Source organism: Ginsengibacter hankyongi, from assembly GCF_008710285.1.
Taxonomy (GTDB): domain Bacteria; phylum Bacteroidota; class Bacteroidia; order Chitinophagales; family Chitinophagaceae; genus Ginsengibacter; species Ginsengibacter hankyongi.
On sequence record NZ_VYQF01000004.1, the window covers coordinates 57,672 to 115,342 of the forward strand.

The following is a 57,671-nucleotide window of genomic DNA, read 5'->3' on the forward strand; positions in this document are numbered from 1 at the left end:
CACTCTTTGATGTTGCAGAACCAATTCTGATTCTAATGTTTGTTTAGCATCTAATATTTCCTTTACATCAGCTTCGCCTAATTCATCTTTTAATTCTAATAACAATTGCCTTGCAACATTCAATTGTTTATCCGCGGTAACACGCATGCCCAATCCAAACTCTGCATTGTCTTCAAACAAAGAGTTGCTCCATGCCGGTCCACGGCCTTCTTTATTTATTGACCATGGAGTTGTCGGCAGATTACCACCATAAATAGATGAACAACCAGTTGCATTTGCAATTAATAAACGATCGCCAAATAATTGTGATAGCAATTTTAAGTAAGGCGTTTCTCCGCAACCGGCGCACGCTCCTGAAAATTCAAATAATGGCTCTAAGAATTGTGCACCGTGTACAGTAGAGAAGTCAATTTTTGAACGGTCGTTCCAGGAAATGTCTTCAAAGAATTCAATATTGGCTTTTTCCTGTTCGAGTATGGGTTCTTTTTCGCCCATATTGATAGCCTTACGATTACGGTTAGACGGATCTGTTGCCGGGCAAACTTCCACACATAAATTACAACCGGTACAATCTTCTACATACACCTGCAATGAATATTGTGTTTCAGGGAAACCTCTTGCATTGATCGGCGCTGATTTGAATTCCTGCGGTGCTTTTTTCAAATTATCCTTGTGATAGAACTTAGCTCGTATTACACTGTGCGGACATACATAGGCACAGTTGCCGCATTGTATACACAGATCGGGCTCCCATAAAGGCACCAGGTCAGAAACATTTCTTTTTTCCCATTGAGTAGTACCACTTGGATAAGTACCATCATTTGGCATCATACTTACGGCTAACTGATCGCCATGATCTGCCATCATTACTGCGGTAACATTTTTCACAAAGTCAGGCGCTTTAGCAGATACCGTTAGTAAGTTATGATCAGCAGCAGAAACATTTTTTGGATAATCCACTTCATATAAATTCGCAAGGGTTGCGTCCACCGCTAAAAAGTTCTGATCAATTACTTTTTGGCCTTTCTTGAAATATGTTTTTTCAATTGCTTTTTTTATTTGTTTAATGGCATCTTCTTTCGGTAATACACCTGATAAAGCAAAATAGCATGTTTGCATGATGGTATTGATACGTCCACTCATGCCTGTTTCTCTTGCCACTGTTGTCGCATCAATTACATAAAATTTTATTTTTTTATCAATGATACTTTTCTGTACCTGTCCCGTTAGTTTACTCCACACTTCGTCTTTGTCATAAGGGCTGTTTAGTAAGAATGTGGCACCTTCACCTGCAAAGGCCAGCATTTCTACTTTTTCTGTAAAGTTGAACTGGTGGCATGCAATAAAATCTGCTTTTGAAATTAAATAGGGCGCTCTTATTGGCTTTGGTCCAAAACGTAAATGAGATACTGTTCTTGCGCCCGATTTTTTAGAATCATATACAAAATATCCCTGTGCATATAAGCTGGTATTCTCACCTATAATTTTGATGGTATTTTTATTAGCACCAACAGTTCCATCAGAGCCTAATCCAAAAAATAATCCCTGTCTCCATGCTGATTCATCTAATTTATAAGATGGATCATATTCAAGACTTGTGAATGTTACATCATCATTAATACCAATAGTGAATCCATTTTTAGGATGATCTTTTTTCAATTCATCATATATTCCTTTCACCATCGCCGGTGTAAATTCCTTAGATGAAAGGCCATAACGGCCGCCAACAATGTTCGGTAATCTTTTCAGTTTTCCCTGTTGCAATGCATCCACCAATGTTGATAAAACATCCTGGTACATTGGTTCACCGGCGGCACCGGATTCTTTTGTTCTGTCTAATACAGCAATTGATTTTACAGTTGGCGGCAACACTCTAATTAAATATTCTAATGAGAAAGGCCTGTATAACCTAACGGTGATAACACCGGTTTTTTCTGCGACTGCATTTAAGGCATTGACAGTTTCAGAAACAGTTTCACTTCCGGAACCCATGATGATGATTATTTGTTCTGCATCAGCAGCGCCGGTATATTCAAACAGTTCGTATTTTCTTCCCGTCATTTTTTCAAAATCGTTCATCACTTCTTCAACAATGCCTGGCATACTATTGTAAAACTTATTTACAGTTTCTCTTCCCTGGAAATAAACGTCAGGGTTTTGTGCTGTTCCTCTTATGAATGGATGTTCAGGATTCAAACCTCTTTTACGGTGAGCAATAACCAGATCATCCGGTATCATTGATTTTATTTGTTCATCGCTTAACAGTTCCAGTTTATTTACTTCATGTGAAGTACGGAAACCATCAAAAAAATGTACAATAGGAATTCTTGATTTTAAAGTAGCAACCTGTGCTATCAACGCAAAGTCATGCGCTTCCTGAACGCTGGCAGAGCTCAACATAGCAAAGCCGGTAGTTCTTGCTGCCATTACATCCTGGTGGTCACCAAAGATGGATAAGCCCTGTGTTGCTAATGAGCGTGCTGCAACATGAAAAACAGCAGGTGTTAACTCGCCGGCAATTTTATACATGTTGGGCAACATCAGCATTAAACCTTGTGACGCAGTAAACGTTGTAGTGAGTGAACCGGTTTGTAATGCACCATGCACTGTACCTGCTGCACCGCCTTCACTCTGCATTTCAATAACATCGGGAACATTACCCCAGATATTTTTTATTCCTTTTGAAGCCCATTCATCTGCGAGTTCAGCCATGGTGGATGATGGCGTAATTGGATAGATGGCACAAACTTCGTTTACCCTGTAAGCTACATAAGCCGCTGCTTCATTTCCATCTATTGTTGCGATCAATTTTTTATTAACTGCCATCAACGGTTCACCCGATACGTCTGACTTTTGCGGAACACTACGGCTTTCTTTTAAAATTGGTGTTATACTATTTTCCATTTTTAATAAATTATTAAATTGTCAAACTGTAACAGGTTCCGGAACCATTTCAATTGCATGGCACGGGCATTGCTCATAACATACCGCACAACCCGTACAGGCGTCATAATTAAAATTATAACGGTTACCCTTACCTAGTTTTATGATAGCATCTTCAGGGCATGCGCCGAAGCATCCGTCACACTCAAAACAGTTACCACAGCTAAGGCAACGCTGGGCTTCGAATCTCGCTTCTGGTTCGGATAAGCCTGCAACTACTTCATCAAAGCTTTTTATCGCAACTGCCGGTGCAAGTTTGTCCTGCGCTTTTTGTGGCGCATCTGTTTTATACCACATGTGCAGTTTACGATAACTGGCGGTGGGATGTTTATCAGGTTTTAAGTAAGTTTTCCCAGACAGGTAACCGTTAATATAACGGGCTGCTTTTTTACCCTGCCCGATGGCAATGGTAGCACTCCTGTTTTCACCCGGAAGCACATCGCCACCTGCAAAAATTCCATCATAGCCGGTCATGCGTTGCGCATCTATGTTCACCGTTCCATCATCATTAATTACTACGCCTGTAAGAGAAAGGAGAAAATTAGAATCTGATTCCTGCTTATGAGCATTTATTAATACATCCGCTTCAATAGTTTCAAACTCACCTGTACCCGCGGTTTTTCCTCTTTCCACTTTCAATTTCTCCAGCGTAATTGTTTTATTTTTAATTGATGTGATACTTTTTAAAAGTTGTACATCTACACCTTCTTCCATTGCGTCCTCCGTTTCATAATCATAAGCCGGCATCATTTTTTTATCTCCGGGGAAATACACTGACACTTGTGAATTCAATCTCTTTATAATGCGGGCAATATATAAAGCCAGCTTACCACCACCATAAACTACTACTTTCTTGTGTGCGTAAGGCGATGTGTATGATTCCAATTCATTGAAGAAAGAAAACGCATCCGTGATGTACACTGAATTATCGTGCCTGAACTCTTCATCATGTATATGTTGCGCACCAATGGCAAGATAGACGGCATCAAAGTTGCCCACTTTCTTTGCCATTAAAACATCGGTTACTTTATAATTCAATTTTATTTTTACTCCTAGCCGCTCGATGCGATTGATCTCTGCATCCAATATGTATTTTGGCAAACGATAATCCGGGATACCAGTCCATAAAAGTCCACCCGCATGATTGCCCGCTTCATAAATTTCAACAGTATGGCCCATACGTACCAGGTGATAAGCTGCAGATAAACCCGATGGCCCTGCGCCTATTATTAAAATTCTTTTGCCTGTTGAATAGGATAAAAACTGGATAGGCCATTTTTGTTTTATTGCCTCATCGCCAATATATCTTTCAACAGCATGAATATTCACCGTAGTATCAATATGTGTTCTGTTGCAACCTGTCTCACAGGGCTTCACACATACACGTCCCATGATAGCGGGGAACGGATTATCTTCTACAAGCGTTTGGAATGCTTCAAAATAATTGCCAGCCTGTGCATGAGCCATCCATGCCTGTATATTTTCTCCCGCGGGGCACGCACTGTTGCAAGGGGGCATAAAATCAAAGTATACCGGACGCTGAGATCGTTTGGGGCCGGTACCTTCAGCATGAATGGTGAGATCAACCGGTTTAGTAATATCAAACATATGCATGATAATTTTGACAGAGTGAGTTTACAGTTATAACTGGTTATTAAAACTTTAGCAAAGTAGAAATTAGCTCTGCCACAAAAGATGATATTCTTCAATATAAAATATGATTCGTATCATGATAATTTTCTTGAAGTTTTTAGTAGTTAGAAAGGCCGATTGAATAAAAATGAATAAAAAAGAGACAAATGATATTTTTCTCAGATCGATTTATAATAAAGAGTTTTGCTATTAGAAGATAAAAGGCCAGGTATTAAAATCATTTGATAATCTTCTTACCTATATTTCAATAAAGCGATAATGAAGCAGGAACTAAAGAAACCGCCTCTTAATAAATTAATAATGAATTAAATTCTGGCAATGGTTAATTTTATAAGAAGAAGTGTCAGATGAACTTTCTATAAAATCCAAACCGATTTAGATGACTGAGATTTACATCAAAAGGGTTTACGAACCAACTGGAAATAACGATGGATTTCGCATTCTTGTAGATCGCCTGTGGCCACGTGGAATAAATAAAGAGAAAGCAAATATAGATGCATGGCTAAAAGAAGTTGCTCCTTCTGCAGCATTGCGCAAATGGTTTAATCATGAACCTGCGAAATGGAAAAGTTTTGTTGAGAAATATACCGACGAATTGAAGAAATCAGAAGCAGTGAATGAATTACAAAATTTTATAAAAAAGCATAAAATAATTACACTGCTTTATGCAGTGCATGATGAACAGCATAATAATGCAGTAGTGCTTCAAAACTTTATGCAGACGAATTTAGATAATTAAGTATTAAAAAGAATTATGGAAACAAAACCTATTAAGCGTAGTGAACACATGCTGAAGCTTTCGAAAGAGCATCATTCCGGTTTATTATTTTGCTGGAAAATACGACAAGGATTAAAACGTGGAGTAACCACGGAACGCATTATAAAATACACACAATATTTTTGGAGCCATCATTTAGATGAACATTTTCGCGAAGAAGAAACCATTTTGTTTTCTCCATTGAAAGATGAATTGGTGCAGAGGGCAATTGAACATCATAAACAAATAAAACATACACTGGGTGCCTTGCAGGGAAGTTCAGCAGATGATGCAAAACAGAAATTAGCCCAACTCGCTAATCTTGTGGATGATCATATAAGATATGAAGAGCGCAAACTCTTTCCCCATCTTGAGAAAACGTTAAGCGATGAGCAACTTAATAAAATAGGACAACAATTGGCTGCGCTACAACCATCTCCATCGACTGATGATTTTGAAGACCAGTTTTGGGTAAAATAAAATTTATCCCCGAGTAAATGGGAAGATATAAAATGATTGATTACCTGCATTTAAAACTGGCACTGAAGGTAGTAATTAAAATAAATTAAGAATAAAAGTACTTTTATACTTTTATTATAAAAAATTGTCTACCTTTGTATCCAATTAACTTTTAAAACTTATAAAAAATGGAAACTTTATTAGAACAAGAGAATGTACTTAATGTAACGCAGATAGAACCCAGGCTAAAACATCCTACGATTTTTATCAGGTTTGATGAATTAGAGCCGGGAGAAAGCTTAACCATTCATAATGACCATGATCCTAAGCCGCTTTACTATCAATTATTAGGAGAAAGAGGAAACATTTTTGAATGGGAATATCTCGAGCAGGGGCCACAATTGTGGAGGGTAAAAATTGCTAAAAAACTTTTGGGCGAAGAAGATGAGACTTTAGGCGAAATAGCTGCCAAAGATTTACGTAAGGCAGAAGTATTTAAAAAATATGGACTTGATTTTTGTTGTGGCGGCAAGAAAACAGTTAAGGAAGCCTGCGCAGAAAAAGGATTAGATGTGACCAAAGTTGAACAGGAATTACAGACCGCAGATAAAAATATTTCTACAGCACGGCCATTACCTTATAATGACTGGAATATTGATTTTCTTGCAGATTATATTATAAACACGCATCATAGTTATGTGAAAAAGACTCTACCGGATTTACGTTCTTTTGCATCTAAGGTTGCCAGTGTACATGGAGATCGGCATCCTGAATTATTCCCCATCAGCCAATTGGTAGATGAAGTTTACGAAGAATTGACGTCACACATGATCAAGGAAGAAACCATTTTATTTCCGTATGTAAAACAATTGGTAGCTTCTAAGCATAATGGAAATCTTTTGCCAGGTAAAAGTTTTAATACCATAAAATCTCCTATAAGCATTATGGAGCAAGAGCATGAGGTAGTAGGAAATAAATTGGATCAGATAAGAAAACTCAGCAATAACTTTTCGTTACCTGAAGACGCCTGTGCCAGCTATTCTTATTTGTACAAAACACTTGAAGAGTTCGAAAATGATTTACATATTCATGTGCATTTGGAAAATAATATTTTATTTCCGAAAGCATTAGAATTGGAAAAGAAATAAAATTAAAAAGCCAATTATATGCTGCATAGCTACAGGTCCTGCTTTATAAGTTTATTTAAAAAGAAATGAAAATAATGAAGGCTTGAAAATAGAGCAGGATCTGTAATCTTATAATTGAATGGAAATCGTATACAAGAATTAAAAAGAAAAACTCCATTTTAAAATTGATGATCATTATGAAAAAATCAATAGTGTTATTTATATGCATGGCATTTCTGTTTGCATGTAATCAAAGTTCAGATAAAGTTGAAGCTAATGAACAGCATAGCCACGACCAGGCACAAACCACAGAACTTTCGTTGAATAACGGAGCTAAATGGAAAGCAGATTCCATCACTAATATTAATGTATTAAACTTGCGCACCATTGCCGATAATTTCAGGATAATATCATCTCCATCAGCCAATGATTATCAAATATTAAGCAGTGATTTAAACAATGCATTAAATAAAATGATTCAGCAATGTAAAATGACCGGACCCGATCATGAAGCGCTTCATCATTGGCTGGAACCGGTTTTGAAAGAAACCAATGAATTGAAAAATATAACCGACACCGCTAGTGCAAGAACAACTTTTAAATCTATTGACAAACGTTTAGATGACTATCATAATTATTTTGAATAAACATGAACATGACTATTAATGCCGATACGAAAATTGCTGCGATTTTAAAAGCAAACTTCGCCGCTTTAGAAGCCATTATAAGCATAACACCAAAGTTTGAAAAATTAAGAAATCCACTTTTAAGAAAATTAATGGCCGGCCGCACCAGTATTGGTATGGCATCTAAAATCAGCGGATGCAACATCAATGATTTTTTTGAAAAATTAGGACCCCTTGGTTTTGATATTGATAAAACCGCACCGCAGGTTACAAATAAAGAGAAGCAACCTCTTCCTGCTTTTTTTAATTTGCTGAAACCTGGCCAGATCATTGACTTTGATGTGCGACCGATAATTGATGCTAATGAAGATCCGTTATCTTTAATCGTAAAAAAAGTAAAAAGTATTCAGCCTGGACAAGCACTTAAAATTGTAAACAGTTTTGAGCCTACACCTTTAATTTTATTATTAAAAAAGCAAGGGTTTGAGTCTTATGTTGATGTAATAAATGACCAACTTGTGGAAACTTATTTTTATAAAACAGGTGATAACGCCATTGAGATCGATGTAACAGAAAACACTACTGAAGGTTGGGATTATTATATTCAAAAATTTAATGATAAAATTCAAACAATTGATGTGAGAGAATTTGAGATGCCAAAGCCGATGTTAACCATTCTTGATGCGCTCGAAAAATTACCTTCTGAAACCGCATTGTTTGTATATCACAAAAGAATACCTGTTTTTTTATTACCCGAATTAAAAGAAAGAAATTTTGATTACCGTATAAAAGAAATCGGCGATAACGAAGTGCATCTCTTAATATTTAAAGACTGATATGTTTCCATCTTCTCCCGATATGGGCGGCCTGGCAAAAAACACTTCTTATAAGGTGGTATTGCCTTTTTACATATATGCAGCCTTGTCTTTTTTGGTGGCAACATTTCTTTTATTTTTTTCTTCATCAGCTTTTGTGCAGAACTATTTTCATCCTCAAACTCTTGCCATTACTCATGTTATGGCGTTGGGCTGGGGAACTATGATCATACTCGGAGCAAGCCACCAATTAGTTCCTGTATTAATTGAAAGTAAATTATACAGCAATACCCTGGCGTATCTTTCGTTTGTATTAGCTGCAATAGGAATTCCATTTTTAGTTTGCAGTTTTTATACTTTTTATTTTGGATGGCAAGCCCAATTGGGTGCAATTTTAATTAATGCCGCAGTAATATTTTATTTAATAAATATTGCCATAAGCATGGTAAAGAGTAAGAAAGAAAATGTACATGCCGTGTTTGTTTTTACAGCTACTCTTTGGTTATTGATCACTACTATTGTGGGACTGTGTCTCATATTTAATTTTACTCATAATCTTTTATCACAGGATTCTTTGGCCTATCTGCCATTGCATGCACACCTGGGAATTATTGGATGGTTTCTCTTATTGGTAATTGGAGTTGGTTCCAGGCTTATTCCATTATTTCTTATTTCAAAATACGACAATAAAAACCTTCTCTGGTGGATTTACATCTTGATAAATATTGGACTGATATTTTTTCTTGTTAATTTTTTATATATCAAAATTGATTGGCTTTATTTTTTGCCTGTTGTTGCAATTTTTATATCCTTGTTGATGTTTGGATTTTATTGTTATAAAGCTTACCGGGATCGCCTTAGAAAAAAGGTAGATGATCAATTAAAGATTTCATTGCTTTCAATCCTAATGATGTTATTGCCATTAAGTTCTTTGCTAATTATAATTTTATTGTTATTGTTTTCAATAGATGATAGCAGTTTAATATTAACCTATGGCTTCTGTATTTTCTTTGGATGGATAACTGCAATTATTTTAGGAATGACTTTTAAAACACTGCCTTTTATATTGTGGAACAAAACATATCATAGCAAAGCGGGTCTGGGTAAAACTCCTAATCCAAGAGAATTATTCAGTAATAAAATATTTAAGTTGATGGCTGTAATCTATCTCGCCGGATTTATTTTATTTGGTTCGGGTATTCTGCTAACAAATCAACTTCTTTTAAAAATTTCAGCTTTATTGCTGTTCATTTCTGCCATACTATACAATGGGAATGTATTTAAAATGGCACTGCATAAACCAAAAGAAGTATGAATATAATTACCAATGATAATGAAAAGAACAATCAGGCGTTAGATGCATTAAAAAATGTAATTGATCCTGAAATCGGGTTAAATGTTGTAGATCTCGGTTTAATATATCAAATTGATTTTGATGAAGCCGGAAAAAAAGTTTATTGCTCCATGACTCTTACCACGCGGTTTTGCCCCATGGGAGAATCTATATCGACGGGCGTAACCAATGCTCTTAATCAAACCTTTCTTGGTTTTGACGTAGAGGTAAAAGTTATATTTGATCCGCCCTGGAATTCAAAAAGGATAACTGATAAAGGGCGTGAAATTTTAAACCAATAATTATGTTGAGTAATACCTGCAAAACCGCTATAAAAGCTGTAATTTATCTTAGCTCCAAATTCGACACGGAAGAAAATGCCGGGATAAAAGAGATATCGGAATTGATAAATGCGAGTGAACATACGGTGGGGAAAATATTACAAACCCTCGTAAAACAAAATATAATTAATAGTGTGAAAGGCCCTTCAGGTGGTTTTTACATTTCCAAAGAACAACAAAAACAACCCATTATTAATATTATAGAAGCCATCGATGGAAAACAAGTTTTTAAAAGCTGCGGATTAGGTTTAAGTAAATGTTCATCCACTCATCCTTGTCCCATACATGATGAGTATAAAGAAGCTAGGGATATTATCGAAAAATTATTCAGGCAAAAAAGGGTAATGGATTTATGTGAACCTGTTACGAAGGGGTTGGCTTATTTGATGGGGTAATAGAATATAGCATCGATGATCGCCAGGATTTAAACCTCGAAATTTCGAGCGAGAATGATACTCCTACTTCCATTTCATTCTGGTATTTATAAATAACAGTAAGATTATTTAGTGACCCCGCAGAGGCTCGAACTCTGGACCCACAGATTAAGAGTCTGTTGCTCTACCAACTGAGCTACGGAGTCATTTTTGCAAATATAATTAATGATCGATAGAGTTCAGTTTATCGATATAAGGGTTACAAAAATTATTTTCTAATAACTTAACTTGTTATTTTTTATTTGATGATTGTAAAATTTCATGTTAATACATAAAATAAATTTCAAAAATTATCGCATAAGTTTTACATTCACGCTCTCTTAATTTATCTTCTGAACTCTTTACATTATTATGGGAAATTTCCAGATTAAAATCCAACCCAAAAAATACGATGCCATTATTGTGGGTTCCGGTGCCGGGGGTGGAATGGCTACGTATGTTCTTGCGAACGCAGGTTTAAAAGTTTGTCTTATTGAAGCCGGTCCTATGTATGACCCTGCCAAAGACTCTAATCAGTTAAAAAATCCATGGGAATCGCCACGAAGAGGCGCAAGCACTAAGTATCGTCCCTTTGGAGATTTTGATGGATGTTATTGGGGATGGGAAATTGACGGTGAACCCTACACGCAGGCGGAAGGAACCAAATGGGAATGGTGGCGGGCACGCATGTTGGGCGGACGCACCAATCACTGGGGAAGAATATCGTTACGTTTTGGACCGAAAGATTTTAAGCACAAAAGTGTAGATGGCCTTGGAGACGACTGGCCAATAAGTTATGATGATGTAAAACCATATTACGATAAGATTGATAAGTTATTGGGTGTGTTTGGAACTAATGAAGGTTTGGTAGATGCTCCTGATGGTTTTTTTCTTCCACCGCCAAAGCCGCGTTTGCATGAGTTATTTATTAAAAATGCTGCAACTAATATTGGTATTCCCGTAATTCCTTCACGGCTTTCCATTCTTACCAAATCAATTAATAAAGATCGTGGTGAATGTTTTTATTGCGCTCAATGTGGCCGTAGTTGTAAAATATATGCAGATTTTTCTTCTTCATCTGCTTTAATAATTCCTGCATTAAGAACTGGTAATGTTGATTTGATTACTGACTCAATGGTGCGTGAAGTATTGGTAAATAAAGAAGGACTTGCCACAGGTGTATCTTATGTACATAAGCCTGATATGCAGGAATATCAGGTTACGGGAAGAACAGTTATTCTTGCCGCAAGCGCCTGTGAATCTGCAAGATTATTGCTAAATTCAAAATCACCACAACATCCTAACGGTCTCGCCAACTCGAGTAATGTAGTTGGTAAATATTTACATGATTCTACCGGTGCTGATATGGGTGGTATTATTCCTGAATTATTTGATCGCAAACGCTATAACGAAGATGGAGTAGGAGGGATGCATGTGTATACGCCGTGGTGGTTGGATAATAAAAAGCTTGACTTTCCACGTGGTTATCATATTGAATACGGCGGAGGATTTGGAATGCCGCTATATGGATTTAACTGGGGTATTGAAAATTTAAATGGAACCTATAAAATTAAAGGAAAGCAAAAAGAAGCAGGAGGTTATGGTGCTTCATTGAAAGAAGATTACCGGTACTTCTTTGGCGCTCACGTGGGCATGGCCGGTCGGGGCGAAGCTATTGCGAGAGAAGATAGTTATTGTGAAATTGATCCGAATGTGGTTGATAAATATGGCATACCTGTATTACGTTTTCATACAACTTATACTGATTATGAAATTAAGCAGGCCAAGCACATGAAAGAAACATTTTCAGAAATCCTGCATTCAATGGGGGCTGTAATAACTTGGGGCGGCGATGATGGACCGGAAAATAATTACGGCCTGCATGCTCCTGGAAATATTATTCATGAAGCAGGCACTGTCCGCATGGGTGACGATCCTAAAAAGGCTCCGTTAAACAAATGGGCGCAGGCACATGAATGCAAAAATTTATTTAATGTGGATGGAGGCATGTTTGTGTCCCAGGGTGATAAAAATATCACGTGGACTATTCTTGCTTTATCAATGCGTACGTCAGAATATATTGTTGACCAGTTAAAGAAAAATCAAATTTAAAATGTATGACGTGGTTGCAAAAAGTATTCATTAAAAAACTAATAAACTAATAAACCAAACATCCATGGATAGACGCAAATCATTAAAAGCAATTGCATTAGGCACCGTATCAACCGGGATGTTGCTGGATGCCTGCAAACTTGCCGATAAAAAGGAAGCAGATAATAAAGTTGTTGCCAAAGACAATAATGATGGCAATCCCACTGGAATCAACCGGATGAAGGAAGAAGCCGAACATTATAAAGAAGTAACATCCACCACTTTTTTTACTCCCGAGGAAATGGCGACAATTACGGTACTCGGTGATATTATTATTCCGAAAGATGATGTTAGCGGAAGCGCTTCTGATGCGAAAGTGCCCGAATTTATTGAGTTTATTGTGAAAGATAAACCTGAGCACCAGGTCCCTATGCGTGGAGGACTGCGCTGGCTGGATCTGCAATGCTATAACCGGTATCAAAATTCTTTTAAAGATTGTAACAAGCAACAGCAAATAGAAATGGTGGATGAAATTGCTTTTCCAAAGAAAGCTAAGCCCGAGATGAAACAAGGGGTTGCTTTTTTTAACCTGATGCGTAATTTAACTGCTACTGGTTTTTATACATCTGAAATTGGAGGTAAAGATGTTGGGTATATGGGAAATACTCCTAATCAATGGAATGGCGTACCAGCAGATGTTTTAAAGCAATATAATCTTGCTTATACTGACAAGGAATTGAAAGAGTGTATTAGTTTTTCTTAGTTGATTTTGCGATTGCTTGATTTTTGCAGTTATTCATTTGCTTTACGATTGAAAAAATAAATATTAATTACATAACCTCCTCTACTTCATTATGAAAAAAAAATTGGTTTTTATCCCGGCATTTTTATTGGTACTGGTTGCTTCAGTTAATGCACAACAAGCCATGAAACATGAAGACACTGAATTATACACCCCGGTTCCACCGGTAGTTACTTCTGGCAAATCCTGTGGTGATGCACCTTCCGATGCGATCATTTTATTTGACGGAAAAAGTCTGGACAAATGGGTTTTGGCAGATGACACAACAAAAGCGGCGGACTGGATTGTAAATAAAGGAATTGTTACCGTTAAAAAAACTTCCGGAAATATCCAAACAAAGCAATCTTTTATGGACTACCAGTTGCATATTGAATGGCGCATTCCAAAAGACATCGAAGGTTCCGACCAGGCTCGCGGAAACAGCGGTTTATTTCTTGCATCAATAGGCAAAGGGGATGCCGGATACGAAATGCAAATACTGGATAATTATAACAATAAAACCTACACTAACGGACAAGCCGGCAGCATTTACAAACAAAATGCACCGCTAGTAAATCCTAATCGTCCGCCGGGCGAATGGCAATATTATGATGTAATATGGACTGCGCCGCGTTTTAATGACGATGGTTCTTTAAAAAGCCCGGCAAGAGTAACTGCTTTTTTTAATGGCATTTTAGTTCAGAATAATTTTGAATTAAAAGGTCCTACCCGTTTTATAGGTCTTCCAACGTACGAAGGTTCTGCACATGGAGCTGCTCCAATAAAATTGCAGGCACATGGAGATAAGAGTAAACCTATCAGCTTTAGAAATATTTGGGTGAGGCCTCTCTAACGAAGGTTGACACAAAATGCCAATGATCAACATTATAATAGAATGTTGATCATTGGCATTTTACTTTCTTAATCTGCTTCAATATCCTTATGTTCTTCAGGGTTATAATTGGCCTGTAATTCTGCCAGTTTTTTCTTCCCGTAAGATATACGTGTGATTAATACAAATAATACCGGAACGATAAATATTGCCAGTGTAGTGGCTGACAGCATTCCTCCAAATACAGTCCAGCCAATAGTTTTACGGGATTCAGCGGCAGCCCCGCTGGCAAATGCCAGTGGAAGTACACCAAAAATAAATGCAAGCGACGTCATAACTATTGGGCGTAAACGAAGTTTTACAGCAGCTAAGGTTGCCTTTATTACATCCATGCCCACATCCACTCTCTCTTTAGCAAATTCTACTATCAAAATAGCATTTTTTGCAGCAAGACCAATGAGGGTGATCAAGCCTATCTGTGCATAGATATTATTAGTGAGGTTTGGCAGGAACGTAAGGGTAATTATTGATCCTAATGCGCCGATAGGAACTGCAAAAAGCACCGAAAATGGAATGGACCAGCTTTCGTACAATGCCGCAAGAAAAAGAAATACAAACACTATAGAAATCGCAAATATTGTTGTACGACTGTTTCCAGCCTTAATCTCTTCAGTACTCATTCCTGAAAATTCATAGCCATATCCCACAGGCAAAGCTTTTGCAGCTGTTTCTTTTAAAGCATCTATAGCCTGGCCGCTACTGTATCCTGCTTTAGCATTGCCATTAATTTCTATTGACCGGTAAATATTGTAATGCGATACTAAAGAAGGGCTTTCAATTACTTTGGCAGTAACTAATGAGCCTAGCGGAATCATGTTGCCCTGGCTGTTACGCACATAATAATTTTCAAGATCGGCAAGTGAAGAACGATAATTGCTATCAGCCTGAGCTACGACCCTGAAATTTCTGCCATATAAATTGAAATCATTAATATAGCTGCTCCCTAATAGAGTTGACATAGTTGCGTATACATCTGCAATTGATACCCCTAATTGTTTCGCTTTCTCACGGTCCACATCTATCTGGTAGCCGGGCGTATGTGAACTGAAAAATGTATAGGCCATTCCTATTTCAGGTCTTTTATTTAAAGCAGCTAAAAAATTTCTGGCTACTTTCTCAAACTCCTGGATACTATCTGTGCTTGTTGTTTGTTGAAGTTCAAATGTAAAACCTGATGTTTGTCCTAATCCCGGAATTGCTGGCGGAGAAATTGCCAGAATCCTCGCTTCTTTTATGTCGCCCGTCACCTGCTGTATTTTTTTGATCACACTTTGTGCATTGTGCTCATTACCTTTCCTGTCGTCCCATGGTTGTAATAAAACGAAAATTGTTCCCACATTAGATTTATTGGAGAAACTGATGATGTTTAATCCTGCTATTCCACCGACCACTCTTACTTCCGGGATAGTTAATATTTTTGCCTGAATTTGTTTTAGCATGTCAATACTGCGATTGGTAGAAGCTGCCTCAGGAAGCTCATAAGTAACGTAAAGACGGCCTTCATCTTCGGATGGTATAAAACCAGTCGGTTTATTTTTGAAAAGAAAAAATAAACCAACGAAAATAACAATCAGTAAAATTAAAACATAAGGCGTTTTTTTAATCCATTTGGAAACCCCTCTTGCATATGATGCATTTACTTTGCCAAATCCTTTATTGAATGATGCATGAAATTTTTCAAGCCAATTCTTTTTGGCATCTTTATCTTTTGATGGCTTAAGCATTATTGAACACAATGCCGGCGTTAATGATAAAGCGACAAAAGCTGATATAATTACTGATACAGCAATTGTAATAGCAAACTGCTGGTAAAGCCGGCCTACGATACCTGGGATGAAACCCACAGGAACAAACACTGCTGCCAATATTAAGGCAATTGCAATTACAGGCCCTGAGATATCTTTCATTGCTTTTTTTGTGGCATCCTTCGGGGAGAGATTGTTGTAATCAATGTTATGCTGAACAGCTTCAACAACCACAATTGCATCATCCACCACGATACCAATTGCCAGTACGAATGCAAAAAGGGTAAGTGTGTTAATAGTGAAACCGAAAGGGATAAATAATATAAAGGTTCCGATGAGGGAAACAGGTATAGCCAGTATAGGTATTAAGGTTGCTCGCCAACTTTGGAGAAATAGAAATACCACAATTGTTACTAACGCCAGTGCTTCTAAAAGAGTATATAAAACTTCCTTCATTGAAGTTTTTACAACAGAGACTGTTTCCAATGGAATCAGGTAGTCTATATCGTTAGGAAATGTTTTTTTTAACTCTGCAAGTGTTTTTGTTATCCCGTCATACGTTTCCAAGGCGTTAGCGCCAGGTGCCTGGTATATTAATAAAAACGTGGCAGGCTTCCCATTTACAAGGGCATTGTTTCCATAATCAAATTTCCCCAATTCTATTCTTGCTATATCTTTTAAGTAAATGATATTTCCTGTGGCAGGATTAGAGCGAACAATAATATTACTGAATTGATCTACCGTATTGATTCTGCTGTTGGTTAACACGCTATATTCGAAACTTTGATTGCCGGGTTGTGGGTTGCCGCCAACAGTTCCTGCTGCAATTTCCAGGTTTTGTTCGTTGATAGAAGCCGTTACATCAGAAGGGCTAACGCCAAGCGCAGCAAGCTTTCGGGGATCCAGCCAGATGCGCATTCCAAAATCATCACCTCTTGATAAAATATCGCCTACACCTTTTACCCGCTGCAAAGCATCCTTCATATAGATGTTTACATAGTTGCCAATAAATTTGGAATCGTGTGTTCCGTGGGGAGAATAAAATGCGAGAGCAACCATGATACTCGGATTGCGCTTTCTTACAGTAACGCCTAAACGCTTTACGGCATCAGGCAATGTAGGCAATGCAACATTCACCCTGTTTTGCAGGTCAAGTGCCGCAATATCCACGTTAGTTCCTACATCAAAAACTGCACTTATACCACTTTGGCCGCTTGCAGTGCTGTTACTTGAAATGTACGACATACCTGGGGTACCATTAATTTGCGTTTCTATTGGTGTGGTGGTTGTTTGTTCCACGGTTCTTGCATCAGCGCCTGTAAAAGTCCCCCCAATATTTACGGTGGGTGGTATAATATCAGGATACTGCGCAATGGGTAAAGACGAAAACGAAATAATACCAACCAGGACTATCACAATAGAAATAACAATTGCAGTAATAGGTCGTCGTATAAAAGTTTCAGCGATCATTTTTTAATTTCTTTTTTATCAGATGTATTCATAGTTTTCTGGTTCTTATTTTCGGGTGACGCAGGAGGAGCAGTAATCACCACTGATCCCTGGTGCAGGTTCTGCACTCCCTGCACAACAATTTTTTGCTCTTCACTCAATCCGGTTTTAATGATAACCTCACTTCCTATTTGTTTTCCCAGCTGTACTTTTTGCTGAGAAACCTTGTTACTATCGCCCACCACATACACGAAGAATTCTCCTAATTGTTCGGTCACTGCCTTATAAGGAATAATCGTTGATTTTAAAGACGAACTGTTTTTAACCCTTACTGTTGCGTTCATGCCCGGTTTAAGCATTCCTTTTTCATTGGGGAAAACAAGTCTTGTTTTTATAGTTCCTGTTTGAGGATCAACCGCACGATCTATTAAACTTATTTTCCCCGGGTAGGGGTAAACGTTATCTCCAAATGCTATTGTAAAAATTGAATCTTTTATATTCGACCCGGTTTGTTGAAGTTGAATGAAACGGTAAATATCTTTTTGGTCCACCGTAAAATCGACTGCAATGGGTGTGTTGGTTGAAACGGTATTTAAAACGGTTTGTCCGGCAACTACCGCCGTTCCTACCTTTACCTGTGAAATTCCAATTGTGCCTGTAAAAGGTGCACTTATAGTCGCAAATCTGATATTGGATCTCACGGCCGCCACATTTGCCTTTGAAGCGGCTACCTGTTTTTTAGCGGCTTCCAGCGCTGCATCAGCATAGTCTACCTGTTGTTTTGCTACTGCATCGTGTTTGTCGAGCTCATGATAACGATCTGCATCTTTTTGTGCCTTTAATAAATTTGATTCCTGCACCTGCAGATTAGCAACGCTTTGTTCATAATTGGCCCTGTACACTTCAGCATCTATGGAATATAATTTTTGGCCCTTTTGCACCTTACTGCCATCTTTAAAATAAATACCGGTAACATAGCCACTAACCTGCGCCGTTAGTTTTATTTCGTCCAATGCTGCAATGGTAGCGGGATACTCATCATAATATACCGCATCACTCGATTTTACTTCCTGTATGGTTACGGGTATTGCAGCCTGCGGCTGCTGTTGTTGCATAGTTTCACTTTTTTTATCTCCGCCACATGAGGCCATAATTATTGCGCACATAACAGGGAGAAATAAATAAAGTCTTTTATAATTCATACTATTTATTTTAATATACAATATTGCCTAATGCCTGCTGAACATCTACTTTACTTGAAAGCAACTGGTACATGGCATTATAAAAATTTATTTGAGCTGTTCGTAAATCAGTTTCTGCATTGATAACTTCGAGATAGGATTTAACACCCGACCTGTATTGTAATCTTATTACATCATACACTTCATTTGCCAACGACAAATTTTCTTTCAGGCTGTTATAATTGTAAAGGTTGCTTTTATAAGTGGCCATCGCCTTCGTATATTGGGTATTAATATTATTTTGAATGCTCGTGATGGTATTATCAACCTGAGTCATCTGCAACTCTGCCTGTTTTATTTGCTGTAATCTTTTGCCGCCCTGGAAGATAGGTATCGATAATAAAATACCTGCATAAGAATTGGGATAGCTTTGTCCATATAATTTGCTAAACCTGTTGTTAAGAAAATTAAGATTATAATTTCCGAATGCAGAAACTTCAGGAAGAAAACTCCATTTATAATATTGCAGATTGTATTGCTGTAATTTCTTTTGTGTTTCCAATAACTGAATTTCAATCCTGTTGGAATAGTTTATGTTTTCTAAAGTATCCAACAAAATTTCATTCGCCATTTGAGCAGAATCATATACCAGCTCAAAATTTTCTGTAGCCGGATAGCCCATCAATTCCTTTAAATAAATATATTTTGCTTGTGCCGATTCTTCTCCAAACTTCTTCTGCGCTTTTGCATTGTTTAATGAAATAGTTGCCCTTTTGTAATCCGTTTTATCTACAATTCCGCTCTGGTATTGATAATATGCGTCTTTTAAGCTCACCTCTATCCGGGCAATATCCTGTTCTGTTACATCCAGTTGTTGCTTGGTAAGCAACACATCGTAAAAAGCCTTGCTTACCATAACGGCAAGATTTATATTTTGCTCTTTCGTATTTTGTTTTGATTGAAGACGGACATCTCTTGAACTTCTTGAAGCAAGAAGCAAATCCCTGTTGAAAATATTTTGTGTTGCACCGAATTGTAAGGCGGATGTATTTTTAGATCCGATACTAACTATGTTTCCATTAAAATTTGAAGAGGGTAATTTAAAATTAGTTTGAAAGTTGTAATTAAAATTAACCTGCGGATACCATTCTGATAATTTGCTTTTAATGGTCGTTTCGGTTATTGCTTCATCAAGTTTAGCGTTTTTAATATCAGGGTTATGATTGATTGCATAATGAATACAGTTAGTAAGAGTAGCCTGGTCAATCACACTGTCCGTTACATTTTGCTGTGCATTTACAATGTATGGGAAAAACAAAACCGTGATTAATTTCCAAGTTTTACCCCATGAAAATCTGCTAATCAAATTCCAATTGTTCATATACCTTTTTTAATTTCCATTTTATTTTGCATATAATTTTCTGCTGCAATTTTTATTGCACCCCGCACCAATCAATCGTTTAATCACCTGATTTTATACCGTCCCAAATAATGTTGGCCATCTTACAAAGATCGGCATCCTTAAAGCCGAACCGGCCGGTTACATGATATTTTGCAGTAGCTCTTATACAACCAAACACCGCGGAAGCGATCAACAAATATTCCATTTTTTTTTAGATACCCTTTATCCATTCCATATTGAAAAAATTCATTAAACCTGCTTACCGATCCCTTCGCATCTTTTTTTGAAAGAGTTTTTATATACGGTGAACTGGTAAATTGTTCATTAAAAAATAATGCGCTTGGGTTATTAATAAAATATTTACAAAGATTTATCCAGCCGTCGAAAAATTGTTGTTTATAAGACTTGCTGCTGTTTGTTTTACTAAACATTGCATTCACCATCTCTGTTTTTATCCGCTGGTGAAGTTCAACGATAATTGCGTCTTTGCTGGGAAAATAATGATAAATGGTTCCTGAAGCCACGCCTGCATGTTTGGCGATCATACTAATGGGTGTACCATGAAACCCATTATCTTTTATTAATTCAAGAGTACTTCTTAAAATAGCTTCTTTCTTATCTGCTATGTCCGATTGAACGATCATTCGGGCGGTAAATTAAAACTTTATCACCATTAATTTTTTTTTTAATTCTGATGATTTCGCTTATGTAGTATATGATTGTTTTGTGACAAGGACTTCGATTTTAAAAATCTTATTTTCTTGGTGCTGATTAAAAAACCACACATTGTCTTGCTATAATTATATATATCAGCTACTTATTTTATGGAGGTCGTGCATATATTTTTTTAAAGAAGGATAAAGATTTTTATAAACAGTATAATAATGTTTATAAACCGAAACATTCTTTCTGTCAGGTCTTATAGTAATATCATCTTCCTGGTGGAGCGAACTGTAGTTATTAATAACTTTTAATGCTTTCATGCCCATTAACGCAGCCCCTATGGAGGATGCATCTTCAGTTTGCACAAGGCAAAGTTTTTTATCCGTTATATCCGCTAATATCTGCATCCATGTTTTGGAGTGTACAAAACCGCCGCTCACATTCAGTTGCGTTATGGATGTTGTGGACGATTCTATTATTTCGAGAATACTTTTTAACGAAAAGCAAATTCCTTCGACTGCCGCTCTTACAAAATGGACATTGGTATGAAATGATTTTATACCCAAAAAAACCCCGGTGGCTTTCTCATCCCAGATAGGTGCTCTTTCTCCGTACAGATAAGGTAAAAAAATGAGTCCTTCGCAACCTGCGGAAATTGATTCGATAGATTTGAAAACGTTTTTATAATCAATTTGAGAAGGGGTATCATTATTTAAAAATGTTTTAAATAGCCACTTCATAACGTTGCCGCCATTATTTAGCGGACCGCCGCTTATAAAAGCTTTTTCGTCTAAAACATAATTAAAAATCATAGCATGATAATTAATTAGCGGCTTGGTGCCGGCAATTCTTACAGCTCCACTGGTGCCAATGGTAAGTGCTGCAATGCCCCGCCTAATGGCGTTGCTTCCAATATTGGCAAGGCAGCCGTCACTCGCGCCAATGCAAAAATTTACATTGGAGGGAATATTCAATTTTTTTGCAACAGAACTATTCACCATGTTCCTTGTAAAATTTGTTGCAACCGGTTTGGAAAGCTGGCTTGCTGTAACGCCGCAAAACTCCAATGAAGGCTGGTTCCAGTCTTTATTTTCAATATTGAATAAGCCGGTAGCCGATGCAATTGAATAATCTATTTCATAAGTATTAAATAAACGATGCCAGATAAATTCTTTAATGGAAATGAATTTACCTGCTGCTTTAAAAATTTGTGATTCATTTTCTTTCAGCCATTTTATTTTACACAATGGCGACATAGAATGAACCGGGGTGCCTGTTGATTTATAGATTTCTTCCGCCGCTAAAGAATTTCTCAAGTCGCCGGCAATTTTTTCGCTTCTTGTATCTTCCCACGTAATTAAAGCAGTGATGGGAATATTTTTATCATCAACAACCAGCAGGCTATGCATCGCACTGCTAAGACTAACGCATAAGGGTACATGTTTTGTTTTCAACATGATTTGCTGTATGCATTTAACAAATGCTTTCCATATAATTTCGGGATTTTGTTCGGAGTAGCCAGGTTGAGAACTGCTGGTTTTATAATACATCTGTGAAGCCGCAACGGGCTTTCCTGCAATGTTTACCGCCACTGCTTTTGCGCTCCCGGTTCCAATATCAACACCAATAACATATTGCTCCATTATTTTATTTTTAAATCAATTTTAAAATTATCGTTTTAAAATTGATTCATAATTAAATCCGGAGCAGTTACTTGTTTTCTTTTATAATTTTCATACCCTTTGTCCATCTCGCTAGTTCATTCAGTAACATTCCTGCAGATTTTTCAATTACATTATTCGGTTCCAATTTATCATCTTTTATAAATTGTGTAAAAAAAGGAATGTGAACGCCTGTTCCTAATGGTGCCATGTTAAACGAGGAAAGGTCTGATTTCAAACTATTGAAAGCCCTTGTGCCGGCAGAGACGCCTCCATAGCTTACAATTCCCGCTGCCTTATAGCCCCACTCATGGTATAAAAATTCCAACGCATTTCTTAACGGTGCCGGGTAATTGAAATCATACTCCGCAGTTACAAAAATAAATGCGTCGGATTCTTCAATTGTAGCGCTCCATTGTTTCGTATGTTCATGTTCATACTTTTTCAGCGCCGGATGATTGGGTTCATCCATTAAAGGAAGATTTATTTCTTTAAGATCTAATACTTCCACATTAAAATTTCCATGGAGCCTTGCTTTGCCGGCAATCCATTCCGTAACGATTGGCCCTTTTCTTCCTGGCCTTACGCTGGCGGTAATGACTTTTAAATTATACATAGTTTCTTAATTACGGATTTTTAGAATCAAAAATAGAGCCTTTAATTATGCACAGACATTTTTGCAGGAAGAATTGATGATATGTACACCAAATTTGTTTTTTTATACATACACTTTCACTTTAATTTTCGTTCTGCCAAATTTTAGTACTTTGTATAAATTAATTTTTAAAATTTGCTTCATGAGATATACTTTTTTTGTCTTTATCTTTTTCCTGGCCACAATTGTTTCAGCTCAAACAGAAAATATTACTGCTGCGAAAGAATTAGCACAAAGAGTGATTCCCACTTATGCTAATAAAATTAAATTTGAAAATATTTCCGCTTCTTCAGAGAAAGATGTGTTTGAAATTGAATCAGCAAATAAAAACATAGTTATTAAAGGCAACAGTGTAAATGCAATGGCGGTGGGGCTCAATTATTACCTCCGCAATTATTGTCATACAGATATATCCTGGTATAGAAATGAAAAGCCTGTTTTACCATTAACCGTGCCCGTTATACAAGGTAAGATAAGAAAAGAGTCCCGTTGTTCTGAGCGGTTTTTTTTAAATTATTGCACCTTTGGCTATACGATGACGTGGTGGCAATGGAGCGATTGGCAATGGTTCATTGATTGGATGGCATTAAATGGCATCAATATGCCGCTGGCTATAACCGGCCAGGAAGCAATCTGGTACAAGGTTTGGAAAAAATTTGGATTAACTGATGACCAGATAAGAAGTTATTTTACCGGCCCTGCTTATCTTCCATGGCACAGAATGTCCAACATCGATCATTGGGATGGTCCGTTACCTCATTCGTGGCTGAACAATCAACTTGAACTACAGAAAAAAATAGTCCGGCGCGAAAGAGAATTGGGAATGAAGCCAGTATTACCTGCATTTGCGGGCCATGTTCCTGAACTATTAAAGACTAAATATCCCAATGCTAAGATCACCTCGTTAGGGGATTGGAGCGGTTTCAGCAACAAGTATGATAGTTATTTCCTGGATCCTTTTGATTCATTATTTAAGCCTATACAAAGAGCGTTTTTGGACGAACAAACTAAAGCATTCGGCACAAATCATATTTATGGGACAGATCCATTTAATGAAGTAACTCCGCCAAGTTGGGAACCATCTTACCTTGCTGACGTATCTAAAATCATTTATAGTTCTATGACCGAAACTGACCCTGCTGCTGAATGGTTGCAGATGGGCTGGATATTTTATAATCAAAAAGATCATTGGACCAATGAAAGAATAAAAGCGTATCTAGATGCGGTGCCCCAGGGAAAGATGTCTATACTCGATTATTTCTGTGATAATACTGAAGTATGGAAGTTAACCGATTCATTTTATGGGCAACCTTACATTTGGTGCTACCTCGGCAATTTCGGGGGAAACACTATGATGTCGGGAAATTTGAAAGAGGTTGAAAGAAGAATGGAAAATACTTTTGTAAATGGCGGTAATAATATGAAAGGCGTCGGCTCAACCACTGAGGGTTTTGGGGTTAATCCTATTATGTACGAATATGTATTTGATAAAGCATGGAGTCATGGGCCTGTTGATGTAGAAAAATGGGTTAGCAGCTGGTCGGAAAGAAGATATGGAAGAAAGAATGATACAGTAAGCAAGGCATGGGATATTTTATTGAATACAACCTATTCTGGTTCAGCAGGCCTTGGGCGGGCCACATTAACCAATGCCCGTCCTGGCCTTGCAGGGCACAACAGCTGGACTACTAATCCAGCAATTAATTATGACAATAAAGATTTATTGAAAGCCTGGCAATTGCTGTCTGAAATAAAAGGGAGCCCCCCTTCCGTGTATTATTATGATGTGGTAGATGTAGGCCGGCAGGTATTAGGTAATTATTTTTCTGTATTGAGAGATCGATTTACTGGATGCTATAATAAAAAAGATTTGGCAGGTTTAAAACGAAATGGCGATGCAATGCTTGCGCTGCTAAATGATATGGACCGGTTGCTCGCCACCAACCAAAATTGTTTATTGGGAGATTGGATAGAAACCGCAAGGGAATTAGGGGTAAACGAAAAGGAAAAAAATTATTACGAAGAAGACGCAAGAAAAATAATCACTGTTTGGGGTGAGCCGGGAAGGCATCTAACGGATTACGCTAATCGAAGTTTGGCAGGACTTACCAAAACCTATTATCGTGGCAGATGGAAATTATTTGTTGATGATGTGGAAAAATCTTTGCAGGATAGCCGTGCATTTAATGATTCAGCTTTTGCAAAAAAACTTACAGATTTTGAAGATCAATGGACGAAAGGAAAAGAAAAATATGCTTCAAAACCTTTAGGGGATTGTATGGTGATAAGCAGAATGCTGATAAATAAATATGCCACAGAAATTGAAAATGGGAAACAGCCGGTTGTACCGGGAAACTAATTTCTGTCGTTTTAATTTTTAAGTTGTAACCCATATTAATCATGTTTAGAAAGGTAATTGAGGATAAAATGGAGGCAATAACGATTTTAGGTTCAGCTTTGAAAAATTTATATTTATTATTTTTTTGATCGGCTCAACGTTCTCATTTTATCTTAGCTTCATGAATAAATTAAAAAGAAAATTATTTGCTTAATAATAACTCTTAAAACACATAACATGAACAAACTTGTTTTATTCTTACTTGTTTCAATGATCAATATTTCATCTTCCAAAGCGCAAACTAACGGTTGGATAAATTTGTTTGATGGTAAGACACTCAATGGCTGGAAAACACTTGCCGGTACAGCTAAGTATTCGGTCGAAAATGGAACGATCGTAGGCACGACGGTTGCCAATTCGGGTAATACATTTCTTGCAACTGAAAAGGAATATGGAAATTTTATTTTGGAACTGGATATAAAAATAGAAAGCCCGAATGGTAACTCAGGGGTACAAACAAGAAGTCATTACAACCCTGCAGGCCATGATGGCAAAGGGTTAGTATATGGAAGGCAGGTTGAAGTTGATCCATCCGATCGCAAATGGAGCGGCGGTATTTATGATGAAGGAAGAAGGCAATGGCTTTATCCTTTAACGTTAAATACAAAAGCCCGGGACGCATTCAAAGCAAATGAATTCAATCACTATAAAATTGAATGCATAGGTAATGAAATGAAAACATGGTTAAACGGTGTTCCTGTTGCTTACCTGGTGGATACGATAGACGAAAAAGGATTTATTGCATTACAGGTTCACCAGGTTAAGAATGCTGATGAAGCTGGAAAGAAAATTTATTTCAAAAACATCAGGATAAAAACTTCGGGATTAAAATCAACTCCTTTTTCTCCCGGAATTTTTGTGGTGGATTATGTTCCTAATCACCTGACGAATTACGAAAAGCAAAGCGGCTGGAAATTATTATTTGATGGCAAAACTTCAAATGGCTGGAGAGGCGCTTATTTGAAAACTTTTCCTAAAAAAGATTGGGTAGTAAGAAATGGTACTATAACGGTTCTCCAATCAGAAGGCAAAGAAGGCGGAGAAGGAGGCGATATTGTAACAGATGCGGAATATAAAGCCTTTGATTTTTCTTTTGAATTCAGGCTAACACCAGGAGCTAACAGCGGTGTAAAATATTTTGTTACACTGGATGAACATAATACCGGCTCGGCAATAGGCCTGGAGTACCAGGTGTTGGACGATTCTTTACATCCTGATGCAAAGCTGGGAAGAGACGGCGACCGAACACTGGCATCATTGTATGATTTAATTCCTTCCAACAAACCAAAATCAACCATACGGCCTATTGGCGAATGGAATACAGGAAGAATAATTGTATATACCAATAACCATGTGGAACACTACCTGAATGGTATTAAAGTTTTGGAGTATGAAAGAGGCTCGAAGGCATTTAAGGATCTTGTTGCAATAAGCAAGTATGTGAAATGGAAGAATTTCGGCGAGGCGCCACAAGGACATATTCTTCTCCAGGATCATGGCAATACAGTAAGTTTCAGGAGTATAAAAATAAAATCGCTGGAATAGCGCAGGCCGGAATTTTAGCATCATGTAATCTTTACCGTTAGTACTGGTAATTGTTTGTTAATGGTTGTTCTGCATTAAAATTTCGCGGGAACGATTACGTAACTATTTTCGTCATGAATAAAGTGTTACATTAATTTTGGTTTGTTCTGTAACATTTTAATCTGAAACGAATGTCATCAATCTCTTTTAAAAAATATCCGGTATTAATTTTTTTTGCGATACTCATTAATGGTTCTGTAAATGCACAGGAAAAAGATGCAGCCTGGTATATAAAAAATGCTCCTTTTAAAATGCAGGAAGTAACGCTCCCTGTTTTTGCCGCTCATTCATTTTCAATAAAAGACTACGGCGGAGTTGGCGATGGCCAGGTATTGAACACCAATGCATTTAAAAAAACGATAGATGCATGCGTTGCTGCGGGCGGTGGCAGAGTAACTGTTCCTGCTGGCATTTGGCTTACCGGGCCTATTGAATTAAAAAGTAATATCGATTTGCACGTTGAGCGAGGAGCATTAATACTTTTTACAAAAGATCATTCCCAATACCCGATGATTCACCCTTCTTTCAAAAGTTCAAACTATGTTACGGCATCGCCAATTTATGGATACGATTTAAAAAATATCGCTATCACAGGGGAAGGAATAATAGATGGCGCTGGCGAAAGCTGGCGTCCTGTAAAAAAAGAAAAATCAACTGCGGGCCAGTGGAAAGATTTTACATCTTCGGGTGGTGTTGTAAGTACTAGCGGTTCTATATGGTGGCCCACAAAAGAAGCGATGGATGGCGAGCAACATTTAAAAGATTTGAAAAAGAAGAATGGTAAATTAACGGCGGAAGATTATGTACCGGCCAGGGATTATTTAAGGCCTTACATGTTATATCTTATCAACTGTCAAAACATTTTACTCGAAAATATTACTATCAGGAATTCACCCAAATTTGTTTTTTATCCAAATAGCTGCACGAATCTTACGATGAATCATGTAAATATTTTTAATGAATGGTGGACGCAAAACGGGGATGGCATTGATATAAGCCGTTGCAAAAATGTTCTAATTTATGATTGCACAGTAAGCGTCGGCGATGATGGCATTTGTATGAAATCGAGTGGCGCAAAAAGCGATGATAACAGCGCCGGCCTTGAAAATGTCGTGATAGCAAAATGTGTGGTGTATCACGCTCACGGCGGATTTGTAATTGGCAGCAACACCGATGGCGGAACGCAAAATATTTTTGTGACTGATTGTAATTTTATAGGCACTGACATTGGTGTGAGAGTGAAAAGCAACACAGGGCGGGGCGGGCTGGTTAAAAACATTTTTATCAGCAATATTTTTATGAAGGATATTGTGCATGACGCAATTTCTTTCAATACCTATTATGAAGATATGCCGGCGGGCAAAGTAAAAAGCAATACTGTAAATGTATTAAAAGACAAGACGCCCAACTTTACTGATTTTTATTTTGATAACATTTATTGTAATGGCGCCAAAGACGCCGTTAGCATAACCGGTTTACCCGAAATGCCTGTGAGCAATATTCATTTTAAAAATATGATAATATCGGCTGGTAAAGGATTTATAGCAACAGATGCAGCCGACCTGGAATTAAATAATGTAAAAATCATTTCACAAAAAGATCCGGTGTTCGTTCTTAACAATGTAAGAAATATCAATATTAACCAAGGATATTTTCCCGAAGATGCGCAAACTTTTATTAAGGCAGATGCTACTACTAGAGGAATAAATGTTACATCAACAGATTTAAGAAATAATAAGAACGCAATAGTGGTATCAAAAGAATAAAACTAACAAGTGAAAATTATGATTGGAAAGATATTAAGCTTCCACTTTTCTTAAGGAAGATTCTCTTATAATTAATTCTGTGTCCAAAATTCTTGTTTCAAAGTCTACAACCGGCCGTTTGCTTTCAATCATTTGAATTAATAATTCTGTCGCCGTTTGGCCTATTTCAAATGCAGGTTGTTTTACAACGGTTAAAGGTGGATTAAAAAGTTCTCCTACTTTGGTATTGGTAAACCCGGCAAACCCCAACTCTTTTTTTGTCTTCATCTTTTTCAGCACACCAAAACAAAGCGTGGTGATCCGGTCGCTGGCTGTAAAAATTGCATCCGGTTTTATTTTTTCTTTATACAATTCTTCAATAGCTTCTTCTATTTCTTCTAATATCATTCCTCCGTGAACGCAATATTTTACAAATGAATCGTTGAAAGGAATATTATGTTTTTCAAGCGCAGCTTTGTAGCCATTTAATCTTTCTTTGGCAATCGACAACAAAGGCGAACTTGTTATGTGTGCGATCTTTTTATAGCCCTGGAAGATTAAATGTTCTGTAGCGTGCATAGCACCGAGATAATTGTTGGCAGTCACTTTATGCGTATCTATTTCATCAGTTATCCGGTCGAAGAAAACGATAGGCATGCCTTTTTCATTTAATTCCTTTATGTAATTAAGATCAACAGTTTCACTCGATAAAGAAATTAACAGTCCATCTACTGATCTCGAAGCATGGTGTTCCACATTTACTTTTTCCCTGGCTGCCGATTCATGGCTTTGCGTTATGATAACGTGGTATCCGCGGTTGTATGCAATTGATTCAATTCCATTTATAGCTTCCGAAAAAAAGTTATTGGATATTTCACTCACCACCACTCCTATGGCCCGGCTTCTTCTTTCCTTTAAACTTAATGCTATCGGGTTGGGGCGATAATTTATTTTCTCGGCATATTCAAGTACGAGCTTTTTTGTCTCTGCGCTTATTTCATAACTTCCTCTTAATGCCCTGGAAACTGTTGACGTGGAAAAGTTTAATGCTTTTGCAATATCTTTTATGGTTACTGTATCAAATTTCATTATAGAATTTAGCTGCTCTTTATAATAATTTCGGAGAAGTTCATTTGCAGATACTTTATAAAAGTAACCATTTTTTAATAAGCCCGGCATTAGTGAAAAATTGCAAACGTTGTCGGGAACGATTGCGCAAAAATACTTTCCATGCTTTTATATTTGTCAGCATTTTATATGTACACTTGCTATCCGAGGCCCTTATATTTTTATTGATTTAAATTGATTGCTCTGAAAAATGATAATAACCGACTACTTTAATTTGTCAGGAAAAACTGCGTTGGTTACCGGGTGTAGCAGCGGAATTGGCGAAGCGATGGCGATTGGCCTTGCTGAAGCAGGTGCAGATATTATTGGAGTATCCTCCACCATTGCAAGTGGGAGCAACGTGGAAAACGAAGTGAAAAAACTCGGAAGAAATTTTTCTTCTTATGCATTTGATTTGAGTGACCGCTCAAAAATTTATGATGCCATAAAAGGAATTAAGTCAGCACATACCATTGATATTCTAATAAACAATGCAGGCATAATTTTAAGGGATCCCGCGGTTAACCATACTGATGAAGAATGGGATAAGGTGCTTGCTGTAAATCTTGATGCACCCTTTATTTTAGCCCGTGAATTTGGTAAGGAAATGCTGGAAAGAAAATCAGGCAAAATCATTTTCACCTGTTCTCTTCTTTCGTTCCAGGGAGGCATTAATGTGCCCGGTTATGCCGCAAGTAAAGGCGCGGTTGCAAGCTTGGTAAAGGCATTTGCCAATGAGTGGGCATCAAAAGGAGTTAATGTAAACGGTATTGCTCCGGGGTATATAGCAACCAATAATACGCAGGCATTACGTAACGACGCCGACAGAAATAAATCGATATTAGGACGGATACCTGCAGGACGCTGGGGTACGCCCGATGATTTTAAAGGCCCTGTAGTTTTTTTATGCTCAGCCGCGTCAGATTATGTTCATGGAGAAATACTCACCGTAGATGGCGGATGGATGGGGCGATAAAATAAAGTTCATTTTTTAATCTATAAGTATTTTGATGCTTAACCATTTTAAAAGAGGGCAATGTGTGTAACACTATGCCTGCGCATACGCGTAACCGTAGGATGGAGGTGTATTTATATTTTGACCTCGATGCCAATCAAAGAGTTTTTCATTTTATGGGGAGCCACAACAAACCAGGCATTTGTTGATGGCTCCAAATGAAGCAGTTATTTCTGCACCGTGGTCTATTCATTCCGGGTGTGGTACATCAGCATATTGATTTATCTGGGGAATGGCAGGAGAAAACCAATCCTTTGCCGATATGGATTTTGTGGAGATTAAAAATTTATTATAAACCAATTCTTGTTCATTTAAATAAAGCTTGTTTATGAAAAGTAAAATTTATTCTTTACTGCTTGTCACCTTCTTTTACACGGCGGCCGTGGCACAGAATAAAACGGTTACCGGTACGGTTATGTCCGGCGATGGTGAACCATTATCTGGCGTTACGGTTAACTTAAAAGGAACTAAAATAACTACGGTAACCAATGCCTCGGGACATTATTCTATAAAAGTTCCCTCCACCGGAAAAGAAATATTGGTATTTAGTTATGTAGGCAGTGATAAAAAAGAAATCACCGTGAGTTCGCGAACGGCCATTAATATTTCTATGGTAATTACTTCATCAAAATTAAATGATGTAGTAGTGGTTGGTTACGGTACGGTTAAAAGAAAAGATCTTACAGGATCTGTTTCCTCTATAAGTTCCAAAGATTTAAAAGATATTCCCATTAATTCTGCAGAAGAAGCACTTGCCGGAAGGTTAGCCGGGGTGCAGGTAACGGGTTCTGAAGGCTCTCCCGATGCGCAGGTTCAAATTAGAGTAAGAGGTGGCGGTTCCATTACACAGGATAATTCTCCTTTATATGTTGTTGATGGAATAATTATCGATAATGCACTTTCTACCTTATCTCCGCAGGATATCGAATCAATTGACGTTTTAAAAGATGCATCAGCTACGGCTATTTATGGTGCACGAGGAGCAAATGGTGTTGTAATTATTACTACTAAAGGGGGTCATCGCGGAAAAAGTACCGTTAGTTATAACGGGTTTATTGGTTTTCAAAAAATAAGGAAAGAATTAGCTGTTTTAAGCCCTTATGATTTTGTACTATATCAATATGAAAGAAGCCGCGGCAGTAGCCAGAATGAACAAACTTTTTTAGACACTTACGGTACCTGGAACGATCTTTCGCTTTACAAGCAGGCACCTTTCGTTGACTGGCAAAACCAGGTTTTTGGCAGAAGTGCCATGCAGCAAACGCATAACATTAGCGTATCTGGCGGCGGCGAAAAAACACAATTCAATCTTAGCCTTACTTATAATAACAATGATGCCGTAATGCTTAACTCGGACTACAACCGGAAGCTCGTTAATTTCAGGTTAAACCACGAAGTGAGCGATAAATTCAAAGTTGGCTTTAATGTTCGTATCGACAACCAGGTTATCAATGGTGCAGGAGCTTCTAACCCTGGAAGCAGCGGCTTAAATTTTTTAAGACAGGCTGTTCGTTACATTCCTTATTTATCGCCGGGGCAAACGATAGCTAACTATGATCCTGAATTAATAGATCAGACAAGTGGAAATGGACTTTACATTGTGAATCCTTTATTATTAATAAATAACCAATACAAAAGGCAATACCAAACACTTGCCGGTCTAAGCGGTTATGCTGACTATTCATTAACCCGTTTTCTTTCATTCAGAACAACGGTTGGTTTCGATTATCATGATTATACAACCAACAGTTATGACGATAGCTTAAGTTCCAACTCTATATCGAATGGTTCGGGTATGCCTATTGCTACTGTGCAAACCAGTAACACGCAGTCATTTGATAATTCAAATGTATTCACTTTTACCAACCGGCACTTTGCAGGCGATTTTAATAAGAACAATACATTTGACCTCATAGCAGGGCAGGAAACTTATGAAGTAAGAAGTAAAAGCAATACACTTATACAACGATATTTCCCTTTAGGAACAAGCGCCGAAAAAGCGCTGGGTAATTTAAACCTTGCTAGCCCGCCAACCGGAATCCTTGAACCTGCACCAACCAGTAACCAGGATGTTCAAAGAATTTCTTCATTTTTTTCGAGGCTGAATTATAGTTATAAAGACGAATTTCTTGCATCTCTGAGTGTACGTGCAGACGGCTCTTCCGTTTTTGCGCCCGGCCGTCAATGGGGCTATTTCCCTGCCGGATCTTTTGCATGGAAAGTGTCTAACGAAAAATTTATGCAAAGCTTAGAACCATTTATTTCCAATGTTAAACTCAGGTTGAACTATGGTGAGGCAGGAAACAATCGCATCCAGTCATTTCTTTTTCTAACGCAATTTAATACCAGTCAAAATTATTATGGCCTGCAGAACCAACTGGTGACTGTATTTGGGTCAGCTGCACTAGCCAATTCATTATTAACATGGGAGTCGAATATTTCCCGTAACGTGGGACTTGATTTTTCTTTATTTAATAACCACGTACAAATAAGCGCAGATTATTATAGGAATAAAACAAAAGATTTATTGGTGGCAGTTCCGGTGCCAACTACTTCTGGCTATACCACTCAAATTCAAAACGTAGGTTCTACTTCCAACAATGGTTTTGAACTCCAATTGAATTCTTCGATTGTAGAAAAAAAGGATTTTACCTGGAATGCAAGTTTCAATATTTCATTTAATCAAAATAAAATACTGAGTCTTGGACGACAGAAATCATATCTCCAGAGTTCCAGTTGGGCAGGTGCTGCTAATCCCGCTGATTATATCGTAAAAGTGGGGTCACCGGTGGGGAGTATGTATGGATTGGTAAATGATGGTTTCTACACTGTGGATGATTTTAATTATGATCCCAATACACAAACCTATGCACTTAAGGCTGGTGTAGCAAACGATATTAGTGTTACCGGCCTCACACCGCAGCCTGGTATAATTAAGTATAAAGATTTAAATGGCGACAGCATTGTAAATTATAATGATGATGCAACGATTATCGGTAATGCCAATCCGAAATTCTTTGGCGGCTTAAACCAACAGTTTACTTACAAGAATTTTGATTTGAGTGTGTTTGTAAATTTCCAATATGGAAATGATATTTATAATGATAATAAGATTGAATTTGGAAGCGGCTATACACCAAACGCTAACCTGTTAGCCAGCGAAAAAAACAGGTGGCGCACAGTTGATGCTAACGGCAATGTAGTTACTGATCCTAAAGCACTGGCAGATCTAAATAAAAACGCAACGTTATGGCGCCCGATTACTACGGGAAGTGCCTTTTACCCTCAGTCCTATGCAGTGGAGGATGGATCATTCCTCCGTCTCAACAATATTACTTTAGGTTATACTTTGCCTCAATCATTAACTCAAAAGATAAAGATTCAAAGATTCAGGGCTTATGTTACTTTAAATAACCTGGCAGTACTTACTAATTATTCCGGTTATGATCCTGAAGTAAATACCCGGCGTTCAACACCGGTAACTTCCGGGATAGATTTTTCAGCTTATCCCCGTAGTTCCTCTTATATATTTGGTGTAAATGCTACTTTTTAAAATTGAAAATTCTTGATTATGAAAATAAAATCATTCTATCACTTACTAATTGTAACGGCAGGTTTAATAGCCGGTGTACAATTAAGTTCGTGTAAAAAATATTTGGATTTACAGCCTGTATCTTCTTTCGGCCCGGAAACTGTTTTTGGTACAGTTGCTAATGCGCAAAAAGCGGTATTAGGCGCCTACCAGGAAATGACCGGCGACCAAGGTTATGGGATTCGCGTAAGTATGTATTTTCCTTATGATAATGATGAAATGATGGGCGCGGGAGGCCATGGTGATAATGACAGAAGGGATATAGGAAGGTATAATCTTACTGCGGGGAATGCACAATTGGCTAAACCATTTAACCAAATGTACCAGGGCATTGAAAGAGCTAACCAATGTATAAAATATATTCCTCAAATGGATTTGTATAACAATGGCGCGGCATCTGATAAAGCAGAATTAAGAAGGTTATATGGAGAAGCATTAACCTTAAGAGCGCAATATTATTTTGAACTGGTGAGAAACTGGGGTGATGTGCCTGCTCAATGGAAACCCTCGGCAGATCAGCCTGATTTATTTTTGGCAAAGACCGATCGGGATAGTATTTACGATCATATTTTAAATGATTTAAAAACCGCCGAAGATTTGGTTCCCTGGCCGTCGGGCCTAGCTGCGCTTGGCGATCCAAAAGATGAAAGAATTACTAAGGGAGCGGTGAAAGGATTACGGGCACGTCTTGCTTTGTTCAGGGGTGGTTATTCGTTAAGAAGAGATAATAAAATGGAACGTGGCAGCAACTATCTCGACTATTATAAAATTGCTGATGATGAATGTTTATCCATTATACAATCGGGCGAATATGCTTTAGATCCAAGCTACCGCGATCTTTGGCAAAATAATCTGGATGCTCATAAGATTGATCCTTTTGGTGAAATTATGTTCCAGGTGGCAATGGCGGGCGGTACTTCAGCAACTGACAGTAAGTTGGGGAAGTATAATGGCCCCAACGGAAGTCTCGTTATTTTACCAACCTATTTTTATCAATTTGATTCCGTTGATACGCGTCGCGATGTAACTATTGCTCCATTTAAAATAAACAGTGATAATTCACTTTCAGCAGCTGCCATCACAGGATTATATGATGGAAAGTTTCGTCGCAACTGGATCACCAATCCTGATATTGATATCAGTAATCAAGCTCAAAACTTCAGCCTCAACTGGCCACTGCTAAGGTATTCAGATGTTTTATTAATGTATGCTGAAGCAGAAAACGAAATTAATAACGGACCCACTCCAGGCGCGATTGATGCGTTACAACAAATAAGGAAAAGAGCGTTTGCAGGAAATGAATCTGCAATTGGAACTCCGCCATCAAACAAGGACGGATTTTTTAAAGCTATTGCGCAGGAAAGAGCATTAGAATTTGGAAGTGAGGGAATTCGTAAATATGATTTAATAAGATGGAATTTATTGGGACAAAAGTTGGCAGAGACTAAACAAGCTTTGGCAAATATGGCGGCTATGGTACCTCCTTATGATACGTTACCAACAGCAATGTATTTTATAAAAACTACCGATCCAAAAAACTACATCGATTGGGTGACATCTTTTTATCATCCGGCTCCTGCATCAGACCCGGCAGGCGCTACAAAAGTTACCTGGATCAGCAGTTCAGTAAATAAAGGGAATTTTTCCTACTATACTGAAGGCTTTAAATCGAATCACAGTGAGTTATTCCCAATACCTCAACAATCAATAGATGCGAATCCTAACCTTACGCAGGATTATGGATACTAATTTATTTTTAAAAAATTATAAAGAGATAATTATGAAAAAATTAAGATATCAGATAATTGTCCCGGTTGTGCTGGCAATTGTAATATTTTCCTGTGAGAAAAAACCCATAGAAAAATTTGTTCCGGACAGGATGTTTACGCCAACGGGTGTTACCATCGCAGGTGGAGATACTTCTATAACTATTAGCTGGCCTTCTTCTCTTTTTTCGCAGGGAAGCGGCGTAAATTATACATTGGAAATTTCAAAAGATTCTTTGTTCCAGGCTGCGCCGGACTTGTCTCTTGTTGTAGACACCACTTTCAGAACAATAACAGATGACACGCTTAGAGATCGCACTCCTTATTTTGCCCGGGTAAAAGCAAATGCCACTAGCGCTTCTACAGAATCCGGTTGGGTAATGGGAAATATGCATTTCACATTGATAGGAGTACAAATTTTTAAACCTATACAAAGCACTGATATTATCGATAATGCAGTTATCTTAAACTGGATAATGACGCCTGGTGTAACCGAAATTATATTAACTGCACATAATGGAGATACAACACAGGTGCCGATCTCCTCAGCTGATAATACTGCAGGGCAAAAATTAATTACAGGATTAACTTCCAATACTGCATATACTGCGGAAATTTTTGCGGGCACAAGAAGTAAAGGCCTTATAGGCTTCTCTACTAAAGCTCCTGTAGTTGGCAATAATGTAATTGACCTGAGAGGAATAGAAAACCGGCCACAGGTTTTATTTGATACTTTATCACAAATTTCTGATGGTGCAATCGTGCTTTTAGCAAGAGGCGGATCCTATACGATTCCGTCTGCATATACATTTGATAAATCCGTTTCAATTATGAGTGGGCTTGGATTTGGCGATCCTGCGAGGCTAATGTTGGCTAATAATTTTGATGCAACCGGAAACATTGATTCTTTAAAATTTTCTGATCTTTCTATTGCGCAGGATGGTGCCAGTTATTTTATGAATATAGGCCATGCTACGGTTATTGGCAAAGTCAACGTTGAAAATTGCACCACCGAAGGTGTATTCAACAACTCATTTATCCGCTTAAAGCAGGCAGGCGCCGAAATCACTAACCTGGATATTAATAACTGTATCATTGACAGTTTTGGTATTGCTGCCAAGTATGCTGTTATCTATGCAAATGCCAGTTCCAGTGCTTTGATCGATAATATAGAAATTGATAACAGTACTTTTTATTCATTCTATTATTTTATAAGGCAGGATGGTATTACAGGCATTTCGCTTAACATTAATAATTGCACATTTAATGATATGATTAATAACAGTGGATATTTTATTAATTACTCAGGTACTTTCCCCACCGTATTTAATATAACCCATACAATTTTTGGCAGCACGATAGATCCTACAAAAGCCAATGGTATTAAATCATCTGGTAATGCGGCGTTGTCCAATTGTTATATAACGTCTGATTGTGTATTCAGTGCAAATCCTATAAGCGGGGCAACCGCGTATGCGGGAACTGCTTCGGATTTGTTTACTGCGCCGGCAAATGGAGACTTCACTATAAAGGATAATTCGTTCGCAGGCAAAAGTACCGCCGGTGATCCACGTTGGCGGTAATTTATGTTCCCGTAATAATTGAAGCGTAAATATGGGTTAATTAAAACTGGATGATCTTTTTGAAATTATAAATTGATGAATGGTTACAAACACCGATAAAGTTCGCTGGAAAAAGGGATTAGCAATTGTATTTCTGCTGATGTCATTTGAATTGCCACAAAAAAATAAGATCACCGTATATCTTATTGGCGATTCCACAATGGCTGATAAAGAAGTGAAAGCTTATCCTGAAACAGGCTGGGGCATGCCCTTTCACTATTTTTTTGATTCAACCGTTACCGTTGAGAACCGTGCAAAAAACGGAAGAAGCACAAGATCGTTTATTGCAGAAGGCAGGTGGCAGCCGGTTGTTGATAATCTCCACGAAGGCGATTATGTGCTGATACAATTTGGACATAACGATGAAGTACCCACGAAGAGAAGCTACACCACCCCGGGTGACTTTATAGCTAATCTTGAAAAATTTGTAAATGAATCAAGAAGTAAAAAAGCAATTCCTGTTTTAATAACCCCGGTTGCCCGCCGTAAATTCGATTCGACAGGTAAGATTGAAGAAACACATGCCGCATACACGCAGTTAGTAAAAAATGTTGCAAAAAAGTTGGATGTTCCATTAATTGACTTAGATGAAGAAAGCCAGCAATTGGTTCAGCAATTTGGCTCCGAAACATCTAAATATTTATATAATTATTTATCTCCTGGTGAAAATCCCCATTACCCGGAAGGTAGATCGGATGACACGCATTTCAGTGAATTGGGTGCCAGGAAAATGGCGGAGATTGTTTTACATAATATCAAAAATTTGCAGTTTGAATTAGCTGAACGTATTCGTGTAGTTAAAGAAAAAGAAAAGTGATAGGCTTCACGCCCCTCTCCTTTAGGAGAGGGGTTGGGGTGAGGCTCTAAATATATCTTATGTGTAAAAAAGTTTTTATAAAGATAAGTCTGGTAAGCCTGGCTGCATTTTTATCCTTCATTCCTCCCATCAAAAAAAAGACTACCATCTGGATGATCGGCGATTCAACCATGTGTTTGTATGATTCTTCCTGTTACCCGCTAACCGGTTGGGGAATGCCGTTTGCTGAATATTTTGATTCAACGGTAACCATTGAAAACAAGGCAAAGGGAGGGCGAAGCACACGCACGTTTATTGCTGAAAATCGCTGGCAACCTATTGTGGATAATTTGTCAAATGGCGATTATGTTTTCATTCAATTCGGGCATAATGATGAAGCCAAAAATTATCCGGACCGTTATACTACCCCGGAAGATTACCGGGCGAACTTAATTAAATTTATTACTGAGTCCAGGGCTAAAAAAGCAATGCCTATTTTAATAACTCCGGTGAGCAGGAGAAAATTTGATGCAAAAGGTCAAGCATTGGAAACGCATGCCACTTATTCAAAAATAGTTCATGAAGTAGCGCAACAATATAAAGTTCTGCTCATTGATCTGGATCAAATGAGCCTGGAACTAATACAACAGTATGGACCGGAAAATTCACCGCTTTTATTTATGCAACTGGAAGCAGGGAAAGATCCTAGCTATCCGCTAGGCATACACGATAATACTCATTTTAATAATTATGGGGCGAGGCACATTGCTGAATTAGTAATAAAAGGAATAAACAATTTGCAACTTGAATTATCAGGTCACATTAGCAAAGGAAAATTTAAAGCAAAATAAAAGATGAAGATATTTTCGTTTAACCCAAAGCGTTATAAACTAATTCTTACCATGAAACCACAAACCTTATTTAGATTAAAATTTTGCTGTATAATTCTTTCTTTTATAACAGTAAACTTCGCATGTTCTGCCCAGCAGGGAGAACAGGAAGGCTGGAATAATCTGTCAGCTATTATGAAAAAAATTGTTCCGCCAACTTTTGCCAGTCATGATTATTCAATTGTGAATTACGGCGCAAAAGCGGATGGAACAACAGATTGCCTTCCTGCAATAAAGAATGCTATTGCCGAATGCAACAAAGCAGGTGGAGGACGGGTTCTTGTTCCCGCCGGAACCTGGTTTGTAAAAGGCCCGATTCATTTATTAAGTAATGTAGATCTTCATTTAGAAGCCAATGCAGTTGTAAAATTCAGCACCGATGCGGATGATTATTTGCCGGCAGTTCTTACTCGTTTTGAAGGTGTGGAACTCATGAATTATTCGCCGCTTATTTATGCGTATAATCAAAAAAATATTGCGGTTACCGGTAAAGGAACATTCGATGGGCAGGCGGATAATGATCATTGGTGGAACTGGACTGGCTCGAAAAGATTTGGCTGGAGAGAAGGCATGCCTTCTCAACATGATAAAGAAAATGAACCGGCAATGATGCAAATGGCAGCGAAAGGAATTCCCGCGAAAGATCGTTTGTTTGGCAAAGGACATTATATGCGGCCAACGTTCGTGGAATTTTATAGTTGTAAAAATATTTTGATACAGGGTGTAACCATAATAAATTCGCCGTTCTGGCTCTTACATCCAACGTTGAGCAAAAACATTACGGTTGATGGCGTAACTACAAACAGCCTTGGTCCTAATAACGATGGTTGCGATCCTGAATCATGCACTGATGTTGTAATTAAAAATTGTTCTTTCACTGATGGTGATGATTGCATTGCTATTAAAAGTGGCCGTGATGCCGATGGAAGAAGAATTAATGTTCCTTCGAAAAATATTATTGTGCAGGATTGCCAGATGAAAGACGGGCATGGTGGAATAGTTATCGGCAGCGAAACTTCCGGCGGAGTTGAAAATATATATGGACAGAATTGTGTGATGAGCAGCAAGAATCTAGAGCGTGCCATACGAATTAAATCGAATGCGTGCCGCGGCGGTGTATTGAAAAATTTTTATTTCCGGAATTTAAAGGTGGGCCAGGTTCATGAAGCAGTGGTAAAAATTAATATGCATTATGCCAATGAAAAAGGCGCCGATTGTAATTATCCTCCTACGCTGAGCGGTGTTTACGTTAATAATATTGTAAGCCAGGAAAGTGAATATGCAATTTATATTGAAGGTTTAGATGATAAACCGGTAACTAATATCAACTTTAGTAACTGCAACTTCAATAACGTGGAAAAAGAAAATTTTATAAAAGATGCAAAAGACCTTCATGTCACAAAGACAACGGTTAATGGAAAGGTAGCCAACATAAATAAGTAAAAACCCTTGCCCCTCTCCCCCGGGAGAGGGGCAAGGGTGAGGCTTAATTAAAACAATAAAATGAAACTTATCAATTGCTGTTCAAAAATCTTTATCATCAGCTTTTTGCTGATCGATACTTTCGCCCCTCTTCATGCCCAAGAAAACCTAAACATTAAAGACGTGTCCGGCTTTGGGGACAGCAAGCATCACTGGATGGATATTACGGATCATGAGCAGGTTATAGTTCCCTCAAAAGACCAGGAAAGTTATCAACCCGCGAATGTTCGTGAAATTGCTAATAACATTTTGTTATATCAGCAGCCTAATGGCGGCTGGCCGAAGAATTATGATATGCTTGCAGTTCTTACTGATGAGCAGAAAAAAATGCTGGCGGAGCATAAAGATTCGAACCATACCACATTTGATAACGGTGCCACCTACACGCAGATTGAATACTTAGCAAAAGCTTATTCAATACTTAAAGATGAAAGATATAAGGACGCAGCAGTGAAAGGAATTCGTTTTATGCTGCAAGCTCAATATAATAATGGCGGCTGGCCACAGTTTTATCCTGACCTAAGCGGCTACCGTAAATACATTACGTTTAATGACGGAGCGATGGTAGGAGTGATGAGCGTGCTGCAACATATCTTGCAGGGCTCGTCTTACTATTCTTTTATTGATGATGATTTAGGAAAAAAAGCTGCGGAGGCTTATCAAAAAGGGCTTGATTGTATTTTGAAATGCCAGATCAGGGAGAAGGGAACGCTCACGGTTTGGTGCCAGCAACATGATAACATCACTCTTAAGCCAACCGGTGCAAGGGCATTTGAATTAGCATCAAAAGGAAGTGCAGAGAGCGCCGAAATTGTGGAATTACTCATGAAAATTGATAATCCGGATAAGAAAATAATTGATGCGGTGAACAGTGCCGTTGCCTGGTTTAAAAAAGTTGAGATTAAAGGCATTCGTGTAAAAACAATTCCTGCAAAAGAAGTAATTTATAAATATCATGATGCAAAAGATGATAAGATAGTAGTAGAGGATCCCTCAGCGCCGCCTATTTGGACGCGCTATTACGAACTGGAAACTGACCGCCCGTTTTTCGCCAACCGCGATGGTAAAGCGGTTTATAAATTATCCGATGTATCAAGAGAACGTAGAACAGGGTATGGATGGTACGGCTATTCCCCGGCTAAAGTGATAAATATCGAGTATCCTAAATGGTTAGAAAGGATCGCAAATAAAAATAATCAGTAATGCTTAAAAAAATTATTGAAATAGCTGCTGTTGCTTTTTCGACTGCAATTGTGGTTATGGGCTTTAGAAGTATTCATGGGCTAGTGGTTTGCTTCGGTGATTCAATCACTTATGGTGCGAAGGTTGATGGAAAAAGCTGGGCCTATTTTCTTTCGCAGGATCACCCGGGTGTAAATTTTATTAATGCAGGCAGAAGCGGCAGAAAGACTTCAGACAAGCAAGAATTGCTGCCGGTTGTGAAGCAATATTCCAACGCGGAATATTATCTTATTTTTCTTGGGTAAACGATCTTAGAGACGGAAATGATTCAATGGTTGAAAGTTGCGTTACCAACATGAAATGGATGATAACCGCGATAAGGAAAGCAGATGCTAAAGCAAAAATCGTAATACTTGCTCCTTCTGATATTAATCTCGTTACGATGGATAACATCAACGTAAGGAAGAAGTACAACGAGAACACCAAACATTCATTATACGAACTGGAAGTGAAATATAAGCAGTTGGCAAAAGAAGAACATATTCATTTTATTTCTCTGCTCCACGCTGTATTAAAGCAAAATTACGCAGATGGTTTACATCCAAATTTTGATGGTCAAAAAGAAATAGCAAACGTTGTTTGGAAAGGATTAAATAAGTTTTTTTAAAAATGTAACAAATGAAATCTCGGACATTTAAGGTTCCCAGATGTTTAGTTCCCTCGCCTTTGGAGAGGAGTTGGGGTGAGGTTTTTGTATGTTGTTTGCTCTTACTTTCCTTCACTTTCCCAAAACAAAAGATTACTGGAACATACGACTACATCGTAGCAAAAGATGGCTCCGGAAATTTTATAACCATTCAATCTGCCATTGAAGCAAGCAAATCTTTTCCCTACCAGCGAATAAGAATTTTTATTAAGAAAGGGATATATCATGAGAAAGTGTTTATTCCCTCATGGAACACAAAAATTTCACTGATAGGCGAAAGTGAAGATAGCACCGTTATTACTTTTGATGATTACTTTAAGAAGATAAACAAAGGCCCAAACAGTACTTTTTACACGGCAACCGTTGCAGTGGAGGGCAACGATTTTCATGCGGAAAATTTAACGATAGAGAACAGTGCAGGTCCGGTTGGGCAAGCCCTTGCATTATCGATAGAAGCCGACCGTTGCTCGTTTACAAAGTGTAAATTGCTCGGCAACCAGGATACTTTATATGTGGCCGGTGATCATGCCAGGCAATATTTCAGCAATTGCTATATAGAAGGAACAACAGATTTTATTTTTGGTGAAGCAACTGCTTTGTTTGAAAAATGTGTTATTAAATGTAAAGCTAATTCTTACATTACCGCCGCTTCAACTCACCAAGATGCTTCGTACGGGTTTGTTTTTAAAAACTGCGTTCTAACGGCGGTGTCGGGAATTGATAAAGTTTTCCTCGGGAGGCCCTGGCGTAGATATGCAAAAACTGTTTTTATAGATTGTAATATGGGTGCTTTTATTCAACCGGGCGGATGGTCTAACTGGGCAAACACTGATAATTTTAAAACCGTTTTTTATGCTGAATATAATAGCAGTGGCGAAGGAGCAGATACAAAAAAAAGGGTAGCATGGTCTCACCAGCTGAGTAAAAAGGAAGACGCAAAATATACTATTAAAAATATTTTCTCCGGTACGGAAAATTGGGTTCCATTAAAATAAAATGATTAATGATAATGATGTTACGTGTAATCTTAAACGTTAGTGTTCTGTTACTATTTACGTGCGGTGCAAGGGCACAGGATTTTATTCCGTTATGGCCTGTAGGGAAGATGCCCGATTCAAAAGGATTACATTTAAAAGACAGTATTGTAAATGAACGGGCATACCAGGTCGGCGTTCCCGGTATGTATGCATTCTTTCCTTCGAAAGATGATAATTGTGGCGCCGCAGTGGTGATTTATCCCGGTGGCGGCTACTCACATATTGCTTTAAATCTCGGTGGCTTTCAATTGGCTAAATGGTTCAACACGCTTGGCATAAGCGCATTTGTTGTGAAATACCGTCTGCCTAATTCTCCTGATGCGGTTAAAAGTGAGCTGGCGCCTTTGCAGGATGGCCAAAGAGCTTTGCAAATTGTAAGAGCCAATGCAAAGACGTGGAACATTCAAAAAAATAAAATTGGTGCGATGGGAACTTCAGCAGGGGGACACCTGGCAGCGTGGGTAGGCACTGCCGAAGAAGACATTACGTCTTTAAAAGATAGCATTGATGAAAATTCATTCGAGCCAAATTTTATGATATTGGTTTCGCCTGTGATTGATATGGGCGAGTTTGCACACAAAGGGAGCCGCGAAAGTCTTCTTGGAAAAAATCCTTCAGATGAGTTGATAAAAAAGTATTCTCCGCAAAACAATGTTACCGATAAAGCGCCACCCTGTTTTATTGCAGATGCATTTAACGATAAAACGGTGCAGCCAATAAATAGTTTGTTGTTTTACCAGGCGTTGCTTCAGCATAAAATTTCAACAAGCTTTCATGTTTTTCCGCAGGGCGGGCATGCCATCAATGTCAACAATACACCGGGATCTACCTCTTTCTGGAAAGAACTTTGCGAAGAATGGTTGAAGGAAATGGGTTTTATTTCTTTCGAAAAAAAATAACCAAATGAAAAGTACTCTTTTAGCCGCTTGTTTAATAATATTTTTCAATAGTGTGAATGCGCAAAAGGAGATCATCGTATCGATCGACGGTTCGGGACAATACAAAACTGTGCAGGAGGCATTTGATGCGATTCCCTTGCATAATAAGAGGCCAATAAGCATCATCATTAAAAATGGAATATATAAAGAGAAGTTACATCTTGACTCCACAAAAAATTTTGTAACCATTATCGGTGAAGATAAATTTAAGACCATTCTTACCTACGATGACCATACGGGAAAGGTTACACGAAAAGGAGATACTATCAACACCAGAACTTCAGCAAGTTTTTTGATCCTGGCAAATAGTTTTACCGCAAAAAATATTACGATTCAAAACGATGCAGGCTTTACTGCAGGGCAGGCCGTAGCATTGGAATCGGATGGCGATAAAGCGCAATTTTATAATTGCCGGTTTGTTGGTTACCAGGATGTTTTGTTTACTAATAGTGAGCAAAGCAGGCAATATTATAAAGATTGTTATATAGAAGGAACCACTGACTTCATTTTTGGCTCCGCCACTGTTTGGTTTGAGCATTGCCATATTCACAGCAAAAAGAATTCACACGTAACCGCTGCGTCTACTCCGCAGAATCATCCTTATGGTTATGTTTTTAACGATTGCGTACTTACGGGAGATACAAGCCTGCTCAATGTTTCGTTAGGCAGGCCGTGGCGGCCTTATGCAAGCGTAACCTATATGTGCTGTTATATAGGCGAACACATAAAGCCGGAAGGCTGGAGCAACTGGAACAAAACAGAAAATTACAAAACAACACGATATTCAGAGTATGAAAATTATGGCCCCGGCTCTGTAACATCATCAAGAGTGCCGTGGTCAAAACAGTTAACTGGCGGAGAAGCAAAAAAGATAACAATCAAAAATATTTTCAACGGATGGGAGCCGAAAGACTGTAACTTTAAAATGTAAAAATCTTTAACTAAACAAACATTCATTTTATGGAACCATCAACGATTGCTATTAAGGATACAACTGCGAATCCTGCTCCTTTGGGATTATTGGCTTTTGGAACAACCACTGTTTTACTCAACCTGCACAATGCAGGAATTTTTGAAATGAACTCAATGATACTTGCCATGGGAATATTTTATGGTGGCCTTGCCCAGGTGATCGCAGGAATTATGGAAGGAAAAAAAAATAACACCTTCGGATTAACTGCGTTTACTTCTTACGGGTTTTTCTGGCTCACGCTGGTAGGCCTGATCGTTATGCCAAAGCTTGGATGGATTCCGGCGGCTTCAGAAGATGCCATGATTGCATATCTCATCATTTGGGGAATTTTCACAGGCTGCCTTTTCTTTGGAACGCTAAGAATAAGCAGGGCGCTGCAGTTTGTATTTGCCACATTAACCATTTTATTCTTTTTACTGGCTGCAGGCGATGCAACTGGCAATGCATCTTTAAAAACTTTTACAGGATACGAGGGTATTCTTTGCGGGGCATCTGCCATTTATACAGGCGTGGGAGCGTTACTGAATGAGATGTATGGTAGAACTGTGTTGCCGTTGGGATTAGTTAATAGAACTTCATAGTATATTATTAATTTGAAAAAGCAAATGCAATTTTATTCGCCACATCGCAAAAGCATGCTATTTGTGATTGTGGCGATATTTTTTTACACAAATTCCATTAGTCAAAAGCTATACGATTGCCTCGACTGGAAAACCAACGTTACCGTAAACACTTTTCTCGTGCAAAAAATGCACGGCCAGTATAACGAAAGAAGAAAAATATTCGCCAAAGCAATTACGTCAAAAAAATTAACGGAAGAATACATCCAAAGCGTTCAAAGGAAGTTTAAAAAGATGTTGGGGGATTTTCCTATAAAAACTTCATTGAATCCTATAACTACAGGTACGCTACACCGGGATGGTTACAAGATTGAAAAGATTATCTACGAAAGTTTTCCAAATCATCATGTAACAGCTAACCTGTACATTCCAGATGGCAAAGGAAAATTCCCTGCAGCATTATTATTTTGTGGTCATGAGAATGAATCGAAGGCAACTGTTTCTTATCAAAAGACTGCAATTCTTTTTGCAAAAAATGGTTTCGTTGTTTTTGTTATCGATCCCATATCCCAAAGCGAAAGATTTCAATTAACCGATAATACCGGGGACCCGTTAGCAAGGGGTGGAACAACAGAACATACTTTATTGAATGAGGGATCCAGCCTTCTTGGTACTTCTTCACCGGCGGATGAATTGTGGGATAATATACGCGGCCTGGATTACCTGGAAACAAGGCCGGAAGTGGATACAGCGAGGATTGGCTGCCTCGGCAATTCCGGCGGCGGAATGCAAACCATATATTTCGCCGGTTATGAAAAAAGGATAAAAGTATTTGCCCCATGTAGCTATCTTGCAAACAGGGAAAGGACTTTAGAAATATCCGGACCTGCAGATGGATGTGCGCAAATACCCGGCGAGGGCATGCAGCATCTGGAACTGGACGATTATTTAATTGCTTCAGCACCAAAGCCTCTCCTTATACTTGCCGGCAGATATGATTTTATCGATTACACGGGCACGTTAGTTGCTTATAATGAGCTTAAAAAAATCTATACTTCTTTGCAACAGCCTCACAAGTTGACGTTATTTACTTATGATGATGGACATGGAATTTCTAAGCCCAAGAGAGAAGCGGCTGTTACCTGGTTCAGAAAATGGCTGTGCAACGATTCAACAAAAATTACAGAAGGAGATTTAGAAACAATTCCTGAGCATGACCTGTTATGTACGAAAAGTGGCCAGATAAATTCAGCATTTGCAGACGAAGTAGCAATACCGCAAAGAAATCTAATGTTGTTTGATAGCTTAAAATTAAGCCGCGATAAATTTTTGAAGCAGCAGCATGGTCTTGTCAAACAAAAGGTTGCCCAAATGCTTGCCCTCGATTTGAAAAATAAAAAAATAAATGTTGAGCATAAAGGAGAAGTAAAGAATGACGATCTCATTTTTGAAAAACTCATTATTCGCAAGAACGATCAAATCCCCTTACCTGTTTTAGAAATAAGTTCATCAAATAAAAGGCCTGAGAAAATAATTGTGTGGTTCAACGAAAAAGGAAAAGATGAAATCGCAGATAGTGCATCTCTCATAAAATCATACCTGGATAAGAATTATGCTGTGATCCTGTGTGATGTAAGCGGAACAGGGGAAACAACCGATAATCCTCAATTCAATGATAAAAAATATTATAATAAAGAATATCGCAATGCTATGCTCGCTTTGCATATCGGCGCGCCAATGGTTGGGATAAGAACGGCAGGCGTTCTTACGCTGATGGATTATATTGAGTCTATTCCTGAATATAAAGATGTTCCAATTGAAATTGATGCCACCGGCATTTCAACCATTGCTGCCATGCATGCAGCATTGTTTTGCGATCAAATCACTCAATTGAACTTGTATGGTGGTATTAAAACTTATAAAACGATTTTAGAAAATCCAATTGAGAAGAACTGGTATTCTTATGCAATAAATGAGGTATTGAAATATTATGATTTGCCCGACCTGGTTCAATTGATTGGAAAGGATAAATTTCATTTTATAAATAATTAGTCAGTTTGAAAAAATGATAAAAATGTTTTTTAAGAGGGCTGCGTTTCTTATTTCAATGAATACATTTTGTATTTTATCGTATGCTCAGCATGATCACGTGAATCAAAATTATGTTTCTAAAGTTTGGGTTGCAGATAATGGCGATGGCACTTACAAAAATCCTGTGTTAAATGCCGATTATTCTGATCCCGATGTGATAAGGGTTGATAATGATTTTTATTTGGTCTCGTCAAGCTTTGAGGATATTCCGGGTCTGCCCATTTTGCATTCAAAAGATTTGGTGAATTGGACGATCATTGGTCATGCATTAATGCGTCAACCGCCTTTTGGTCATTTCGATATTCCCCGACACGGTGATGGCGTTTGGGCGCCTTCCATCAGTTATCATAACGGTGAATTTTATATTTATTATCCTGATCCTGATTATGGAATTTATGTCGTTAAGTCAAAAAAAGCAGGAGGGCCATGGAGCGAACCGGTTCTTGTTCAGGGTGGAAAAGGATTGATTGATCCGTGCCCTTTATGGGATGATGATGGACAATTATATTTAGTCAACGCATTTGCGGGTAGCCGTGCCGGTATTAAAAGTGTTATTGTAATAAAAAAATTAAATAAAGAAGGAACGAAAGTTATAGATGAAGGCAAACTGGTTTATGACGGCCACGAAAAAGATCCAACAATTGAAGGGCCGAAGATTTATAAACGTAATAGCTTTTATTACATCTTTGCTCCCGCGGGTGGCGTCTCTACAGGATGGCAATTGGTATTGCGCTCAAAAAATATTTATGGGCCTTATGAACGAAAAGTTGTGATGGATCAGGGGACTACTAAAATTAATGGGCCACACCAGGGCGCATGGGTTACTACACAAACAGGTGAAGATTGGTTTTTGCATTTCCAGGATAAAGGCGTTTACGGACGAGTGGTTCGCCTGGAACCTCTGAAGTGGATGAATAATTGGCCGGTAATTGGCATCGATAAAAATGGTGATGGAACCGGCGAACCAGTATCGATTTACAGAAAGCCAAATGTGGGAAAAAAGTTTGCAATTACTACTCCGGTTGAAAGTGATGAGTTCAATTCAAATGCCTTAGGCTTGCAATGGCAATGGATGGCAAACCCCCAACCGTATTGGTATTTCATGGATCCGGCAAAAGGTAAATTGCGGTTGTTTTCTGCTAAAGAACCCGATAACGCTCATAATTTATGGGAAGTACCTAATGTATTATTGCAAAAATTTCCTGCAGATGAATTCATGATTACAACGAAGTTGTCTTTTTATCCCAATCAAAAATTAGAAAATGAAGAAACAGGTTTAGCGATTATGGGTCTCCGCTATGCTACGTTAAAATTAGTAAGCAAACATGATGGACTATATCTGGTGTATGCTGTTTGTGATAATGCAGAAAAAGGAGAGGCGGAAAAAAGCGAGGTGATCAAAAAAGTTGAAGATGGTACTATTTATTTAACAGCTAAAATTAGCAAGGGCGGCATATGCAATTTTAGTTATAGCCTTGATGGAAGTAATTTTGTGAAAGCGGGGGATGAGTTCCGTGCACAGGAAGGAAGATGGATTGGTGCAAAAGCCGGAATATTTTGCACAAGAAATAGTCAAACTAACGATTCCGGCTATGCGGACTTTGATTGGTTTAGAATTGAAAAATGACAACTGAATAATTATTATCCGACCGGGATAACTATTTAATAAATAATATAATTCAGCCTTCCTCTCCCTTTGGGGAGGGGTTGGGGTGAGTTCTAAATTTTTTTTATGAAACCAATAAATACTGCGTTATGTTCTTTCGGTATGAGCGGATGGGTTTTTCATGCTCCATTTTTACAAATAAATCCCAGCTTTAATTTTTATGGCGTTTGGGAACGTTCCAAAAATCTCGCAGAACAAAAATATTCCGGGGTAAAAACATTCAGGACACTCGAAGATATGCTGGCAGAAGATGCCATAGAACTGGTGGTTGTTAACACGCCAAACTATACGCATTACGAATACGCGAAGAAAGCGCTCGAAGCTGGCAAACACGTAGTTGTTGAAAAACCATTTACTGTTACAGTGAATGAGGGAAATGAATTAATTGAACTAGCGGGAAAACAAAACAAAAAATTATCTGTCTATCAAAACCGGCGCTACGATAGTGATTATAAAACAATAAAAAAAGTGTTAAGTCAAAATATTCTTGGTGATATTGTGGAAGCAGAATTACATTTTGATCGCTTTAAAGAAGAACTGAGCCCGAAGTTGCATAAAGAAAAACCCGGCCCCGGCTCTGGATCTTTATACGATTTAGGCTCACATTTAATTGACCAGGCGTTGCAACTATTCGGAATGCCTGAAACGATGTTTGCGGACATCGCGTCGTTTCGTCCTCGTTCCAAAGTGCCTGATTATTTTGAAATAATTTTTTTCTATCATGATAAAAGGGTTCGGGTTAAATCAAGTTATATTGTACGTGAAGCTTTGCCTGGTTATGTCTTCCATGGTTTAAAAGGTTCTTTTATCAAACCGAAAACGAATGTGCAGGAAGAAATGCTACAAGCAGGAGAGATTCCCGATACGCCTGATTGGGGCACAGAGCCCGAGTCAGAAAGAGGTTTGCTGCATGCTGAAATAAACGGCAAAGAAGTAAGAGAATATATCGAATCAGAAAAAGGAAATTATAATGAATACTATGATGGCATTTATGAAGCCATCCGGAATAATAAACCCGTGCCGGTTACAGCAGACGATGGACTGAAAGTTATTAAGATTATTGAAGCAGCTTACAAGAGCAATGAAACAAAAAAGGTTGTCGATTTATAGCCAGATGTATTACAGAAACACTTTAGTTTTCTTTGACATTTTCTCTCAAAAAACTAAAAATATTACCGACAGAACTTCCGGCATCGTTTTCGGTAACGTTTGCGTAAATAAATATTTCAAATGGGTTTGCAATTAGCGATATTGGGGTTACACTTGTTAGTTAAGAATACTTTATAATTCAGATTAATTCCGCATTAAAGGTCTATAAATTTTTTTGAGACGATAAAAAATAAAAATTGCATGATAAAATGAGAGCATCGATAAGTTTTTTGCTGTTAATTATTATTCCCTTTTTTGCTAAAGCACAAAAGAGTATTTCTTACGCAAAAGAAATAGGGAATACCATTATGAATATGTGGAAAGATTCGCTTTCATCAGGTAACAAGCCTGCTAAATGGAGATACGACCAGGATGTTATTTTGCAGGGAATGCAGGGCTTATGGAAAGCAACGGGCACTGGGAGATATTTTTCTTACATCCAAAAAAGCATAGATCGCTTCCTGGATGAGGATGGCAACATCAGCACCTATACATTCGATAATCTTACCCTTGACAATATTGCCCCGGGCAGAGATATTTTGTTATTATATAATGTGACCGGCAAAAAGAAATATTTAAATGCGGTAAATCTTTTGCGTAAGCAATTAAACTCACAGCCACGGACACACGAAGGAGGTTTCTGGCATAAGAAAATCTATCCAAACCAAATGTGGCTGGATGGTTTATTTATGGCGGAGCCCTTCTATACTGAATATGCCAATACTTTTCATGAAGATTCTGATTACAGCGATATAGCGAAGCAGTTTATATTAATGGAGAGGAATGCCCGAGATATTAAAACGGGTTTGTTATATCATGGTTATGATGCTTCGAAGCAGGAGAAATGGGCCAATAAGCAAACAGGTCTTTCATCCAATTTTTGGGCAAGGGCAATGGGCTGGTATGGAATGGGCCTGGTAGATGTGCTGGAAGATTTCCCCCAAAATGTGCCTGAAAGGAAAGATTTGATTGGTATTTTAAATCGCTTTGCAGTGGCAATAGCAAAAGTACAGGATAAAAAAACGGGCTTGTGGTGGGATGTTTTAGATAAGCCCGGAAAAGAAAAAAATTATCCTGAAGCTTCAGCCTCCTGTATGTTCGTGTATGTGTTGGCGAAAGGCGTTAGATTGGGCTATTTACCGCCCTCGTATCTTACCGTTGCCAAAAAAGGGTACAACGGAATTATAAAGAACTTTATTAAAAGAGATGCCAACGGCCAACTGAATTTAAATGGCACCGTAAGCGTTTCGGGCCTTGGAGGACATCTGTATCGTGATGGAAGCTATGATTATTACACCAGTGAGAAGATTGCTGCAAACGATCCGAAAGGTGTGGGAGCATTTTTGCTGGCGTCTAACGAAATTGAAATGTTGCCCACGCTTGCTTTAGGCAAAGGCAATGCTGTATTGCTCGATAATTATTTCAATCATGAAACAAAAAAAGATATAACCGGTAAAACTGTGCAGTGGCATTATGTGTGGAATGAAATGGATAATGGCGGCTATTCAATGTTTGGTAATATATTTCATAAATATGGCGTTCGCACGAAAAGCATTCCTGTTGCGCCCACTTCAAATAATTTAAAGAATAGTAACATATATATTATTGTAGATCCCGATACAGATAAGGAAAACGAACGTCCAAATTATATAGAGAATAATGATATCAATGCAATTTATAATTGGGTAAAAGCAGGCGGCGTTCTTTTATTATTCAGTAACGATTCGGGCAATGCCGAGTTTGCGCATCTCAACAGGCTTGCTGCAAAATTTGGTATCCAATTTAACTATGATAGCAAGAACAAAGAAACCGGTACTAATTTCGAAATGGCTGCAGTTAATATTCCAGCTGGCAACACCATTTTCAAAGATGTAAAAAAAGTTTACATAAAGGAATATTCATCACTGTCAGTTAAAGCTCCCGCGGCTGTTATGTTAAAGCAGGATGAGAACAATGTAATTGCAGTGGCCAAAGTTGGCAAGGGCACTGTGTTTGCAATAGGCGATCCATGGTTTTATAATGAATATGAGGACGGAAGAAAAATTCCGATGGATTTTGAAAATTATAAAGCTTCGGAAGATTTGGTGAAGTGGGTTATAGCGCAAACGAAATAATATTTAAAAGCAAGCTTTAATAGATTATTATGGTACTGGTAAAAAAAATGAAGATTAAAATTAACCATAGTATAATTGCAATTATATCACTACTAACGGTGTTTACGTTAGCATATACGCAGTTGCATGCGCTTGGTAAAACCCCGGTAAAAATTATTGTCGATAAAAACGGGAAAGAAGGTTTTAAATCAATTCAGGATGCAATTAACAGCCTTCCCGATTCTTCTTTGCAGCCAAGAATTATTTTTATAAAAAGAGGTATTTATGCTGAAAAAATATTTATAAAAAAAAGCAATATAATTATTGAAGGAGAAAATGAAGAAAATACAATCATCACTCAATCAATTGCGCGGGACGAATGGAGATGCGATCACCGCGATGATTGGGGAGTTGCCACTATGAACATTGATGGCAACGATATAACATTAACAGATATTACCATTGTGAATAATTATGGTTTTGAGCATAACGGAAACCGGGTAATTGCGTGTGCGGCTGATTCAATAACGCATAAGAAAATTATTACTCCATACGGGCATCAAATGGCGTTACGAACAGCAAAGGCTACACGCTTAAAGGCGGTCAATGTGCATTTCAAATCTTTTGCCGGCGATACCGTAAGCCCGTGGAATGTAGACGATGGAATGTTTTATTTTAAAAATTGTACAATGGAAGGCGGTGTAGATTTTTATTGCCCGCGTGGATGGGCGTATGCAGAAAATTGTACCTTCTTTGCAAACACAGGGCCAGCCAGTATCTGGCACGATGGATCTAAAAATGAAGATGAAAAAACAGTTTTAAAAAATTGTTCTTTCGATGGATATAAAGGATTTAAATTAGGCCGGTACCACAAGGATGCACAGTTTTATTTAATCGATTGTACTTTTTCAAAAAATATGGCAGATCAGGATATCTACCTGGTTCCAACAGCTAACGTTATAAAATGGGGGAGACGAATTTACTATTTTAATTGCCATAGGAAAGGCGGGGATTACGGCTGGTTTAAAAATAATCTTAGTGAGGCACAGGGAAATCCTAGCGCAGATTCAATTAATATTTCGTGGGTATTTAAAGGAAGATGGAATCCGTAAAACAATAAACTAAACATAGAATTAAATCGAGGAGACAAATAAAAGTAATATGAAATTATCAGCATATACATTAAAGAACATAACGTCCGAAAGAGTTGATGTGCCGGAAGAAAGCATATTGGAACTGCCCGAAAAAGTTTTGCAATTTGGTACCGGCGTTTTATTACGGGGCCTGCCTGATTATTTTATTGATAAGGCAAACAGGATGGGCATTTTTAATGGAAGAATTGTTATTGTAAAAACAACCAACCGCGGTGATACTGCTGATTTCGGGAAGCAGGATGGCCTCTATACGCTGTGTGTACGCGGTATACAGGATGGACAAAAGATTGAAGAAAATATAATTAATTCATCTATCAGCCGGGTATTAAGTGCAAGCCATGAGTGGGAACAGATTTTAGAATGTGCGCACAACCAAAGTTTGCAGGTAATTATTTCCAATACAACCGAAGTCGGTATAAAACTCGTGAATGACGATATACGCCGTCATCCGCCTGTTTCTTATCCCGGTAAATTGCTTGCATTTTTGTTTGAAAGATTTACCGCATTTGGCGGAAGTGAAAAAAGCGGATTTGTGATTGTTCCTACTGAGCTCATTCCTGACAACGGAAAAAAATTGGAATCCATAGTTCTTGAACTGGCACATCTAAATGGATTACAGGATGATTTTATAGAATGGCTTGAGCATTGTAATTACTTTTGTAATTCTTTAGTTGATAGAATTGTTACTGGCATGCCGGATGAAGAAATAAAAATTGAAATAGAAAAAGAGCTGGGATATACTGACCAGTTGCTTACCGTATGCGAGGTGTACCGCTTATGGGCAATTGAAGGAAATGAGCATGTAAAAAAGATATTGTCATTCGCCGGCGCAGATGAAGGCGTGGTAATAGAACCTGATATTGATTTGTACCGCGAGCTAAAATTGCGTTTACTGAATGGAACGCATACATTAAGTTGTGGCATTGCATTTCTTGCAGGAGTAGATACTGTTAAACAGGGAATGGACGATCCCATGATTGAAAAATATATCGCTGATGTAATGCAAAATGAAATAGGGCCTTCCATACCTTATGAAATAGATGCGCAAACGGTGGAGGCCTTTACTGCAAAAGTGCTCGACAGGTTTAGAAATCCTCATATTAATCATTTCTGGAAAAGCATAACCCTTAATTATACGCAGAAACTGAAAATGAGATGTATTCCTTTACTTTTGAATTATTATAAAAAAAATAACCTGGTTCCGGAATTATTTGCATTGGGTTTTGCAGCTTATATTTATTTTATGAAGCCAGTAAAACGTAATGGCGATGAATTCTTTGGGGAATTTAAAGTCAAGCCTTATTTAATTGAGGATGAAGTGGCAGAAAAATTTTATAAACTTTGGCAAAAATTCGCCCCACATGAAATTGTAAATGAGGTATTGAAAGACGTGGCTTTGTGGGGTAAAGATTTGAGTATTCTTCCAGGCTTTGAACAGTCTGTAAAAGATAAGCTGGATAGCATAATTAATAATGGAATGCGGGCTACAATTGAATCCGCTCAATCCAAAAAAATGGTGATATAATGAATCATACAGTTACAAAAGTACATCCGGATGATAATGTATTGGTTGCTTTAACTAATCTTGAAGACGGGAATAAAGTAAGTTATAACGGCGAGGAATATACGATAATTGGGAAAGTACCTGCGAAACATAAATTTGTAACCAGGGATTTACTGCCAGGAGACGAACTATTTATGTATGGTGTTTTAGTGGGCAAGGCGCAAAGTTTTATTCCCCGTGGATCTGCAATCACCACTGCTAATGTAAAGCACGCTGCCAATAGCTTTGAAGTAGGGGAACGAAAATTAGACTGGCAAAAGCCGGATGTTTCTAAATTTACTAATAAAACATTTTTAGGATTTCACCGTGCGGATGGTAAAGTAGGAACTGCTAATTACTGGCTGGTTATACCATTGGTTTTTTGTGAAAACAGGAACATTGAGGTATTACACGAAGCGCTGGTAAATGAATTGGGATATGGAAGAAATCAAAATAAAAAAGTAGAGGTTTCAAGACTTATAGACATTTACAAAAAAGGCAAAAACATAACGGAGATATTAAACGCAGATATTTCTGTAGAAGGCGAAGAAGCAAAAAAACAACGCCTTTTTCCTAATGTTGACGGAATAAAATTTTTAACTCATGAAGGCGGATGCGGTGGTACCAGGCAGGATGCACAGGCATTGTGTGGATTACTTGCAGGATATATTACGCATTCAAATGTGGCTGGGGCAACCATATTAAGTCTGGGCTGCCAAAATGCCCAGGTAGAAATTTTACAGGAAGAAATAAAGAAAAGAGATAATAATTTTTCAAAGCCTTTGTATATCCTGGAACAGCAAAAAATTGGAAAAGAAACGGATTTAATATCGCAGGCAATAAAACAAACATTCGCCGGGCTGGTGTATGCAAACTCTCTTGAAAGAAAACCAGCGCCATTAAATAAGATATGTATTGGTTTGGAATGCGGCGGCTCTGATGGGTTTAGCGGCATCTCAGCAAATCCTGCCATTGGATACACTTCTGATTTATTAGTAGCTCTGGGGGGTTCTGTTATACTGGCTGAATTTCCTGAGTTGTGCGGGGTAGAACAAAATTTAAGTGATCGTTGTATTACAACGGATACGGCTAAACGCTTTGGAAATTTGATGCATGCTTATAACGAAAAAGCCAAAGCAGTAGGATCCGGATTTGATATGAATCCCTCTCCGGGCAATATTAAAGATGGTTTAATAACAGACGCAATAAAATCTGCAGGAGCAGCAAAAAAAGGAGGCACCTCACCTGTAACTGATGTGCTGGATTATCCTGAAATGGTTACCAGGCCAGGCTTAAATTTACTTTGTACACCCGGTAATGATGTAGAAAGTACAACAGCTGAAGTTGGTTCTGGAGCCAACATTGTTTTGTTTACAACGGGGCTGGGCACGCCTACCGGAAACCCCATTACGCCGGTAATAAAGATTTCGAGTAATACCATTTTATATAATAAAATGCATGATATTATCGATATTAATACAGGAACTATTATAGAAGGTACCGAAACAATTGAGCAGGCAGGTGAAAGAATTTTAGATTACATTATTAAGGTGGCCAGTGGAGAAATTGAAGTGAGTGCAGTAAGGCATCTACAA

At 38.0% G+C, this 57,671-nt stretch carries 44 protein-coding genes and 1 tRNA gene (2 of these 45 cut by a window edge); 35 read left to right on the forward strand and 10 right to left on the reverse strand.

Translation table 11 applies throughout. The features are described from left to right. Nucleotides 1–2,904: the 5' portion of a pyruvate:ferredoxin (flavodoxin) oxidoreductase gene (gene nifJ, locus FW778_RS14760; RefSeq protein WP_235906268.1), read on the reverse strand. 753 nt of this gene lie to the left of the window's left edge; the window shows 2,904 of its 3,657 coding nt (coding positions 1–2,904); its start codon is at nucleotides 2,902–2,904; the stop codon falls past the left edge of the window. 21 nt (nucleotides 2,905–2,925) lie between these two features. Next, a complete protein-coding gene (locus FW778_RS14765) occupies nucleotides 2,926–4,551 on the reverse strand; it encodes an NAD(P)-binding protein (protein WP_235906269.1) in 1,626 nt (541 codons plus the stop codon). A gap of 424 nt (nucleotides 4,552–4,975) precedes the next feature. Here FW778_RS14765 and FW778_RS14770 point away from each other — a divergent pair, with 424 nt between their 5' ends. The 8 genes from FW778_RS14770 to FW778_RS14805 all read left to right on the forward strand — a co-directional run bounded on the left by FW778_RS14770 (nucleotide 4,976) and on the right by FW778_RS14805 (nucleotide 10,449). Continuing rightward, a complete protein-coding gene (locus FW778_RS14770) occupies nucleotides 4,976–5,335 on the forward strand; it encodes a DUF488 domain-containing protein (RefSeq protein WP_202552267.1) in 360 nt (119 codons plus the stop codon). 15 nt (nucleotides 5,336–5,350) lie between these two features. Further along, nucleotides 5,351–5,833: a hemerythrin domain-containing protein gene (locus tag FW778_RS14775; RefSeq protein WP_150415583.1), complete on the forward strand. Its 483-nt coding sequence runs from the start codon at nucleotides 5,351–5,353 to the stop codon at nucleotides 5,831–5,833. A gap of 167 nt (nucleotides 5,834–6,000) precedes the next feature. Next, nucleotides 6,001–6,960: an iron-sulfur cluster repair di-iron protein gene (gene ric, locus FW778_RS14780; RefSeq protein ID WP_150415584.1), complete on the forward strand. Its 960-nt coding sequence runs from the start codon at nucleotides 6,001–6,003 to the stop codon at nucleotides 6,958–6,960. A gap of 176 nt (nucleotides 6,961–7,136) precedes the next feature. Next, a complete protein-coding gene (locus FW778_RS14785) occupies nucleotides 7,137–7,586 on the forward strand; it encodes a hypothetical protein (protein ID WP_150415585.1) in 450 nt (149 codons plus the stop codon). A 2-nt stretch (nucleotides 7,587–7,588) separates the two neighbouring features. Further along, entirely contained in the window at nucleotides 7,589–8,401 is an 813-nt protein-coding gene (locus FW778_RS14790) for a DUF2249 domain-containing protein (protein ID WP_150415586.1), read from the forward strand. Between the two features lies 1 nt (nucleotide 8,402). Then, on the forward strand, nucleotides 8,403–9,695 hold the full coding sequence (locus tag FW778_RS14795; protein ID WP_150415587.1) for a cytochrome C oxidase subunit I: 1,293 nt from the start codon (nucleotides 8,403–8,405) through the stop codon (nucleotides 9,693–9,695). Next, the gene (locus FW778_RS14800; RefSeq protein ID WP_150415588.1) at nucleotides 9,692–10,015 is read left to right on the forward strand and encodes a metal-sulfur cluster assembly factor; all 324 of its coding nucleotides are present in this window, start codon (nucleotides 9,692–9,694) and stop codon (nucleotides 10,013–10,015) included. Before FW778_RS14795 ends, FW778_RS14800 begins: the two co-directional genes overlap by 4 nt. A 2-nt stretch (nucleotides 10,016–10,017) precedes the next feature. Further along, on the forward strand, nucleotides 10,018–10,449 hold the full coding sequence (locus FW778_RS14805; RefSeq protein WP_150415589.1) for an RrF2 family transcriptional regulator: 432 nt from the start codon (nucleotides 10,018–10,020) through the stop codon (nucleotides 10,447–10,449). 112 nt (nucleotides 10,450–10,561) lie between these two features. Here the strand turns inward: FW778_RS14805 and FW778_RS14810 are convergent. After that, nucleotides 10,562–10,634 (reverse strand) — tRNA-Lys (locus FW778_RS14810). 205 nt (nucleotides 10,635–10,839) lie between these two features. Between FW778_RS14810 and FW778_RS14815 the strand changes: the two genes are divergently transcribed. From FW778_RS14815 to FW778_RS14825, 3 genes are all read left to right on the forward strand, one after another. Continuing rightward, nucleotides 10,840–12,579, forward strand: a complete 1,740-nt coding sequence (locus FW778_RS14815; RefSeq protein ID WP_150415590.1) for a GMC family oxidoreductase — start codon at nucleotides 10,840–10,842, stop codon at nucleotides 12,577–12,579. Between the two features lie 64 nt (nucleotides 12,580–12,643). Continuing rightward, complete coding sequence (locus FW778_RS14820; protein ID WP_150415591.1) at nucleotides 12,644–13,321, forward strand: gluconate 2-dehydrogenase subunit 3 family protein; 678 nt, start codon at nucleotides 12,644–12,646, stop codon at nucleotides 13,319–13,321. A gap of 91 nt (nucleotides 13,322–13,412) precedes the next feature. Further along, complete coding sequence (locus FW778_RS14825) at nucleotides 13,413–14,192, forward strand: 3-keto-disaccharide hydrolase (RefSeq protein ID WP_150415592.1); 780 nt, start codon at nucleotides 13,413–13,415, stop codon at nucleotides 14,190–14,192. Between the two features lie 68 nt (nucleotides 14,193–14,260). Here the strand turns inward: FW778_RS14825 and FW778_RS14830 are convergent, their stop codons facing one another. From FW778_RS14830 to FW778_RS14855, 6 genes are all read right to left on the reverse strand, one after another. After that, complete coding sequence (locus FW778_RS14830; protein ID WP_150415593.1) at nucleotides 14,261–17,446, reverse strand: efflux RND transporter permease subunit; 3,186 nt, start codon at nucleotides 17,444–17,446, stop codon at nucleotides 14,261–14,263. Beyond that, complete coding sequence (locus FW778_RS14835) at nucleotides 17,443–18,627, reverse strand: efflux RND transporter periplasmic adaptor subunit (protein WP_150415594.1); 1,185 nt, start codon at nucleotides 18,625–18,627, stop codon at nucleotides 17,443–17,445. The genes FW778_RS14830 and FW778_RS14835 overlap by 4 nt, the downstream gene beginning before the upstream one ends. Nucleotides 18,628–18,637: 10 nt before the next feature. Next, nucleotides 18,638–19,987: a TolC family protein gene (locus FW778_RS14840; protein WP_150415595.1), complete on the reverse strand. Its 1,350-nt coding sequence runs from the start codon at nucleotides 19,985–19,987 to the stop codon at nucleotides 18,638–18,640. A gap of 140 nt (nucleotides 19,988–20,127) precedes the next feature. Next, nucleotides 20,128–20,652, reverse strand: a complete 525-nt coding sequence (locus FW778_RS14845) for a TetR/AcrR family transcriptional regulator (protein ID WP_150415596.1) — start codon at nucleotides 20,650–20,652, stop codon at nucleotides 20,128–20,130. Between the two features lie 165 nt (nucleotides 20,653–20,817). Continuing rightward, nucleotides 20,818–22,314 (reverse strand): gluconokinase, encoded by a 1,497-nt coding sequence (locus tag FW778_RS14850; protein ID WP_150415597.1) that lies wholly within the window; start codon nucleotides 22,312–22,314, stop codon nucleotides 20,818–20,820. Between the two features lie 67 nt (nucleotides 22,315–22,381). After that, nucleotides 22,382–22,948 carry an NADPH-dependent FMN reductase gene (locus FW778_RS14855; RefSeq protein WP_150415598.1) on the reverse strand — a complete coding sequence of 189 codons (567 nt, stop codon included), beginning with the start codon at nucleotides 22,946–22,948 and terminating at the stop codon, nucleotides 22,382–22,384. A 181-nt stretch (nucleotides 22,949–23,129) separates the two neighbouring features. Here FW778_RS14855 and FW778_RS14860 point away from each other — a divergent pair, with 181 nt between their 5' ends. From FW778_RS14860 to FW778_RS14870, 3 genes are all read left to right on the forward strand, one after another. Then, entirely contained in the window at nucleotides 23,130–25,346 is a 2,217-nt protein-coding gene (locus tag FW778_RS14860; RefSeq protein ID WP_150415599.1) for an alpha-N-acetylglucosaminidase, read from the forward strand. A gap of 216 nt (nucleotides 25,347–25,562) precedes the next feature. Next, on the forward strand, nucleotides 25,563–26,930 hold the full coding sequence (locus tag FW778_RS14865) for a 3-keto-disaccharide hydrolase (protein ID WP_150415600.1): 1,368 nt from the start codon (nucleotides 25,563–25,565) through the stop codon (nucleotides 26,928–26,930). A gap of 170 nt (nucleotides 26,931–27,100) precedes the next feature. Then, entirely contained in the window at nucleotides 27,101–28,735 is a 1,635-nt protein-coding gene (locus tag FW778_RS14870) for a glycoside hydrolase family 28 protein (protein ID WP_150415601.1), read from the forward strand. A gap of 33 nt (nucleotides 28,736–28,768) precedes the next feature. On the opposite strand, the gene FW778_RS14875 is transcribed toward FW778_RS14870, so the two are convergent. Next, nucleotides 28,769–29,803, reverse strand: a complete 1,035-nt coding sequence (locus tag FW778_RS14875; RefSeq protein ID WP_150415602.1) for a LacI family DNA-binding transcriptional regulator — start codon at nucleotides 29,801–29,803, stop codon at nucleotides 28,769–28,771. Between the two features lie 229 nt (nucleotides 29,804–30,032). Here FW778_RS14875 and FW778_RS14880 point away from each other — a divergent pair, with 229 nt between their 5' ends. The 21 genes from FW778_RS14880 to FW778_RS14980 form a co-directional block, all read left to right on the forward strand. Then, nucleotides 30,033–30,797, forward strand: a complete 765-nt coding sequence (locus tag FW778_RS14880) for an SDR family NAD(P)-dependent oxidoreductase (RefSeq protein ID WP_150415603.1) — start codon at nucleotides 30,033–30,035, stop codon at nucleotides 30,795–30,797. 367 nt (nucleotides 30,798–31,164) lie between these two features. After that, complete coding sequence (locus tag FW778_RS14885; RefSeq protein ID WP_150415604.1) at nucleotides 31,165–34,389, forward strand: SusC/RagA family TonB-linked outer membrane protein; 3,225 nt, start codon at nucleotides 31,165–31,167, stop codon at nucleotides 34,387–34,389. Between the two features lie 18 nt (nucleotides 34,390–34,407). Continuing rightward, the gene (locus FW778_RS14890; RefSeq protein ID WP_150415605.1) at nucleotides 34,408–36,177 is read left to right on the forward strand and encodes a RagB/SusD family nutrient uptake outer membrane protein; all 1,770 of its coding nucleotides are present in this window, start codon (nucleotides 34,408–34,410) and stop codon (nucleotides 36,175–36,177) included. A gap of 31 nt (nucleotides 36,178–36,208) precedes the next feature. Next, entirely contained in the window at nucleotides 36,209–37,777 is a 1,569-nt protein-coding gene (locus FW778_RS14895) for a DUF5123 domain-containing protein (RefSeq protein WP_202552268.1), read from the forward strand. Between the two features lie 79 nt (nucleotides 37,778–37,856). Beyond that, nucleotides 37,857–38,633 carry a rhamnogalacturonan acetylesterase gene (locus FW778_RS14900; protein ID WP_150415607.1) on the forward strand — a complete coding sequence of 259 codons (777 nt, stop codon included), beginning with the start codon at nucleotides 37,857–37,859 and terminating at the stop codon, nucleotides 38,631–38,633. Nucleotides 38,634–38,692: 59 nt separating this feature from the next. Further along, a complete protein-coding gene (locus tag FW778_RS14905) occupies nucleotides 38,693–39,463 on the forward strand; it encodes a rhamnogalacturonan acetylesterase (RefSeq protein ID WP_150415608.1) in 771 nt (256 codons plus the stop codon). 51 nt (nucleotides 39,464–39,514) lie between these two features. Next, nucleotides 39,515–40,945, forward strand: coding sequence for a glycoside hydrolase family 28 protein (locus tag FW778_RS14910; protein ID WP_202552269.1), 1,431 nt, complete (start codon nucleotides 39,515–39,517; stop codon nucleotides 40,943–40,945). 60 nt (nucleotides 40,946–41,005) lie between these two features. Continuing rightward, nucleotides 41,006–42,187 carry a pectate lyase gene (gene pelA / locus FW778_RS14915; protein WP_150415610.1) on the forward strand — a complete coding sequence of 394 codons (1,182 nt, stop codon included), beginning with the start codon at nucleotides 41,006–41,008 and terminating at the stop codon, nucleotides 42,185–42,187. Continuing rightward, nucleotides 42,187–42,471 carry an SGNH/GDSL hydrolase family protein gene (locus tag FW778_RS14920; protein WP_150415611.1) on the forward strand — a complete coding sequence of 95 codons (285 nt, stop codon included), beginning with the start codon at nucleotides 42,187–42,189 and terminating at the stop codon, nucleotides 42,469–42,471. The genes pelA and FW778_RS14920 overlap by 1 nt, the downstream gene beginning before the upstream one ends. Nucleotides 42,472–42,497: 26 nt before the next feature. Beyond that, on the forward strand, nucleotides 42,498–42,833 hold the full coding sequence (locus FW778_RS14925) for an SGNH/GDSL hydrolase family protein (RefSeq protein WP_150415612.1): 336 nt from the start codon (nucleotides 42,498–42,500) through the stop codon (nucleotides 42,831–42,833). Nucleotides 42,834–42,844: 11 nt separating this feature from the next. Next, the gene (locus FW778_RS14930; RefSeq protein WP_202552270.1) at nucleotides 42,845–43,867 is read left to right on the forward strand and encodes a pectinesterase family protein; all 1,023 of its coding nucleotides are present in this window, start codon (nucleotides 42,845–42,847) and stop codon (nucleotides 43,865–43,867) included. 8 nt (nucleotides 43,868–43,875) lie between these two features. Further along, the gene (locus tag FW778_RS14935) at nucleotides 43,876–44,808 is read left to right on the forward strand and encodes an alpha/beta hydrolase (RefSeq protein ID WP_235906270.1); all 933 of its coding nucleotides are present in this window, start codon (nucleotides 43,876–43,878) and stop codon (nucleotides 44,806–44,808) included. A 4-nt stretch (nucleotides 44,809–44,812) separates the two neighbouring features. Continuing rightward, on the forward strand, nucleotides 44,813–45,778 hold the full coding sequence (locus FW778_RS14940) for a pectinesterase family protein (protein ID WP_150415613.1): 966 nt from the start codon (nucleotides 44,813–44,815) through the stop codon (nucleotides 45,776–45,778). 29 nt (nucleotides 45,779–45,807) lie between these two features. Beyond that, entirely contained in the window at nucleotides 45,808–46,401 is a 594-nt protein-coding gene (locus FW778_RS14945) for an acetate uptake transporter (RefSeq protein ID WP_150415614.1), read from the forward strand. Between the two features lie 24 nt (nucleotides 46,402–46,425). Continuing rightward, on the forward strand, nucleotides 46,426–48,432 hold the full coding sequence (locus FW778_RS14950; RefSeq protein ID WP_150415615.1) for an alpha/beta hydrolase family protein: 2,007 nt from the start codon (nucleotides 46,426–46,428) through the stop codon (nucleotides 48,430–48,432). A 22-nt stretch (nucleotides 48,433–48,454) separates the two neighbouring features. After that, complete coding sequence (locus tag FW778_RS14955) at nucleotides 48,455–50,098, forward strand: glycoside hydrolase family 43 protein (protein ID WP_235906271.1); 1,644 nt, start codon at nucleotides 48,455–48,457, stop codon at nucleotides 50,096–50,098. 105 nt (nucleotides 50,099–50,203) lie between these two features. Continuing rightward, nucleotides 50,204–51,247 (forward strand): Gfo/Idh/MocA family oxidoreductase, encoded by a 1,044-nt coding sequence (locus FW778_RS14960; RefSeq protein ID WP_150415616.1) that lies wholly within the window; start codon nucleotides 50,204–50,206, stop codon nucleotides 51,245–51,247. Between the two features lie 248 nt (nucleotides 51,248–51,495). After that, nucleotides 51,496–53,400, forward strand: a complete 1,905-nt coding sequence (locus FW778_RS14965; RefSeq protein ID WP_150415617.1) for a glycoside hydrolase family 88/105 protein — start codon at nucleotides 51,496–51,498, stop codon at nucleotides 53,398–53,400. Between the two features lie 47 nt (nucleotides 53,401–53,447). Continuing rightward, complete coding sequence (locus FW778_RS14970; protein ID WP_202552271.1) at nucleotides 53,448–54,491, forward strand: pectinesterase family protein; 1,044 nt, start codon at nucleotides 53,448–53,450, stop codon at nucleotides 54,489–54,491. Between the two features lie 49 nt (nucleotides 54,492–54,540). Beyond that, nucleotides 54,541–56,058: a tagaturonate reductase gene (locus FW778_RS14975; protein ID WP_150415619.1), complete on the forward strand. Its 1,518-nt coding sequence runs from the start codon at nucleotides 54,541–54,543 to the stop codon at nucleotides 56,056–56,058. Beyond that, nucleotides 56,058–57,671, forward strand: the 5' portion of a protein-coding gene (locus FW778_RS14980) for a UxaA family hydrolase (protein ID WP_150415620.1). 39 nt of this gene lie beyond the right edge of the window; 1,614 of the gene's 1,653 nt are visible here — the first part of the coding sequence; the start codon lies at nucleotides 56,058–56,060; its stop codon lies beyond the right edge, outside the window. Before FW778_RS14975 ends, FW778_RS14980 begins: the two co-directional genes overlap by 1 nt.

Excerpts from the sequence above, each read along its gene's own strand:
- FW778_RS14895 (WP_202552268.1), top strand. The coding sequence starts at position 36,209 with ATGAAAAAATTAAGATATCAGATAATTGTCCCGGTTGTGCTGGCAATT.
- FW778_RS14950 (WP_150415615.1), top strand. The coding sequence starts at position 46,426 with ATGCAATTTTATTCGCCACATCGCAAAAGCATGCTATTTGTGATTGTG.
- FW778_RS14790 (WP_150415586.1), top strand. The coding sequence starts at position 7,589 with ATGAACATGACTATTAATGCCGATACGAAAATTGCTGCGATTTTAAAA.
- FW778_RS14945 (WP_150415614.1), top strand. The coding sequence starts at position 45,808 with ATGGAACCATCAACGATTGCTATTAAGGATACAACTGCGAATCCTGCT.
- FW778_RS14975 (WP_150415619.1), top strand. The coding sequence starts at position 54,541 with ATGAAATTATCAGCATATACATTAAAGAACATAACGTCCGAAAGAGTT.
- FW778_RS14825 (WP_150415592.1), top strand. The coding sequence starts at position 13,413 with ATGAAAAAAAAATTGGTTTTTATCCCGGCATTTTTATTGGTACTGGTT.
- FW778_RS14865 (WP_150415600.1), top strand. The coding sequence starts at position 25,563 with ATGAACAAACTTGTTTTATTCTTACTTGTTTCAATGATCAATATTTCA.
- FW778_RS14970 (WP_202552271.1), top strand. The coding sequence starts at position 53,448 with ATGAAGATTAAAATTAACCATAGTATAATTGCAATTATATCACTACTA.
- FW778_RS14965 (WP_150415617.1), top strand. The coding sequence starts at position 51,496 with ATGAGAGCATCGATAAGTTTTTTGCTGTTAATTATTATTCCCTTTTTT.
- FW778_RS14875 (WP_150415602.1), bottom strand. The coding sequence starts at position 29,803 with ATGAAATTTGATACAGTAACCATAAAAGATATTGCAAAAGCATTAAAC.
- FW778_RS14870 (WP_150415601.1), top strand. The coding sequence starts at position 27,101 with ATGTCATCAATCTCTTTTAAAAAATATCCGGTATTAATTTTTTTTGCG.
- FW778_RS14800 (WP_150415588.1), top strand. The coding sequence starts at position 9,692 with ATGAATATAATTACCAATGATAATGAAAAGAACAATCAGGCGTTAGAT.
- FW778_RS14805 (WP_150415589.1), top strand. The coding sequence starts at position 10,018 with ATGTTGAGTAATACCTGCAAAACCGCTATAAAAGCTGTAATTTATCTT.
- FW778_RS14885 (WP_150415604.1), top strand. The coding sequence starts at position 31,165 with ATGAAAAGTAAAATTTATTCTTTACTGCTTGTCACCTTCTTTTACACG.
- FW778_RS14845 (WP_150415596.1), bottom strand. The coding sequence starts at position 20,652 with ATGATCGTTCAATCGGACATAGCAGATAAGAAAGAAGCTATTTTAAGA.
- FW778_RS14960 (WP_150415616.1), top strand. The coding sequence starts at position 50,204 with ATGAAACCAATAAATACTGCGTTATGTTCTTTCGGTATGAGCGGATGG.
- FW778_RS14940 (WP_150415613.1), top strand. The coding sequence starts at position 44,813 with ATGAAAAGTACTCTTTTAGCCGCTTGTTTAATAATATTTTTCAATAGT.
- FW778_RS14815 (WP_150415590.1), top strand. The coding sequence starts at position 10,840 with ATGGGAAATTTCCAGATTAAAATCCAACCCAAAAAATACGATGCCATT.
- FW778_RS14850 (WP_150415597.1), bottom strand. The coding sequence starts at position 22,314 with ATGGAGCAATATGTTATTGGTGTTGATATTGGAACCGGGAGCGCAAAA.
- ric (WP_150415584.1), top strand. The coding sequence starts at position 6,001 with ATGGAAACTTTATTAGAACAAGAGAATGTACTTAATGTAACGCAGATA.
- FW778_RS14925 (WP_150415612.1), top strand. The coding sequence starts at position 42,498 with ATGGTTGAAAGTTGCGTTACCAACATGAAATGGATGATAACCGCGATA.
- FW778_RS14935 (WP_235906270.1), top strand. The coding sequence starts at position 43,876 with ATGATAATGATGTTACGTGTAATCTTAAACGTTAGTGTTCTGTTACTA.
- FW778_RS14840 (WP_150415595.1), bottom strand. The coding sequence starts at position 19,987 with ATGAACAATTGGAATTTGATTAGCAGATTTTCATGGGGTAAAACTTGG.
- FW778_RS14880 (WP_150415603.1), top strand. The coding sequence starts at position 30,033 with ATGATAATAACCGACTACTTTAATTTGTCAGGAAAAACTGCGTTGGTT.
- FW778_RS14765 (WP_235906269.1), bottom strand. The coding sequence starts at position 4,551 with ATGTTTGATATTACTAAACCGGTTGATCTCACCATTCATGCTGAAGGT.
- FW778_RS14820 (WP_150415591.1), top strand. The coding sequence starts at position 12,644 with ATGGATAGACGCAAATCATTAAAAGCAATTGCATTAGGCACCGTATCA.
- FW778_RS14930 (WP_202552270.1), top strand. The coding sequence starts at position 42,845 with ATGAAATCTCGGACATTTAAGGTTCCCAGATGTTTAGTTCCCTCGCCT.
- FW778_RS14835 (WP_150415594.1), bottom strand. The coding sequence starts at position 18,627 with ATGAATTATAAAAGACTTTATTTATTTCTCCCTGTTATGTGCGCAATA.
- FW778_RS14920 (WP_150415611.1), top strand. The coding sequence starts at position 42,187 with ATGCTTAAAAAAATTATTGAAATAGCTGCTGTTGCTTTTTCGACTGCA.
- FW778_RS14955 (WP_235906271.1), top strand. The coding sequence starts at position 48,455 with ATGTTTTTTAAGAGGGCTGCGTTTCTTATTTCAATGAATACATTTTGT.
- FW778_RS14860 (WP_150415599.1), top strand. The coding sequence starts at position 23,130 with ATGAGATATACTTTTTTTGTCTTTATCTTTTTCCTGGCCACAATTGTT.
- FW778_RS14905 (WP_150415608.1), top strand. The coding sequence starts at position 38,693 with ATGTGTAAAAAAGTTTTTATAAAGATAAGTCTGGTAAGCCTGGCTGCA.
- FW778_RS14795 (WP_150415587.1), top strand. The coding sequence starts at position 8,403 with ATGTTTCCATCTTCTCCCGATATGGGCGGCCTGGCAAAAAACACTTCT.
- FW778_RS14770 (WP_202552267.1), top strand. The coding sequence starts at position 4,976 with ATGACTGAGATTTACATCAAAAGGGTTTACGAACCAACTGGAAATAAC.
- FW778_RS14900 (WP_150415607.1), top strand. The coding sequence starts at position 37,857 with ATGGTTACAAACACCGATAAAGTTCGCTGGAAAAAGGGATTAGCAATT.
- FW778_RS14785 (WP_150415585.1), top strand. The coding sequence starts at position 7,137 with ATGAAAAAATCAATAGTGTTATTTATATGCATGGCATTTCTGTTTGCA.
- FW778_RS14775 (WP_150415583.1), top strand. The coding sequence starts at position 5,351 with ATGGAAACAAAACCTATTAAGCGTAGTGAACACATGCTGAAGCTTTCG.
- FW778_RS14910 (WP_202552269.1), top strand. The coding sequence starts at position 39,515 with ATGAAACCACAAACCTTATTTAGATTAAAATTTTGCTGTATAATTCTT.
- FW778_RS14890 (WP_150415605.1), top strand. The coding sequence starts at position 34,408 with ATGAAAATAAAATCATTCTATCACTTACTAATTGTAACGGCAGGTTTA.
- FW778_RS14830 (WP_150415593.1), bottom strand. The coding sequence starts at position 17,446 with ATGATCGCTGAAACTTTTATACGACGACCTATTACTGCAATTGTTATT.
- pelA (WP_150415610.1), top strand. The coding sequence starts at position 41,006 with ATGAAACTTATCAATTGCTGTTCAAAAATCTTTATCATCAGCTTTTTG.
- FW778_RS14855 (WP_150415598.1), bottom strand. The coding sequence starts at position 22,948 with ATGTATAATTTAAAAGTCATTACCGCCAGCGTAAGGCCAGGAAGAAAA.